39 protein-coding genes, 2 tRNA genes, 1 other RNA gene and 4 pseudogenes are annotated in these 44542 nt (G+C 60.8%); 18 read left to right on the top strand and 28 right to left on the bottom strand.

Features of this window, described 5'->3' with window-relative positions:
- The 5 genes and pseudogenes from HMPREF2822_RS13530 to nth form a co-directional block, all read right to left on the bottom strand.
- Positions 1-430 (bottom strand): annotated as a pseudogene (locus HMPREF2822_RS13530) (HNH endonuclease); the annotation flags it as partial.
- 60 nt (positions 431-490) lie between these two features.
- Positions 491-1678 (bottom strand): MarP family serine protease, encoded by a 1188-nt coding sequence (locus HMPREF2822_RS09475; RefSeq protein ID WP_070524079.1) that lies wholly within the window; start codon positions 1676-1678, stop codon positions 491-493.
- 37 nt (positions 1679-1715) lie between these two features.
- The gene (locus HMPREF2822_RS09470) at positions 1716-2393 is read right to left on the bottom strand and encodes an NUDIX hydrolase (protein WP_070524077.1); all 678 of its coding nucleotides are present in this window, start codon (positions 2391-2393) and stop codon (positions 1716-1718) included.
- Positions 2390-2959, bottom strand: coding sequence for a TlpA family protein disulfide reductase (locus tag HMPREF2822_RS09465; protein WP_070524075.1), 570 nt, complete (start codon positions 2957-2959; stop codon positions 2390-2392). The genes HMPREF2822_RS09470 and HMPREF2822_RS09465 overlap by 4 nt, the downstream gene beginning before the upstream one ends.
- A 9-nt stretch (positions 2960-2968) precedes the next feature.
- On the bottom strand, positions 2969-3628 hold the full coding sequence (gene nth, locus HMPREF2822_RS09460; protein ID WP_232755668.1) for an endonuclease III: 660 nt from the start codon (positions 3626-3628) through the stop codon (positions 2969-2971).
- 300 nt (positions 3629-3928) lie between these two features.
- Here nth and glxR point away from each other — a divergent pair, with 300 nt between their 5' ends.
- Entirely contained in the window at positions 3929-4612 is a 684-nt protein-coding gene (gene glxR, locus HMPREF2822_RS09455; protein ID WP_010189962.1) for a CRP-like cAMP-activated global transcriptional regulator GlxR, read from the top strand.
- 99 nt (positions 4613-4711) lie between these two features.
- Here glxR and HMPREF2822_RS09450 read toward each other — a convergent pair whose 3' ends face one another.
- Genes HMPREF2822_RS09450 through HMPREF2822_RS09440 form a run of 4 tightly spaced genes read right to left on the bottom strand, consistent with a single transcriptional unit; the run spans position 4712 to position 6511 of the window.
- Complete coding sequence (locus HMPREF2822_RS09450; protein ID WP_070524074.1) at positions 4712-5524, bottom strand: MBL fold metallo-hydrolase; 813 nt, start codon at positions 5522-5524, stop codon at positions 4712-4714.
- An 18-nt stretch (positions 5525-5542) separates the two neighbouring features.
- Complete coding sequence (locus tag HMPREF2822_RS09445; RefSeq protein WP_070524072.1) at positions 5543-6001, bottom strand: RidA family protein; 459 nt, start codon at positions 5999-6001, stop codon at positions 5543-5545.
- On the bottom strand, positions 6001-6162 hold the full coding sequence (locus HMPREF2822_RS13210; RefSeq protein WP_154737218.1) for a Sp36 family protein: 162 nt from the start codon (positions 6160-6162) through the stop codon (positions 6001-6003). Before HMPREF2822_RS13210 ends, HMPREF2822_RS09445 begins: the two co-directional genes overlap by 1 nt.
- Positions 6163-6175: 13 nt before the next feature.
- Complete coding sequence (locus HMPREF2822_RS09440) at positions 6176-6511, bottom strand: WhiB family transcriptional regulator (RefSeq protein WP_180952135.1); 336 nt, start codon at positions 6509-6511, stop codon at positions 6176-6178.
- Between the two features lie 178 nt (positions 6512-6689).
- Between HMPREF2822_RS09440 and HMPREF2822_RS09435 the strand changes: the two genes are divergently transcribed.
- Positions 6690-9122, top strand: coding sequence for a transglycosylase domain-containing protein (locus tag HMPREF2822_RS09435; RefSeq protein ID WP_232755666.1), 2433 nt, complete (start codon positions 6690-6692; stop codon positions 9120-9122).
- A gap of 4 nt (positions 9123-9126) precedes the next feature.
- On the opposite strand, the gene HMPREF2822_RS09430 is transcribed toward HMPREF2822_RS09435, so the two are convergent.
- A complete protein-coding gene (locus HMPREF2822_RS09430) occupies positions 9127-9591 on the bottom strand; it encodes a GatB/YqeY domain-containing protein (protein WP_070524066.1) in 465 nt (154 codons plus the stop codon).
- Positions 9592-9632: 41 nt separating this feature from the next.
- Here HMPREF2822_RS09430 and HMPREF2822_RS09425 point away from each other — a divergent pair, with 41 nt between their 5' ends.
- Both HMPREF2822_RS09425 and HMPREF2822_RS09420 read left to right on the top strand, forming a co-directional pair.
- Positions 9633-10538 carry a metallophosphoesterase gene (locus HMPREF2822_RS09425; protein WP_070524065.1) on the top strand — a complete coding sequence of 302 codons (906 nt, stop codon included), beginning with the start codon at positions 9633-9635 and terminating at the stop codon, positions 10536-10538.
- An 81-nt stretch (positions 10539-10619) separates the two neighbouring features.
- Positions 10620-10696 (top strand) — tRNA-Pro (locus tag HMPREF2822_RS09420).
- Positions 10697-10778: 82 nt separating this feature from the next.
- Here HMPREF2822_RS09420 and HMPREF2822_RS09415 read toward each other — a convergent pair.
- From HMPREF2822_RS09415 to HMPREF2822_RS09410, 3 genes are all read right to left on the bottom strand, one after another.
- Positions 10779-11687 (bottom strand): tyrosine-type recombinase/integrase, encoded by a 909-nt coding sequence (locus tag HMPREF2822_RS09415; protein ID WP_158014586.1) that lies wholly within the window; start codon positions 11685-11687, stop codon positions 10779-10781.
- A 116-nt stretch (positions 11688-11803) separates the two neighbouring features.
- The gene (locus HMPREF2822_RS13870) at positions 11804-12001 is read right to left on the bottom strand and encodes a helix-turn-helix domain-containing protein (RefSeq protein ID WP_083304526.1); all 198 of its coding nucleotides are present in this window, start codon (positions 11999-12001) and stop codon (positions 11804-11806) included.
- Entirely contained in the window at positions 11988-12875 is an 888-nt protein-coding gene (locus HMPREF2822_RS09410) for an FtsK/SpoIIIE domain-containing protein (RefSeq protein ID WP_158014584.1), read from the bottom strand. The genes HMPREF2822_RS13870 and HMPREF2822_RS09410 overlap by 14 nt, the downstream gene beginning before the upstream one ends.
- Before the next feature lie 114 nt (positions 12876-12989).
- On the opposite strand from HMPREF2822_RS09410, the gene HMPREF2822_RS09405 reads away from it, so the two are divergent.
- From HMPREF2822_RS09405 to HMPREF2822_RS09390, 4 genes are all read left to right on the top strand, one after another.
- Positions 12990-13277 (top strand): hypothetical protein, encoded by a 288-nt coding sequence (locus tag HMPREF2822_RS09405; RefSeq protein WP_232755664.1) that lies wholly within the window; start codon positions 12990-12992, stop codon positions 13275-13277.
- A gap of 209 nt (positions 13278-13486) precedes the next feature.
- Positions 13487-13798, top strand: a complete 312-nt coding sequence (locus HMPREF2822_RS09400; protein WP_005323142.1) for an ArsR/SmtB family transcription factor — start codon at positions 13487-13489, stop codon at positions 13796-13798.
- The gene (locus HMPREF2822_RS09395) at positions 13795-14016 is read left to right on the top strand and encodes a hypothetical protein (protein ID WP_005323143.1); all 222 of its coding nucleotides are present in this window, start codon (positions 13795-13797) and stop codon (positions 14014-14016) included. The genes HMPREF2822_RS09400 and HMPREF2822_RS09395 overlap by 4 nt, the downstream gene beginning before the upstream one ends.
- A gap of 821 nt (positions 14017-14837) precedes the next feature.
- Positions 14838-15728: a DUF3800 domain-containing protein gene (locus HMPREF2822_RS09390; protein WP_070524119.1), complete on the top strand. Its 891-nt coding sequence runs from the start codon at positions 14838-14840 to the stop codon at positions 15726-15728.
- 124 nt (positions 15729-15852) lie between these two features.
- Here the strand turns inward: HMPREF2822_RS09390 and HMPREF2822_RS09385 are convergent, their stop codons facing one another.
- The 3 genes from HMPREF2822_RS09385 to HMPREF2822_RS09375 form a co-directional block, all read right to left on the bottom strand.
- On the bottom strand, positions 15853-17355 hold the full coding sequence (locus tag HMPREF2822_RS09385; protein WP_070524059.1) for a DUF5129 domain-containing protein: 1503 nt from the start codon (positions 17353-17355) through the stop codon (positions 15853-15855).
- A gap of 262 nt (positions 17356-17617) precedes the next feature.
- Positions 17618-19069: a hypothetical protein gene (locus HMPREF2822_RS09380; RefSeq protein WP_070524057.1), complete on the bottom strand. Its 1452-nt coding sequence runs from the start codon at positions 19067-19069 to the stop codon at positions 17618-17620.
- A 117-nt stretch (positions 19070-19186) separates the two neighbouring features.
- Entirely contained in the window at positions 19187-20743 is a 1557-nt protein-coding gene (locus HMPREF2822_RS09375; RefSeq protein WP_070524055.1) for a catalase, read from the bottom strand.
- A gap of 176 nt (positions 20744-20919) precedes the next feature.
- Between HMPREF2822_RS09375 and HMPREF2822_RS09370 the strand changes: the two genes are divergently transcribed.
- On the top strand, positions 20920-21468 hold the full coding sequence (locus tag HMPREF2822_RS09370; protein ID WP_070524053.1) for an RNA polymerase sigma factor: 549 nt from the start codon (positions 20920-20922) through the stop codon (positions 21466-21468).
- Positions 21469-21745: 277 nt separating this feature from the next.
- A complete protein-coding gene (locus HMPREF2822_RS09365) occupies positions 21746-23068 on the top strand; it encodes a YkvI family membrane protein (protein WP_070524051.1) in 1323 nt (440 codons plus the stop codon).
- Positions 23069-23203: 135 nt separating this feature from the next.
- On the opposite strand, the gene HMPREF2822_RS09360 is transcribed toward HMPREF2822_RS09365, so the two are convergent.
- Both HMPREF2822_RS09360 and HMPREF2822_RS09355 read right to left on the bottom strand, forming a co-directional pair.
- Entirely contained in the window at positions 23204-24241 is a 1038-nt protein-coding gene (locus HMPREF2822_RS09360) for an aspartate-semialdehyde dehydrogenase (protein WP_070524049.1), read from the bottom strand.
- A gap of 19 nt (positions 24242-24260) precedes the next feature.
- Positions 24261-25526, bottom strand: coding sequence for an aspartate kinase (locus HMPREF2822_RS09355; protein WP_070524047.1), 1266 nt, complete (start codon positions 25524-25526; stop codon positions 24261-24263).
- A 146-nt stretch (positions 25527-25672) separates the two neighbouring features.
- Here HMPREF2822_RS09355 and HMPREF2822_RS09350 point away from each other — a divergent pair, with 146 nt between their 5' ends.
- Positions 25673-26545 (top strand): DMT family transporter, encoded by an 873-nt coding sequence (locus HMPREF2822_RS09350; protein ID WP_070524045.1) that lies wholly within the window; start codon positions 25673-25675, stop codon positions 26543-26545.
- Positions 26546-26559: 14 nt separating this feature from the next.
- Here HMPREF2822_RS09350 and HMPREF2822_RS09345 read toward each other — a convergent pair whose 3' ends face one another.
- On the bottom strand, positions 26560-27753 hold the full coding sequence (locus tag HMPREF2822_RS09345; protein WP_070524043.1) for a mannosyltransferase family protein: 1194 nt from the start codon (positions 27751-27753) through the stop codon (positions 26560-26562).
- A 306-nt stretch (positions 27754-28059) separates the two neighbouring features.
- Here HMPREF2822_RS09345 and leuA point away from each other — a divergent pair, with 306 nt between their 5' ends.
- From leuA to HMPREF2822_RS09320, 5 genes and pseudogenes are all read left to right on the top strand, one after another.
- Positions 28060-29874 (top strand): 2-isopropylmalate synthase, encoded by a 1815-nt coding sequence (gene leuA / locus HMPREF2822_RS09340; RefSeq protein ID WP_070524041.1) that lies wholly within the window; start codon positions 28060-28062, stop codon positions 29872-29874.
- Positions 29875-30177: 303 nt separating this feature from the next.
- Positions 30178-32043, top strand: coding sequence for a hypothetical protein (locus HMPREF2822_RS09335; protein ID WP_070524039.1), 1866 nt, complete (start codon positions 30178-30180; stop codon positions 32041-32043).
- Between the two features lie 98 nt (positions 32044-32141).
- Positions 32142-33308 (top strand): annotated as a pseudogene (locus HMPREF2822_RS09330) (DNA polymerase III subunit epsilon); the annotation flags it as partial.
- 372 nt (positions 33309-33680) lie between these two features.
- Complete coding sequence (locus HMPREF2822_RS09325; protein ID WP_070524035.1) at positions 33681-34970, top strand: Mur ligase family protein; 1290 nt, start codon at positions 33681-33683, stop codon at positions 34968-34970.
- Positions 34963-35742: a type 1 glutamine amidotransferase gene (locus tag HMPREF2822_RS09320; protein ID WP_070524033.1), complete on the top strand. Its 780-nt coding sequence runs from the start codon at positions 34963-34965 to the stop codon at positions 35740-35742. The genes HMPREF2822_RS09325 and HMPREF2822_RS09320 overlap by 8 nt, the downstream gene beginning before the upstream one ends.
- Positions 35743-35968: 226 nt before the next feature.
- Here the strand turns inward: HMPREF2822_RS09320 and HMPREF2822_RS13035 are convergent.
- Positions 35969-36174 (bottom strand): annotated as a pseudogene (locus HMPREF2822_RS13035) (IS256 family transposase); the annotation flags it as partial.
- A 173-nt stretch (positions 36175-36347) separates the two neighbouring features.
- On the opposite strand from HMPREF2822_RS13035, the gene HMPREF2822_RS09315 reads away from it, so the two are divergent.
- Entirely contained in the window at positions 36348-37214 is an 867-nt protein-coding gene (locus tag HMPREF2822_RS09315; protein WP_070524030.1) for a DUF3800 domain-containing protein, read from the top strand.
- A gap of 25 nt (positions 37215-37239) precedes the next feature.
- Here HMPREF2822_RS09315 and recR read toward each other — a convergent pair whose 3' ends face one another.
- The 6 genes from recR to ffs form a co-directional block, all read right to left on the bottom strand.
- On the bottom strand, positions 37240-37896 hold the full coding sequence (recR, locus tag HMPREF2822_RS09310; RefSeq protein WP_070524029.1) for a recombination mediator RecR: 657 nt from the start codon (positions 37894-37896) through the stop codon (positions 37240-37242).
- A gap of 114 nt (positions 37897-38010) precedes the next feature.
- Entirely contained in the window at positions 38011-38391 is a 381-nt protein-coding gene (locus tag HMPREF2822_RS09305) for a YbaB/EbfC family nucleoid-associated protein (RefSeq protein ID WP_070524027.1), read from the bottom strand.
- Between the two features lie 57 nt (positions 38392-38448).
- A complete protein-coding gene (locus HMPREF2822_RS09300; protein WP_070524025.1) occupies positions 38449-41001 on the bottom strand; it encodes a DNA polymerase III subunit gamma and tau in 2553 nt (850 codons plus the stop codon).
- A gap of 32 nt (positions 41002-41033) precedes the next feature.
- The gene (locus tag HMPREF2822_RS09295; protein ID WP_083304455.1) at positions 41034-41510 is read right to left on the bottom strand and encodes a suppressor of fused domain protein; all 477 of its coding nucleotides are present in this window, start codon (positions 41508-41510) and stop codon (positions 41034-41036) included.
- An 85-nt stretch (positions 41511-41595) separates the two neighbouring features.
- The gene (locus tag HMPREF2822_RS09290; RefSeq protein ID WP_070524021.1) at positions 41596-42867 is read right to left on the bottom strand and encodes an aspartate aminotransferase type Ic; all 1272 of its coding nucleotides are present in this window, start codon (positions 42865-42867) and stop codon (positions 41596-41598) included.
- Positions 42868-42948: 81 nt separating this feature from the next.
- Positions 42949-43047: signal recognition particle sRNA small type (ffs, locus tag HMPREF2822_RS09285), an RNA gene on the bottom strand.
- A gap of 166 nt (positions 43048-43213) precedes the next feature.
- On the opposite strand from ffs, the gene HMPREF2822_RS09280 reads away from it, so the two are divergent.
- A tRNA-Ser gene (locus tag HMPREF2822_RS09280) sits at positions 43214-43302 on the top strand.
- A 466-nt stretch (positions 43303-43768) separates the two neighbouring features.
- Here HMPREF2822_RS09280 and HMPREF2822_RS13360 read toward each other — a convergent pair.
- Positions 43769-44011, bottom strand: coding sequence for a hypothetical protein (locus tag HMPREF2822_RS13360; protein ID WP_128081864.1), 243 nt, complete (start codon positions 44009-44011; stop codon positions 43769-43771).
- A 140-nt stretch (positions 44012-44151) separates the two neighbouring features.
- A pseudogene (locus HMPREF2822_RS09275) lies at positions 44152-44542 on the bottom strand (IS256 family transposase); the annotation flags it as partial.

The raw sequence follows: 44542 nt of genomic DNA, 5'->3' as shown, positions 1-44542 counted from the left end.
CGTCGGTTATGGAGAGTGTGTTGGGGCCTTGTGCGCGGTAGGTAATGCGCACGCCTGGTTTGGCTATGCGTTTAGAGCGTAGTTCTTTCAGGTGTGTGGCGGCGACGGTGGGGATACGGTGTGCGGGTGTGGCGGCGAGTTTGACTCGCAGGTTCCAGGCATCGAGGGTCTTTTTCACCTTGGACGTGTAGGACTCGATGAGGGTAAGAGTGCCCAGGCTGTGGCGTTGTTGAAGTGCTGCTTGACGGGCTTTGCGTTGTTTGCCACTGAAGCGGGTGGGGCCGAAATAAACCTGGTTAAGGTTTGCAAGCTCAGTGGCATCGGAAGCAGAAGCACCGAGCGTGCGGAGCTCGTCGGGTGAGCCAGGAATGTTTTCCACCAGCGCAATCCCCGAGTTGCGTAGGCGGATGTAGGTTTCGATATCCCCCATGAGCACAGAGACTAAAACAGCACCGTGGGCCCCGCAACCGGAAGAAGAAACTACCTGGTCTTAGCCGACGCAGGAGCCGGTTGGGGTGGCGTCGACAAGCTGCGTGACGTCACCCACGTGGCCGCGCACCTCGTCCGCGGTAAGCGCATAGCCCGTATCGGAATCCTCCACGGAAGCACCAAACACAACGCCGAGCACCTGACCCTCCGGGTTGATCATCGGACCGCCGGAATTGCCCTGCCGGATGCTACCGCGCACCGTGTAGGCATCGCGCTCCACGCGGCCCGTGGAGTAGATATCCGGACCAGCGATGGTGAGACGGTCGCGCACGCGCGCCGGCTCCGCCGTGAACGGCCCCGACTGCGGGAAGCCCAAGACGATGGCATCGTCCCCGGTAGCAGCCGCTTGTTCCGCCCACGGCAAAGGATCCAATCCCAGGCCCGGGCTATGCAGCACAGCAATGTCTACGTCCGAGTTGTAATACACCACGTCCGCTTCCTTGAGGCCAAGGACCGTATCGAGGCGAACCTTATCCGTGCCCGCCACCACGTGGGCGTTCGTGATGACGTAGTCCGGCTCCGTCACAAAGCCCGAGCCCATGAGGCGACGCGAACATGCCTCGGCATCACCCAGCACATGAATGACGGAAGGCCGCACGCGTTCTGCGAGTTTGGGATCCCCAATGTTCACCGCCGGCGCATCCACCTCGACATCGGCGCCAGATCGCTGCCAGGGCGATACCAACGGCGGCAACCCGGACTCGTTGAGGAGCGCAGCCAAGCCATTCGGCAGCGCCGCCAGGCGCGAAGGCGCCACCGCATTCAGCGAGCTCAGCACACGCGATTCACGCAGCGCCTGCCCCGGCTGGCCGCCCAGGTTGGAGGCCAAGGGCAAGGACACCAGCCAAATCACCACGATGGCCGCCGCGGCTTGGAAGACCGCGCCAATCGACGAATCCACGCGCTGCCCCGAGCGGGTTCGCATGCGGTCTCGCAGCGCCATGCCAAGCGACGTCCCCACCAACTGCCCCAGCCCCACCAGCAAAATCAGCACGCCGACAGCCAGCAAAAAGCGCACGGCCGCCTGGTCCGTCAGCCCCATCACCAGCGGGGCAACCACGGTTCCTAAAACCAACCCCGCAATGATTCCCACCGCTGCGAGGACCGCCGCTAAGGCGCCCTGCCGCCAGCCCACGCGCACGGCAAGGAGCACGGCAATAACGATCAGGATGTCAACAGCTAGGGACACAGGGGGAATACTTTCTTAAAGGCTAAAAGGAGCAGAACTAGCCTATCTTCTCATTATTCAAAGAGCGATTGAGTGAGTCACGCAGATCATGAACCATATTCTTATCCCATTCCACGCTCCAGCCCGCATGGTCCATCAGCCCGGAGAGCACTCCCGCGGTAAAACCCCACACCACGTATCCCCGCGCCCGGAAGGCCGGCCCCTTCCAGCGGCTAAACCCCACCATCATGCGGTTGGCCGGATCCGCCAGCTCCCGCAGCGGGACGGTGAAGACATCGTCGGTCTCCGCCGGGCTCGCCGGCCACACGGTGCCCGGTTCATGCCAATACGCCAGGACCGGGCTCACGGTGTTGCCGGTAGCCCGGATGTCCAGCTTGCCCCACTGCTCAAGAGGGGTGACCGTGGAGCGGTCGAGGCCGGTTTCTTCCTCGGCTTCGCGCAGGGCGACGTCGACAAGCGAGGCGTCCCCCTCCTCCCTACGCCCGCCGGGAAAGGCAATCTGGCCGGAGTGCGAGCGCATCGACGGCGAGCGGTGCGTGAGCAGCACCTCACCATCCTCAAAACTGGTGCCCTTCAGCAGCACCAACACTGCCGATTCACGCCGGCGCTTGGCGGCCGGGACATGCCGAATGAGGCGTTCTTGGACCTTGTCTGTATCAACCCCGAGCGCCGGGCGCAGCCACTCCGGGGCATGGGCAGGAAAGAGGCGGCTCACTTGAGAACCTCCTCGACGGCCTCCTCCAAATCTTCTGCGGAGTCGAACGGCTTCACAAACTTCTCCTCCACCGTGCCATCGCGCACCACCAGGGTGATGGGGATAACGCCCGGCAACCCGAGCTCACCTGCGAAGGCGCCGTCATCGTCTTGGTAGCTGGGGATATCTACCTGCAGATCGCTGAGAAGAGCGGCCCCGTTGGCAGCGTTCGCGTCCGCATGCACGCCGACGACATTCCACGTCGGGTGCGCTCGCGCAAGGTCTTCGAAGAAGGGCAGCTCCGCGCGACACGGTTCGCACCACCACGCCCACACAGTAACGATCTGGACGTTCTTGGCCGCCGCAGTACCGGCCGCACCCAAGCACGGAAGATCCACACCCGCAAGCGGTCCCTCGGGGCATTTGGGGCGCTTGGCCACCTCTTGCTCCTGCGCCTCGGGGAGGGCAACCTCCGGCTCATCATTCTCAAGCAGGTTCACCACGCCGACGAACGCGAGCGCCGCCAGCGCGACAATGGCAGCGATGCTCGCCTTCACGTATCCGGGCCACCGAGAATATTGGCTCATTGCTCCACCTTAACCCCGCGACGGGCACCATGGGGCGAGGACGCAGGCCGCGCACTGTGGCTTTCGCGCGGTGCACACGCGCCGTCCATGGAGGATGAGGCGGTGCGAAAACACCGTTTGCTCCTCTTCGGGCACGCGCTTGGCGACGTCCCTCTCAATCGCCCTCGGAGTCTTCGCCTCGGTCAACCCAAGACGCTGGCTCAGGCGCGTGACGTGGGTATCCACCGTGATCCCCGGCAGGCCGAAGGCATTGCCGCGCACCACCAGCGCGGTCTTGCGACCGACGCCGGGCAGGGAGGTGAGCTCGTCGATGCCGCGGGGCACCTGCCCATCGAAGTCCGCGACGAGCTTTTCTCCGATGCCTAACAGGTGGCCGGCCTTCGTGCGCTGGAATCCGAGCGGGCGGAGGATGCGCTCGAGGTCAGCGCGGTTCGCGGCCGCATAGTCCGGCGCGGAGGTATAGGTAGCAAAGAGCTCCGGGGTGACCTGGTTGACGCGGGCATCCGTGCACTGCGCCGAGAGCACCGTAGCAATAAGTAGCTCGAGCGGCGTGGTGAAATCTAGCTCGCAATCGGCGTCGGGGTATTCATCCGCCAAGGCGGTACGAATATGAACGATGCGAGCGGCCTCGTCAGCCTCATCGTGGTGCACGGGAAGGTCAGGGGACATAAAAGAGATCTTAGTGACGGCGGCTAGAATGAGAAGCATGATTTCGCTCGTCATCTTTGTGCCGCTGTGCCTCGCGCTGTTTGCCATCCTCATGGAGAAACTTGAGGCGACGGCCTTCGAAAACTAAATAGGCCATTCAAGGCGTGTGATTATTTTTCACGTTGGTGGAAATAGTGACTAATTACACTGTATGATATTGTGCAGTGCCTCGTGGCGCACTGGAGACTAGGTGCGTCAAAACAAACCAAACCAGCTTGTGTCCCAGTGTTTTCCGGGCTGCGCAAGCTTTAAGGAGTAACAGTGGAAGGCGTACAGGACATTCTCTCCCGCGCTGGTATTTTCCAGGGCGTCGATCCGGTAGCAGTACAGAACCTTATTGAGCAGATGGAAACCGTCCGTTTCCCGCGCGGCACCACCATTTTCGAGGAAGGTGAGCCGGGAGACCGCCTCTACATCATCACCTCGGGCAAGATTAAGCTCGCCCGCCACGCCCCGGATGGCCGCGAGAACCTCCTGACCGTGATGGGCCCGTCCGATATGTTCGGCGAGCTCTCCATCTTCGATCCGGGCCCGCGCACCTCTTCCGCTGTCTGCGTCACTGAGGTCACCGCAGCCACGATGAACTCTGAGATGCTCAAGCAGTGGGTAGCCGATCATCCGGCAATTGCTCAGCAGCTTCTGCGCGTGCTGGCGCGCCGTCTGCGCCGCACCAACGCCAACCTGGCGGACCTCATCTTCACCGACGTGCCAGGCCGCGTGGCCAAGACCCTGCTGCAGCTGGCTAACCGCTTCGGTGTGCAGGAGGGCGGCGCGCTGCGCGTGAACCACGACCTCACCCAGGAAGAGATCGCCCAGCTCGTCGGCGCTTCCCGTGAGACCGTGAACAAGGCTCTGGCTACCTTCGCTCACCGCGGCTGGATCCGCTTGGAGGGCAAGTCGGTGCTCATCGTCGATACCGAGCACTTGGCCCGCCGCGCACGCTAGGCCTTAAAGGCCGAGCCCGCCTGTGCGGTCCTCGGCCTGAGGCTTGTCCTAACGCAAAATCCCCCGAGAATTTCTCGGGGGATTTTCCTATGTAGTGCTTTAGTTCTGAGCCGCGAGGTACTTCAGCGCGGTGCGCGTCGACTGCTCAGCTGCGTGACGCAGGACCGGATCGACATCGTCATACATCTCATCAACGAGAGTCTTGACGTCGACGTCCTCACCCAAGCGCCCACGGACTTCCTTGATCTGGTCCAGGCGGTGGTGACGGCGGTCAATGTACTTGCGGGCAACCGCGGAGGTGTCCTCCAAGTCCGGGCCGTGGCCCGGGAAGAGCGCCACATCCTTGCCGCGTTCTTCCAGAAGATCCAGGGTCTTCAGGTAATCAGCCAAGTCGCCATCCGTCTCAGACAACAGCACGGTGTGGCGACCTGCGATGGTGTCACCGGTCAGGATGCCCTCCAGGGTGGAGTTCTTCGCTTCCGCGGACCACACAAAGAAACAGGTGGAATCTGCGGTGTGCCCCGGGGTGTGAACGACCTCAAGCTGCGGGGTGATGCCGTCGACGGTGATCACTTCTCCGTCGACAAGCGCGTCGCCTCCATTGCAGTAATTCGGATCGAAAGAGCGGATGGGAGCGCCGGTGAGCTGACGCAGGCGCTGGGCGCCTGATGCGTGATCATCGTGGCGGTGGGTAAGAAGGATCAGCGCAACCTCGCCCGCCTTCGCGGTCACGACGTTGAGATGACCTTCATCCTCCGGGCCCGGATCAACCACAATGGCGCGGGAATCTTCCCCAGCGCGGATGATCCACGTATTGGTGCCCTCCAAAGCGGTGTAACTGGGATTATCGCACAGCACGACACCGACGGACTGGCTCACGGGACGCAGTTGGCTATATGCAGGATGCTCCATGGTTCTAACCCTATCCGATTACTCAGCGATTTCTACGATGACTTCGATCTCAACGGGGGAATCTTTCGGTAGGACCGCTACCCCCACCGCGGAACGCGCGTGGATTCCGGCGTCTCCGAAGACCTCACCCAAGAAGTCGGAAGCACCATTGATGACCGCAGCTTGCTCAGTAAAGGAGGGGTCCGAAGCCACGAATCCAACCACCTTCACCACGCGGGTTACGTGGTCAAGGCCTACGAGACCATCGATTGCAGCCAAAGCGTTCAGCACGGCCACGCGTGCCAATTCTTGCGCCTTTTCTAGGCTAACCTCTGCGCCGACCTTGCCGGAAGCCGGCAATTCACCGCCCACAACGGGCAGCTGGCCAGAGGTCCACACCTGGTTTCCCGCGCGGGTAGCTGGGATATAGGACGCGAGGGGGACAGCGACAGAAGGCAGCTCGACGCCGAGCTCTTCAAGGCGGGCAAGCGCACCCATTAGGACTCCTCCACAGGACGCTTGAAATAGGCGACAACATTCTCCGGGTTCATACCCGGGGTGATGGTGACGAGCTCCCAGCCGTCCTCACCCCAGGAATCGAGGATTTGTTTCGTCGCGTGCGTAAGAACCGGCGCAGTGGCATATTCCCATTTAGTCATGGGCTCAATGCTACTAAATACCGATGAGTTCGCCACCCTCAGCGAGGTAATGGGCCCAGCTCGTGATGTGCGGGTTCTTGCGCAGAAGGGCGCGGCGCTGACGCTCCGTGAGGCCGCCCCACACGCCGAACTCCACGCGATTATCAAGCGCATCCGCGCGGCACTCATTGAGCACCGGGCAATGGCGGCAGATTACTGCAGCTTTACGCTGCTCAGCTCCTCGTACAAAGAGTGCATCAGGATCACCGTTGCGGCACTTAGCTTGGGTAACCCACTCACCACGCTCTGTGGTTAACGAGGCATTCTTTACCATTGCGGACCGTCCTGCACCTTTGACACTGACTGCCATGGCTAGGTAACTCCTTCCAAGCTCACCCCCGTCGAGCTCAAAGATCATGAATAACCCTCTACCCGACGGAATATTATGTACCCTTGGTAAGTCTATTCACAGACCAGTATACCTGTCTAACAGGTCACACTTTAGGGGGGTCTCCCGGATATCCTCCTAAACCACTAGTGTGTGGAGGGTGACTGTGATCAAATCCCTGGGAAAGCTCGTCCTGTCCACAGCACTGGTCGGCATCCTCATCGCGCTGGCCATCGCCCCCGTCGCTGGCGTCAGCGGTGTCGCCGTGGCCAGGACCAATGAGACGATGCAATCAGACGTCCAGGATCTCACCAACGGTGATACCCCCGGCGTGAGCACCATCTTGGATGCCAAGGGCAACCCCCTTGCGTATATCTATGAGCAGCGCCGCCATCCAGTGAAACCGGATGAGATCTCGGACGCCATGAAGAAGGCAGTGGTGGCTATCGAGGACCGCCGTTTCTATGAGCACGAGGGCGTCGACTTGCAGGGCAATGTCCGTGCGTTGTGGACCAACCTGGTTGCGGGCGGTGTCTCCCAGGGCGCATCCACGCTTGACCAGCAGTACGTAAAGAATTACCTCCTTTTGGTCAACGCGACTACCGACGAAGAACGTCAGGCCGCGACCGAACAATCCGTGGCCCGTAAGCTGCGCGAAATGCGCATGGCTACGGACATCGATGCCCGGCTCTCCAAGGATGAGATCCTCACCAACTATCTCAACCTCGTCCCCTTTGGAAACCACTCCTTCGGCGTTGAGGCCGCTAGCCGCACCTACTTCGGAACCGATGCCGCGCACCTCACCGTGCCGCAGGCTGCGATGCTCGCCGGCATGGTGCAATCCTCGGAATACCTCAACCCCTATACCAACGAGGAAGGCGTAACTGAGCGCCGCAACGTGGTGCTCCAAGCCATGGTTGACAACGGCTCCCTTTCCCAGGAGGACGCCGACGCCTTTTCCCAGCAGCCGCTCGGCGTGTTGGACAGCCCTGCAACCTTGGCTAACGGCTGCATCGGCGCGGGCGATCGCGGCTTCTTCTGCGACTATGTGCTGGAATACCTCAACGAAAAAGGCATCGACCGCGAGCACCTTGCGCGTGGCGGTCTGACCGTTAAGACCACGCTTGACCCCGACGTCCAAGACCAAGCGCTCAACGCAGTGCGAAGCAACACCGCCCCGGATGCGGCGGGCGTGGCGGAGGTCATGAACGTTATCAAGCCGGGCACCGATTCCCGCAAGGTCCTAGCCATGGTGTCGTCGCGCACCTATGGGCTCGACCTGAACAACAATGAAACCCTTCTGCCCCAGCCCAATTCTTTGGTGGGCAACGGCGCAGGCTCCGTGTTCAAACTCTTTACCGCCGCGGCCGCCCTGGAGGCGGGCTACGGCATCAAGGACAAGCTGGCCGTGCCCAATCGCTACGAAGCGGAAGGCCTGGGATACGGCGGCGCAGCTAACTGCCCGCCCAACAAGTACTGCGTGGAAAACTCCGGCAACTACGCCTCCACGATGACCATGCAGGACACACTGGCCTACTCCCCCAACACCCCCTTCATCCAGCTCACCGAGCAACTTGGCGTCGAGCGCCTGGTCGACATCGCCGTCAAGCTCGGCCTGCGTTCTTATGAAGAACCCGGCAGCTACGACGGCGAGTCCTCCATCGCCGACCACATTAAGGAATCCAATCTCGGCTCCTTCACGCTCGGCCCGACAGCAGTGAATGCACTGGAGCTGTCTAACGTGGGCGCGACGGTGGCGTCGCAAGGCATGTGGTGCGAGCCCAACCCCATCGAGGAAGTCACGGACTCCCACGGCAACGAGGTCTACCTCAAACACACGCCGTGCGAACGCGCAGTGGACAAGGAAGTGGCGAAGGCGCTGGAAAACAACATGACCGCCGATACCGAAAAGGGCACCGCCTCCGACTCTGCACGCGCTGCCGGCTTCAGTGGCCAGGCCGCCGCCAAGACCGGTACCACCGAGTCCAACCAGTCCTCGGCTTTCCTTGGATTCAACTCGGCAGTCGCTGCCGCACCGTACATCTACAACGACGGGACCACCACGAGCCCGCTGTGCACCGGCCCGGTACGCCAGTGCTCCAGCGGCAACCTCTTCGGTGGCAAGGAGCCGGCGGCGACGTTCTACACAATGGCCGCGCGCGTACCCGAGGCGCAGAAGGGCACGGTGCCCGATTATGACCGGGCCTACGACTCCGGCAAGGTTTCGCCGCTTATCGACGGCGTGAAGGGCAAGTCCGAAAGCCAAGCCCGTTCCGCGCTGGAGAAAGCCGGATACAAAGTCAGGACCGCCGAGGTCCCCGCGCCCGGCGTGGGCTATGGCAAGGTAGTTCGCGTCATCACCGGTCCATCCGGCGCGAAGAAGGGCGCGGAGGTCACGCTCCAGCTTTCCGACGGCTCCGCGAGCGATTCTTCTGATTCTGCGAGCACGAACCCCATAGTCTGGGACTCCAACTCGGGCTCTCCGTCCGCACCGAGCGGCGGCGAGCCGGGAGGCGGCCAGTCCGAGCCACTATTCACTCAAGAAGATGTTGACCGCTTCACGAATGACGTGCGGAGCTTCTTCGGGCTTTAGCGCTTTAGTTGAGGGCAGCCTTCACTGCAGTGGACAGGCGCTTGCCGTCCGCGCGTCCGGCAGCCTTGGCGGTGGCCACCTTCATGACGTTACCCATCTGCTTGATGGTCGCCGGCTCACCGGAGTCCTTCTCAACCTCGGCGATGGATTCTTTAACGAGGGCGTTCAGGGAGTCGTCGTCAAGCTGCTCCGGCTGGTAGGCCTCGAAGAAGGGGACGTCGGCAAGCTCCGCCTCCGCCAACTCCGGGCGGCCATTCTCCGCGTAAACCTCTGCGGACTCGCGGCGCTTTTTAATCTCACGAGCGATGACCTTGAGGATGTCCTCATCGGTGATCTCGTGGCGAGAACCGGAAGTTTCCTCCGCCTGGATGGCAGACAGCAGAGAACGGATGGCGCTCGTACGGGCCTTATCCTTGGCCTTCATCGAGGTCTTAAGGTCAGCGCGGATAGTTTCTTTCAACTCACTCATGCCCTTCAATCTACGCCAGCCGGCCAGGTAGTGTGGTGAGGGTGAAGATTTTCCCTGTCCTTGGCGGACTCGCCGCCGCCGGCCTGGGCACCGCCGCATGGGCGCACTCAGAGCTCACCAAGTTCGAGCTCAAGGAGTACACCCTGCCGCTGCTGGAGCCCGGCACGCTGCGCGAGGAGTCCGAGTTCCGCATCCTGCACGTGTCCGACCTCCACATGATTCCGGGCCAGCGCGCCAAAATCGAGTGGGTCTCAGGCCTCGACGCCCTCGACCCGCACCTGGTGATCAACACCGGTGACAATCTTTCCGACGAGCGCGGCGTCCCCGAGGTCCTCCGCGCGCTTGGCCCGCTGCTGAGCCGCCCGGGGATGTTCTGCTTTGGCACCAATGATTACTGGGCGCCGCGCATCCCGAATCCCTTCAACTACCTGATTGGGAAGAAGAACGAGCCCTCTTATGTGAACCTGCCGTGGAAGGGCATGCGCGCGGCCTTCCTTGAGCACGGCTGGCACGATGCCAACCAGGCTCGCGTGGAATTCAAGGTGGGCGATGTTCGCCTGGCTGCCGCCGGTGTGGACGACCCACACCATGATCTGGATGACTACTCGGAAATCGCCGGCGCCCCGAACGAGGATGCCGACCTTTCCTTGGCGCTCCTGCATTCCCCGGAACCCCGCGTCTTGGAGAAGTTCGCCGCCGACGGCTACCAGCTGTCCTTGTCTGGACACACGCACGGCGGCCAGTTGTGCCTGCCGTTTAAGGTGTTGGGCTCGCGCTCCATCGTGACCAACTGCGGCATCGACCGCGTCCGCGCCCAGGGCCTGCACCGGTTCGGAGAGATGTACATGCATGTCTCCAACGGGTTGGGTACCTCGAAGTTCGTTCCCTTCCGAGTCTTCTGCCGCCCGTCGGCCACGCTCCTGCGTATCACTGAGAAGACCGCCTAGGGATACCCCCTCCACGCTGCCGTTTTGTCCTTTCAGACCGGGGTGCGTTACAGTAATCCGGTACCGCTTAGAGCGAGACACCGGGATATGGCGCAGCTTGGTAGCGCGCTTCGTTCGGGACGAAGAGGTCGCAGGTTCAAATCCTGTTATCCCGACCACCTCAACGGGTCGATGACCTGCACTTACTTCAAATGCAGTGATTCGGCCCGTTTCTTTTGTGCTTTGTTTGTCACCGCTTTGTCACCCGTTCATTCGTTCATACGCCGCAAGGTCAATCCCCATACCCAGATACGTCGTATAGATTGCTGTTGTTTCCAAGTCCGCATGGCCAAGCCACGATTGGACCACATTCACCGGGACTCCCCGCCGTAACCAGTTGCATGCGGCGCTATGCCGGAGATCGTGAATCGTGCGCCCTCCAGAAATTTCTTCCCACTTTGTCGAGCGAGTAAATCGCCCACGCCAAATCTGGCTTTTACCGTTCCGCGAGAGCAGATAGTCATCACCAGTCTTGCCTCGTGAGAGCTCTTCCACGACAGGGACAAGTACCTTCGCTAGCGGGACCACTCGCATGCGGCCCGATTTAGGAGCCTTTTCAGGTTTCCCTTCAGGCTGTGACCTTTTCACCTGGATATGCGGTGGATTAGACGTAAGCTGCACATCCGCAACACGGAGCGCACGAGCTTCTCCCCAGCGCACCCCGCTATAAGCCAATACTCGTACGACAGCAGCATCAAAGTCCCTCAGACCTTTAGCCATTGCTTCAATCTGGCCTTCAGTCAGTGGGCTAATGGCGTGCATAGTCTTCTTCCGGCGTGGGATTTCTACAGCCTTCATGGGGTCACTCACCACATAGCCGCGTCGTGCCGACCACTTAAAGAAGGCGCACAGGCAGTCGCAATAACGTCGCACCGTCGCCGCCGACTTCTCTGCACGCCACGAATCCACCAGCAGTTGTAAATCTTGGGGCTTAATTCCCCGAATCTGCCGTTTGAGGAGTCCCGATGGAAGAATGCCGATGACCACAGAGTCCGTCGCATACGTAGAAGCCGCCACGTCGTCCTTTCGAACTTCGAGCCACACATCCGCCGCCGTCTGCACCGAGACCCTGCCAAGCCTCGCGGAGAACGTGGAATCGGCGTACTTCAACCGCTCCCGATCTTCCCAGGCTTTGGCCTCAGCCTCAGTCGCGAACGTCCGCGACACCTGCTGACCTCGAATTTTGACGAGCCCCGGCCAACGACTTCCTCGTTGCCGAGCCATAACTATCGGCTCTCCAGCAGCCGACGCACGTCAGCCCGTGCATATCGCACGACGCGTCCCTGCGCAATAACCGGCTCAAGCGGCGGATTCGTCAAAGCCTTCCAGGCCGAGAGCGTCGACCTCGACACCGACAATATTTCCGCGACCTCACTGGGGGTCAGCACCGGACCGTAGCTAGATAGCGCCTTAGACGTTTTCATCCTCTTTCAGCGACTGCACTTCCCAGGCCCAGATGCCGATCTCGTCGTCATCGACGTACGGTGCCCGAAACCGAACCGGCGCCGGTTCACCATCCGCCCGCACGTACCCAACACCAGCGGTCGCGTAACCGTTCGTCTCCGTCGCCGGAGAAATCTCATGAGCCGCAGCCCCTAGGGCAGCCGCCCCACTTCCGAGCACCAGATCGACCTCCTGCGCCGACTCCACCCGCAGACAAATACGATTCATGAAATGCGCTCTGTACGGCCCTAAATTCTCCTTTTGCGGCTGCTGCGCGGCTGCTACGACATAGATCCCGGCCGACCGCCCCTGCGACAAAATTTGCTGCATCGAGGCTCTCACTGAGCTTTGCCATTTGCGGTCCCCCATCGTCCCCAAGGCGTTAAGCTCATCTACTACCAGGATGATTAGTGGACGTCCTTCCCGTTGCTCAAACTGCCTCTCTCCGGTTTCCTGCCGTCGCTTCATCTCAGCGACCAGGTCGAGCAGCAAGGACTCAATATCCGCCAAGTCAAAAGCCACCCGCTCAAATGCTCCGTCCACCACACCCGCGAGCTCCGCACGCTTCGGGTCGATTCCCCAGAATTGAGCACCTCCAGAAAGATACCCATAGGCATCGAATACACTTATCAGATAGCGCCACAGTAAGGATCCTTTTCCAGACCCCGAAGCCCCCACAACCAGCGTGTGTCCGAGATTCACGTAACAAACCTCGCCCCGGTCGTCCCTGCCGATGGGAAGCTTCTTACCAACGGGTTCCTCAAAAAACTCAGCATTCTCATACGCAGCGGGAATCGGGTCCTCAAGAAAGGCAGTCACCGTCGCTCGACCACGTCCACGTGGGGTAACAGTCACATCCTCCACACGTAACGCATCACGAATCGCTCCGCTACACGCCACGATATCCTCGACGGTTCTTCCCGGATTAGGGCGCTTACCCGGTCTGTAAACGAGGCCACGGTTGCAGACATGTCTGCCACCACACCAGGACTCACCATCAATCTGCCCAATAGTGTCCACGACGACCTGATCATTCGCTGCACGACTTTTGACCCGGACGGGTGCGTTCCCGAAGCAAAGGACGAGTTTCCCGGCGTGGACTACTGCCCTAGCCTGTACCACCTTTTGCGGGACGAACCATCTCCAGGCATCGACATCACCCACGACATTATCCGCGCACTACTTCCCTACCGCGGGATCCACATGGAGGTAGAGCCGAGGATTCTCGATGGCGATGTAGACATCGAGCGGCTGTAGCTGCTGGCTACGCTGTAAGCCATGAAGGAACCCAGCTGTGGTGTGTGCTGCGGCTGGGTTTCTTCTTGGGGAGGGTGAAGAGGGGACGTGATGGGACACCGGCCACGTCTTAAGTCGGGCAGCGTCTCCGCCAGACCCGGCAGAACTTGCGCACCGCTGACTGTAAGCATATACTTACACCTGACATCGTTCGATTACGATACGGAGGGATGATGGACGCAGCACGGCTCGCTCAGATGCTCAGTGCTCTTGGAAGTGAGCCTCGGTTGCGAATTATCGCCTCCCTAGAGACGGATTCGACCCATGTCAGTGAGCTGGCCCGCCGACTCGGGATGTCTCGGCCACTGCTCTACCAGCACCTCAACCGCTTGGAAGCTGCTGGACTCATCGAGAGTGGCCTGGAACAGCTCGGAGAGAGCCGAGTGAGGAAGCACTACTGGGTCGCTCCGTTTCAGCTTGAAGTAACTCCAGACCACATTAGGCACCTGATTAATCAAGAACAGAAAAGGGAATCTTCGTGACACTTACCGCTACCGTATTTCTTGTCATCCTCGCCGCCGCATTACCACTCGCGATCTTCGTTGCTCTTACCGTCTGGGTGGTACGCACCGTCACCAGCGCACGACGCGAAACGGCGACGGCGATCGATGGTTCCAACCAACTCATCGTGGAGCATCTACGCAACATCACCGAGCGGTTGGATCGGATTGAGGCCCAACTCAGCGAGATCCCCGAGTAATCAGGCTCTTCCTTAAACAAGGGGCGCGGTGGTTTTGGCTCCGCGCTATGGGCTGTCACAGCGTATGCGCTAAGCACGTCGCGTAGACCTCCAGCAACATAAACTTGCTTGTGACTTTGGCGGCGGGGTGTGTCTCCGGTCGTGGCGTTATCCTGTCCCTCTCGCGGATAGGGGCTAGGACTGGGGACGAACCACGTGGTGTGCCCCCACCTCCGACACCGCCCCGGCCCACCTGCCGACGGAACCGGGAACGGAAACCGACGGAAACCATAGCTGTGGTTCGGGTCGTTGCAGGTGGGTGGGTAGTTTCGCAAAAGACTCAACCCGCAGGAAACTGCGGGTTCTTTTTCGTTTTCACCTCTAAAAGAGGGGTTAAGGAGAAGCGTAAACAACGTGACGCGCTGCACCCCATCGACCGGGACATACCGCGTCCGAGATTTCTTCCCTGACCAACATCGTGACCGAAGCCAATGAGATTGGTAAGTTCGGCTAGCTCTGCAAACATGACCAGGTTTATTCTTCGTACTGAGAGCGCACCGCACCAGGACCAAGACGAACAGTGCAGCAGTTGGAGCACCGGGTCACAGTTAGGTCAGCCTAGACCTCCTCAGGGCAAATGCCGAGGGCACATCCCCCTCTTCCGCGATTGAAGGTACCGCATCAGTAGAAAGCCACCAATTGCCGACGCGTAAATACACATATATACTCACAGAAGTACGCCAGGCGTTGAGCCGCGAGGCAAGAATACCCCGGGCAACAACTCCGAGAGCCGATGCTTAGCATCGGCTCTCGTGCCATTTTCCGGAGTCACGGAGTTCAATTTGCTGCTCGCATACCTCGACGAAATTGGTTCCCCTGGGGCCTTTGTCCATCCTTCACACAAGAAGTTCTCTGATAGCCCCGCTTTTGGTTATGGCGGCTTTGTAATTCCCGAAGATAATGCTCGGCAATTTGGCGCCTTCTTCGCGGAACGAAAGAAACAATTCTTCCAAAATGATATTCCAGACAACGTCGATCCTGGTCGATGGGAAAGAAAAGGCGCAGATTTACTGTTCGCCAAGGCGTACGATGAACGTCCCCAAAATTTAAGACTGCTTGGAAGTCTGATTTCCAAACTTAGGCAATTGAATGGAAACCTTTTCTACTATGCTGAAGAAAAGCCAATAGGCACTCCCAAAGAGACTAACTGTGGTCCAAATGAATTTCGCCAGCGAGAAGAAACCTCAATGAGGGAATCCTTAAATAGGCTGGCGAATCATGCACATTCGTTAGACCAATCGATGCTCGTGCTAATGGATCAAATCAATGAGAAATCCCGAATCCAGCGCTTACCTGTGATGTACGCCCATATTCTGGGTCGAGCTACCGAGCATAAGGAAATGCGGCGATTGATTGAACCGCCTATGCACATCGACAGTAAACTCTCTTCTAATATCCAGTTTGCTGATTGGGTATGCGCTTTAGTAAAACGAGCTGTCGAATATCAACTAGTAGAAGATTCTCGCTATTCATGGATCCCCTTTGCGAGTCAGTTATCGGCTGCGCGAGGAGCTTTCACCTATGAATCGAAACTCCACCTATGTGGGCGATCCATCTCAGATCTCCACCATTCAGAGATTATCTATGCCGAGAGGCCAGTTATCGACTTCCTAAATGTGAGTCAGGAAAACCGGGAAAAACTAGAACGGGTCAGGAAAGCCACACTCAGGTAAATGCATGGTTGCCACAAATCTCCTGCAGGAAGCCAATTCCTTGTGAGAGGTTTTGCCAACGGAACCAAGCAGTAGGCAGCTTCGAGTTCTTTTGCGTTTCACGGTTAAGGGCTTTTAACCAGCCCTAGAAGCTCGAAGATCCACCCGAACCGGAAAAGCCCGAGCTAAACCCGCTGTTGACGCCGCCGCTGCTGGAGGAGCTATCGCGGGCGGTGGTGGCATCGCTGTCCCAGGTGCTCACAACGTAGAAGGGCACGTAGCCGTGGTAGCCGGAACCGGCGAAGAAGTTGGAGTCATAGATACGCGTGCGCTCTGGGCGCTCGTCGGCCTCGTTGCGCTTCTGCAGCTGCGCCTGCAGGTGCTCAGAGAGTAGCGCGGTGCGGTCCAAGAGCTCCAAGTAGCGTTCCATGAACTGCGGGTGATTGGGCTCGTTGGAGAGTGCAACGGCGGCACCTTCTAGCTCCTTGGCGTGACGCTCAAGCGCCGAGTCGATATCCGCCGCCAAGTAGCCTGCCTGCGCTAGGTCCTTGCCCAACTCGTAGAGCTCGAAGCGGCGGGCATCGGCATCAGCGTCTTCGATACGGCGCAGCTTTTCGATGTTGACTTCGGCGGTTTCCACGCGCTCACACAGCTCGCGCGCGTGGGCGATGGGCTCGGCATGCGAACGGAACTGTTCATCCGGCGCATCGGCTGGAATCGACATAAGGGATCCCACCTGGGCATCGATGGCGAGGAAGTCATCGCGAAGGCCCTCCCAGTCCTCACGCAAACGCTCATCCACCAGACCCGATTGCAGCGAGTGCGCCCGGATATCGATCTCCCTCAGACGCTGCGCCACATCGGTATAGGTCTGCGAGACATAGTCCCAGTTCTCGCGCGCCTGCTGCGCCTTCTTCTGCCGGCTGCGACGAGTACCGCCGACGATGCCTGCGCCCGCGCCACCGACGCCCAGGCCCGCCGCCCCGAGGCCAATGGCCGCTCCAATGCGCCCATCTTTCGCGCTCTCGTACTGGGCATCCGCAGCACGGTCCACATCGATCGCTGCCGCCGCGCCAGCAAAAAGCCCAGCAGGAATGTTGTCATCCCGCACGCCCGGCTTAATGGCTTCGATGGACTGCTCCAAATGGCTGTCACCTTTGCGCAGCTTCATCGGCCCGGACACGTCCTCACCCGCAAAGACGAAGGCCTGGCGCGGGTCGAGTCCCACGCCGACGAAGACCTGGCCATCAGCAAACTTATCCTTGCCGATGAGCTCCGGGTGATTATCGCGCAGGTACTCCTCCACGGAGTCGTTAACGTTTTCTTTGTTCTTGGCAAAGACCATGTAGTGCAGCCCCTGGACCACGTCGGGGGCGGCGATCCGGGAGACATCGCTAAGCATGCGCTCTTCTTCCTCCGGAGTGAGCACATCGTCCGGGTCCATGATGTCAGCCTGCACCTCACGCTGTGCGGGCTGGATGACATAGTCGGAACGCTCGGGCTCATCGAAGGCCGCCAAGCTCGCACCCGCGCCGATTCCCCCAAGCAACAGACCGCCCACCATGGCCGCACCGACGATGGCGTCGACCGATGTTATTTTGGGGCCGCGGCTGGCGGCAAAAGGTTTGATATCGCGAGAGTCAGTCACGGTGATTCTCCAATCCCTGGGCAGTCGGTACCGCCAACTTTACCCCCACAATTGGAAACGACGCGGTGCCCCTACAGCAGCCGCGTCGCCCCTATTCCCTATCACTCACAACGGATTGGAGAAACCGTTTGCCTACCCCCTAAGTAGGCTTTGTGAGCGACTTTCACTCTAGCACTCTTTCCATTCACAGCGGTAGCAAAATCTGGAAAACCGAGTAACATATCGTGGCACTTCTGCGATGTGTCGGACGCAGGGCCGTGAGCTAGGCTTTTTCCTTTTCGGCCCGCCCTGCAGGTGCCCCCACGAGCACGAAGGCCGCAATGGTGATTACCCCCAAAATGGCCAGAGCAGTCCACAACTGTGGGGACTGCCCACCATTACCTGCCACGGTGATGGCGGAGGTGGCCCACTGCATGGGGAAGAGATGCACGAGCGCACTCATCGCGGCGTTGAGATCGGTGCCGGTCGACGCCGCCTTCCACGCCCAGCCCACGATGCCAACCTGCGCCACGGCGAGCACGCTGCCCAGGACCCAGCCGCCAGCGCCAAGGCCGCGCGCAAGCGCGAACACAATGCTTGCCGACGCCACCCCGGCCCCCGCCGCCGCGAGCCCCGCCCAGGCCACCGCGGCTGCGGTCACGCCAGTAGCCAGGAGGGCCACGAGCAAGCCCACGACGACACCAATCAGCACCGCCCCGCCGAGAAGCGTGAGGATGCGGCGCTCCACGCGCGTCAACAGCGCGCCGATAACACCGCCGCCAAGAGCAGCGATGGCTGCTAGCAACATAGCGACAATGGGGCTCAGCAGCTGGGCGGGCTCGCTGCCGCCCTCGGCGGGCCCGGCGACGGTCGGCATCGCACGCTGCGCGCCCTGCACCTTGGTCCGGTTCTGCTTGGCCATGCCATCGACTTTCTCCGCACCGGCAACAAGCTTGTCCACACCCTTCAAGGCCTCATCGACCTTCGCGTTGAGCTCACCGATACCGGCATTGAGTTGCTTCGCGCCCTCGGTGGCTTGGTAGACGCCATCGTGATAGGCATAACCACTGACGGCCAGCTGATTAGAAAGGTCGCGCGAGCCATCCTTAAGTTGCGTCAATTGATCCTGAACGGATTGGTCGAATTGGAAGTTCTCCACCTGGCCGCGCAGATCACCAAGCTGCGAGCGGATGTTCTTCGCCTCCGCCGAGTTGTTTCCTTCTAGGTCCTTTAAGGTGCCATCGATTGCCTGCAAGAGCTGTCCGCGAACCACCCCTAGACCGATGACTTGGTCGACGGCTCCGCCGACGCCGTCGGCCAGCTCGGTAGCACCGTTGCCCAGCTGGGCGGTGCCGGACTGCAGCTGCACGAGCCCGTCATAAAGCTCTTGCGAGCCGCCGGCCAGCTTGTCTACTCCACCGCCGAGCTCACCGGCGCCATCCTGCAGCTCCCCTGTGCCGTCGGCAAGCTGCTGCGCGCCATTAGCCAAAAAGCCGGCTTGGGCATTGGCTTCCGAGAGGGCACGGGAGACGTCGTAAAGCTCAGCCGGATCGATGGTGCCATCGCTGGGAGCCCCGGCCTGTTCCTGCGACCAGGTTTCGGCTGGTTGCCACTTGGACACGGCGGCGACGACCGCACCGACAATGAGCGGCACGATGAGCACGAGGGTGAGAATAAGAGCGCGGGTGCCAACCTTCCGGTTGGCGTCAGCAGGACTGGCTAGGCGTGAGGTCATGTAAAAGAAACTATCGTTCACGCTGGGAAAAAGCGGTCAGGCGCGCGGAAAAGCCCCGCCAGTACCGTGTTCTTCGGTCACTAGCGGGGCCTGTGTTAGCGCACTCGCGCTAAAGGATTACTTCTTCTCCGCGAAGAGCTCGCGTACGCGCTTGCCCAGCTGCGGGGAGACAGCATCCCAGTAGGCGTAGACGCGTTCCTCGGTCTCCGGGGACACGCCAGCCATAGCGTTGGTGATGTTGTCTGCGAGGCGCTCCTTGGCGCCGTCGTCGTAGACGTTCTCGTACAGGTCGGTGGCCTGAACGGTGTCATTGTCCTCGGCGTGGCGGACGTAGGGCGCACGAACCAAGTCGATGCCGGCCGGATCCGGGTTCACGTAAAGGTCCGGAGCGGTGGTGGTCTCCTGCTCCTTGAAGCGCAGGTTCTCATCGCCGTCCATGTAGCCGCCGCCCTTGGCGTGGCGGTTCGGCGAGTAGACCGGATCCTCCGGGGCGTTGAACAAGTACTGCATCGAGCCCTCGTGCTCGTAGGTGTTGACCTGGTTGAGCGGCTGGTTCACCGGCAGCTGCTTGTAGTTCGGTCCGATGCGGTAGCGCTGCTGGTCGGCGTATGCGAAGACGCGTGCCTGCAGCATCTTGTCCGGGGACAGGCCAATGCCCGGGACGATGTTGGACGGATCCAGGGCAACCTGCTCAATCTGCGCGAAGAAGTTACGCGGGTTGCGGTTGAGCACGAAGTATCCGACATCCACCAGCGGGTAGTCCTTCTTGGACCAGGTCTTGGTGAGGTCGAACGGGTTGAAGCGGTATTCCTCGGCCTCTGCCACCGGCATGATCTGGACCTTGACGTCCCAGACCGGGAAGTTGCCTTCCTCGATGGCGTTGTAGAGGTCCTCGCGGTGGTAGTCAGCGTTCTTGCCGGCCATCTCAGTCGCCTCGGCGTCGGTGAAGTTCTCCACGCCCTGGCGGGTCTTGAAGTGGTACTTCACCCAGAAGGCGTCACCGGACTCGTTGACCCACTGGAAGGTGTGGGAGCCGTAGCCGTTCTGGTGGCGGGTGGTCTTCGGGGTACCGCGGTCACCCATGAGGTAGGTGACCTGGTGGGTGGTCTCCGGGTTACGGGTCCAGAAATCCCACTGCATGTCAGCATCGCGCAAACCATTGGCTCCCAGACGCTTCTGGGAGTGGATAAAGTCCGGGAACTTAATACCGTCACGCAGGAAGAACACCGGGGTGTTGTTGCCCACGATGTCGTAGTTGCCTTCCTCAGTGTAGAAACGCAGCGCGAAGCCGTGGACGTCACGCCAGGTATCCGGGGAACCCTGCTCGCCGGCGACGGTGGAGAAGCGGCCCATCATCGGAGTCACGGTGCCCTTCTGGAAGAGCTTGGCCTTGGTATAAGCGGATACGTCCTCGGTAACGTGCAGCTCGCCGAAGGCACCGTGGCCCTTAGCGTGCGGGGTGCGCTCCGGCACGCGCTCGCGGTTGAAGTGTGCGAGCTTCTCAATAAGGTGGATGTCATTGAGCACGACCGGGCCGTTTTCACCAGCGGTGATGCTGGTGTTTTCCGTTGCAATGGGCTGACCGGAAGGGCGGGTGGTGTTCTCGCCGCCCGGGGCGCGCTGGCCCTTATCCAGAACCTTGTCTGCAACGAACTCGTTTGAAGCGTTAGTCATGGGGTTAATGCCTCCTACAGTTGTTGATAATTTGTGATTCGTTATCAATCTCGGACCTTTCATAGCCTACCCATTAAAAATGACCTACGCAACAGAATTTTTCCCAAACGTAGACGCCCACAGAGGAGCCCCAGCGGTTCCCGAGGCCCACGCCCCCGACTGGTAAATTATGGGAGGTGAAACGACACTCCGAGCGCGACGATGCGCGCGTCACCGATCTCGCCCTCAAGGCGGGCCGCGGCGACCGCGCAGCCCTCACGGAGTTCATCAAGTCCACCCAAGATGATGTCTGGCGCCTGCTCGCCCACCTCGGTGGCCCAGATATCGCGGACGACCTCACCCAAGAGACCTACCTGCGTGTCATCGGCGCACTCCCCCGATTCGCCGCCCGTTCTTCAGCACGCACGTGGCTGCTCTCCCTCGCCCGCCGCGTGTGGGTGGACAATATTCGCCACGACATGGCCCGCCCGCGCAAGTCCGCCACCGAGTATGAGGACGCCGCCGCCCTTGCCGCGACCCCGGAGAGCTCGGGCACGTGGAGCGAGTGGATCGACGCCCGCGCGCTTATCGACGCCCTCCCAGAAGACCGCCGCGAAGCCCTCATCCTGACCCAAGTCTTGGGCTACACCTACGAGGAGGCTGCGAAGATCGCCGGGGTTCGCGTGGGCACAATTCGCTCCCGCGTCGCCCGCGCCCGCAAGGACCTCATCGACCAGCGCGGATAATCGTTATCGAGCCGTTATAAATGGGCGTCGAGAGTCACAGCACCTGCGCAGACGTGCGGCAACTGACAGGTCCTGGCGGCCCGTCCGGTGCCAGCTCAGCGAGAAATCGTAGTGTCAGCTGGAAAATACCTATCGACCACACCTAATCTTTTTCGAGGCACACGTGATAAATCGATAGTCGAACCGGGCCCGCGAGGCTTTCCCGATTGCCCGCACCACACCTTGGGTTGTGATGACATTCCCCGGCGCGTGTGAGATTGAGAGACCTCTTTACCTTATGTGGAAACGCGCAGTGGCCATTTCCATGGCCTTCATTGGTGTCGTCGTCGGCGCCGGCTTTGCCTCCGGCCAGGAAGCACTCCAGTACTTCGTGGCTTTCGGAAACATGGGACTGTGGGGTGTACTCCTCGCCTCCGCCCTCATGATCATTACTGGTGTAGCCATTTTGCAGCTCGGCTCCTACTTCCAAGCGGACGAGCACACGGCCGTCTACGACAAGATTAGTGGCCCCATCGTCTCCCGAGTGCTGGACTGGGGCACCCTAGCCACGTTGTTCTCCATCGGCTTCGTCATGTTCGCCGGTGGCGGTTCCACCCTCAACCAGCAGTTCGAGAGCATCCCCGTCTGGGTAGGCGGCGCCATTATGCTCGTTCTGGTGCTCCTGGTGGGCCTCCTCGACGTGGACAAGGTGAGCTCCGTTATCGGTGCGATTACACCCTTCATCATTATCTTCGTCGTCCTGGCCACCGGCTACACCATCATCGTGACCGATGTTGACTGGTCCAGTGCCAATGACTTCGCGGTCAACAACGTCGAAAGCCCTCTGAGCAACTGGTGGCTGGCCGCGTTGAACTACACCGGCTTGAATGTCATGTGCGCGGTGTCGATGTCCATCGTCATCGGCGGCAACATCCTGGATAACCGCGCCGTCGGTGTCGGTGGCCTCATCGGCGGCTTCTTCTACCTGCTCCTGCTCGCCCTGCTCGTGGTCTCCCTCTACATGGTGGCGCCGGACGTATACCATCAGGATCTTCCGGTGCTCACGTTGATCAACAACGTGAACCCGATCCTGGGTTACTTCATGACCTTCATCATCTACGGCATGGTCTTTAACACCGCCATCGGCATGTTCTATGCCATGGGCAAACGCCTAACCCGCAAGAAGCCGAAGCTCTTCTACCCCGTCTACGCGGGCGCCTGTGTCGTGGGCTTTATCCTTTCCTTCGTCGGCTTCAAGCAGCTAGTATCCAGCGTTTACCCGATCCTGGGTTGGATTGGCCTGCTCATGATTGCAGTCATGGTCATCAGCTGGATTACCCAGCGTGACAAGATCACCTCCGAGTCTGACCGCCGCGTGCGCGCCCGCACCTTGGTCAAGCGCCGCCTCGACCCGCGCGAGCACTTCACCAAGAAGAACGAGCGCGAGCTGCGTAAGCTTGCCGCTGCCTCCAACATGGAAACGGAGGAGTTCGTCGAAGTCGTCGCCGAGGAAATCCACGAGGAACTCGAAGCCGACGATGAGATTGAATACGACCGCGAAGATCCAGACCCCTCCGTGACCTTCGTGGAGCACACCAAGCCCGAGGTCCCGAAGGACTAGCGTTTCCCGCATGTATAGCGGGCGGCGCGTCCCGCTATACATAAAAGCGAATAAAAGAAGTCCGCCCCAGAATTCACTCTGGCGGCGGACTTCTTTTATTGAGGAGAACAGTGCGGCGCTGTCGTGCGCCACACGCTAGACCAGCAACTCCGCAATCTGAATAGCGTTGAGCGCTGCGCCCTTGCGCAGATTATCGCCGGACACGACGAAGACGAGGCCCTTGTTGTCCTCGACCGTCTGGTCCTGGCGGATGCGCCCGACCAAGGAAAGGTCGATGCCGGCTGCCGCCAGGGGCGTCGGCACATCGACGACCTTGACACCCGGCGCGGCCGAGAGCACCTCGCGGGCCTGCTCCGGGGTAATCGGCTTCTCAAACTCCGCGTGTACGACCATGGTGTGGCCAGTAAACACCGGGATGCGCACGCACGTGCCGGACACCTTCAGCTCTGAGATGCCCAGAATCTTGCGGGACTCGTTGCGCAGCTTCTGTTCCTCGTCGGTCTCTTCGGTTCCGTCATCCACGAGGTTGCCCGCCAACGGCAGCGCGTTATACGCAATCGGAGCGACATAGGGGCCCAAATCCTCCTCGGAGACCTCAAGCGCAGAGCCGTCGTGGACGAGCTCAACGTTGCGGTCACCGATTGAGGCCACCTGCTTGACCAAGGTTTCCACGCCGGCCAATCCGGAACCGGACACGGCCTGGTAGGAGGCGACGCGCATGGTGGTGAGACCGGCGGCGTCGTGAAGCGCCTTCGTCACCGGCATGATCGCCATGGTTGTGCAGTTCGGGTTGGCGATGATGCCCTTGGTGACGTTGTCCTTATCCTGCGGGTTCACCTCTGACACGATGAGCGGCACGTCCGGATCCCGGCGCCACGCAGAAGAGTTATCCACCACGGTGGCGCCGGCCTCGGCGAAGAGCGGTGCGTACTGCTTGGACGTCGAACCGCCGGCGGAGAACACGGCGATGTCGATTCCTGCAAGGCTCTCCACAGTCTGCTCTGCCAAATCTTCCACGACGACCTTGTCCTCGCGGAAGGTGAGCTCCTGGCCTGCTGAGCGTGCGGAGGCAAAGAAGCGGACCGTATCGGCCGGGAAGTTGCGCTCCTCCAAGAGGGTGCGCATCACGCGGCCAACCTGCCCGGTAGCGCCTACAACTGCAACAGTGGTCATGACCTTTACTCCTTAATTTTTAGCGTCCGGTACCAGCATAAACGGTGGCCTCTTCCTCGCCACCCAGCTGGAACTTATCGTGCAGGGCCACGGCGGCCTTCTCCAGATCGGCCTCGCGGGTAAGCACGGAAATTCGGATTTCGGAGGTTGAAATGAGCTCCATGTTGACCCCGGCGTCACGCAATGCCTCCGTGAAATCTGCGGTAACGCCCGGGTGGGACTTCATGCCGGCACCGACGAGGGAGACCTTGCCCACCTGGTCGTCGTAAAGCACGTTGGTCCAGTGCCCCTCCTCCTTGAGCTTGGCCAGGATCTCCATGGCCTTTGGGCCATCCGCGCGCGGGCAGGTGAAGGTGATGTCGGTGGTACCGGAGTCCAGCGAGGAGACGTTTTGCAGGACCATGTCGATGTTGATCTCGGCGTCCGCGATGGCGCGGAACAACTTGGCCGCCTCACCCGGGCGGTCCGGTATGCCCAGGACGGTGACCTTAGCCTCGGAACGGTCGGTTGCGATACCAGTAAGTACTGCTTCTTCCACGGGGATATCCTCCATTGAACCGGCGATGAGCGTGCCGGGGTCGTTTGAATAAGATGAGCGGACTCGAAGGGGAACGTTGAACGCGCGGGCGTACTCGACACTGCGCAGGACCAGAATCTTGGAGCCCACAGCTGCCATCTCCAGCATCTCCTCGAAGGACAGCTGGTCGAGTTTCTGGGCGTTGTGGACGATGCGTGGGTCGGCGGTATAAACGCCGTCGACATCGGAATAAATCTCACACACATCGGCCTTGAGTGCTGCCGCCAGCGCCACCGCGGTGGTGTCCGAGCCGCCGCGGCCGAGGGTGGTCACATCACGCGATTCCTTGTTCACGCCCTGGAAACCCGCAACGATGCAGATCCGGCCTTCCTCCAAGGCTTCGGTCAGACGGCCCGGGGTGACGTCGACGATGCGGGCGTTTCCGTGGCGCTCGGTGGTGAGCACGCCGGCCTGGGAACCGGTGAAGGACTGAGCCTTGGCTCCAAGGGACTCCACTGCCATGGCAACGAGTGCGTTGGAGATGCGCTCGCCGGCGGTCAACAGCATGTCCATCTCACGCTGCGGCGGGACGGGGTTGACCTGCGCTGCAAGATCAAGCAGGTTATCGGTGGTATCTCCCATGGCGGAGCACACAACAACGACGTCGTTGCCCTGCTTCTTCGTCGCCACAATGCGCTCCGCCACCGCGCGAATGCGCTCTGCGCTTTCGAGGGAGGATCCCCCGTATTTCTGTACGACTAGGGCCACTGACGGTCCCACCTTTCCTGTTTGTGAGGGCCATTACCTGTTCACCGCCCAATACCTATAGACCGGCAGTCAACTCCTTTAGACTACCGCCCTTTGGTTCCCATCGAAACACGTGCTGGATATTAATTCCAGGTAGGGTAGAAACGATGCTTTCAAACCTGGTTGCCATTACTTTTGCACTGGCCTCCGCGCTAGTCGTGGCCTGGGGCACAGTCATACGTCACCGCATCGTGTTGGACGCCAGCTCCAGGAGCGTCATGCGCACCGCTATTCGGACTCCCTTGTGGTGGGTGGGGACCGGCGCCGCCGTTATTGCCTACGCGCTACAGCTCGTCGCGCTCCACTTCGGCACACTGCTCATCGTGCAGCCAATCCTCATCCTGTCCCTCATGTTCACACTGCCGCTCGCCGCCTGGTATTCCCGGCGGCCGATGCCGGCGCGGGAGGTGTTCTGGTGCCTCACACTGACCATCGCGGTGAGCATCATGGTGGTCTATGGGCGCCCCACCGCAGGCTTGACGACGCCCACCTGGTCCCAATGGTGGCCCGCCTTCGCCCTCGGCGCGCTTGCCCTCACCGCTCTGTTCGTGGCGGCCTATAACCGGCCGGAGGAATCCGCTCTAGCGCTCGGGAGCGCGTGCGGCATCCTGTACGGCTACGTGGCGCTCGTAGCCAAGGCAGTGGTGGACGTCCTCTCCCACGAGGGCATCGCAGCCTTGCTGGCCAGCTGGGAGCTATACGTGCTCATTGGGCTGGCGGCTGCCGGAACGGTGATCCAGCAATATTCCTTCCACGCTGGCGCGCTTGCGCACTCTTTGCCCGCGATGACCATCATGGAGCCCATCGTGGCCTTTGGCCTGGGCTACTGGGTCTTGGGCGAAAAATTCCAGGTCAATAGCGTTGCGGGTTGGTGCGTGATGGGGGTTTCGCTCATCATCATGATCGTTGCCACAATCGTCCTATCCCGAGTGCCGGTCAACCCGGGAAGCGCTCAGCGCGCGGAGCAAAGCCCGCGCTAGGACTAGCTTCCGCGCTAGATGGCCCACTCAAAGACCACCAGCATATAAGCGGAGAACCACGCCGACCACAGGACCCAGGCGCTACATGCAAGCCAGAGCTCGCGGGGTCGCAGCACCTCAGACGCGCGCACGGCCCAGGGAAGCGCCAAGATAATCGCGGGCAGGAGGAGACGCGGGCGCGAGTGCATGATGCCGTCGGAAAGCAGCACATTCGCACACAGCGCGGCGCTAAACCACCACGCCACCGGATTCAGCCTTCCCCACGCCGCCACCAGCAGCACGGGGACGCCCAGGATCACCAGAACGCTAAGCAGGTAGCCCACATCGTTCTTCTCCGTCAGAACTTCCCACACGAACCGTACGGTGGCAGCACCCCAGTCGAAGGTGGAATGCCAGTGCTCGGTCTGGATGCCAAAGTAGCCGCCGGCCTCTGCGAGGTAGCGCTGCGTCCACAATAAATACGCTGGCAGCGGAAGCGCTGCCACGATGAGGCTGAGCCAGGCCTGCCACGAGCGCCGCCCATAGATGAGCACCCACAAGGCAAAGACAGCAAGGAAGTCCACGGAGGTCAGCCGCACAAACGATAAGGCAAAGCTGAACGCCGCCGCGCGCCACCAGGCGCGATCATCCAGCGCGACGAGTCCCCACACCAGGAGGGCCCCGAAGAGGGCTTCGGTATAAGGCATCGAGAACACGATGGACATCGGAGCGCTGCTCACCACGATGGCAGCGGCGCATTGCCCACGGCGCCCCGCCCCCAAGCGCTGCGCCAAGACCATAACGCCGGCAGCCATGGCCACGGTGAGGAGGGTGTTAACGATGAGCGCGGCTACTTCGAGGCTGATCCCGGTCCATCCCAGGACCCGCAACAGCATGGGAAAGCCCGGGAAGAAGGCCATTGTCGTCTCATAGACTGGGCCATCAGTGTGGATATCCGCGTCAAAATATCCCACTCGAGCAATTTCCAGGTAGTACTTGGAATCCCACGACGTGAGCCGATCCCACAGCTCCTGGTCATTGACGGCGGCGATGACGTTCAGAACGGCAATGCGCACCGCGGTTCCAACAACCGCGACCAACGTGGCAAGCGGCACCAGTGACAGCGCCCCCTGCGTGCCAGCAGGGGAGGCGTCTGCCGCGCGCCCGCTATCCGCCGTGGGCTCTTCCCCCGGATCCTGAGTAGTCTTCGTGGAGTTTTCTTCATGCACGCCACAACATCCTAGCCACCCACATGAGGCATCCCAATATGTGAAATCGGTTGCCATAGAATGAGAAGCGCTGTATTGTGGCTCACATGACTTTGCGGCACACTCTCCTCCTTATTAGCCGCGGCGGGTTTTAGGTTTCTAGCTTCACGGCCAGCGCCCCGCCGCGGAGCGCGGTGATGCCAACACACCGCAGCTGGCCGTCCCCCCACGATTCACGCCGAAGCTGCGCACCATAAATAGCGCAACACAGTAAAACGCCTTTGGCCCCAGACCCATAAGCCCCAGACAAGGAAGAGAACAACCACCATGTCCCCCAACGATTCTTTCATCTCCGCTCCCCGCGAAATCACCACCCCGGCTGGCCCGCGCAACGAAAACCAGCCCGCGTGGAACAAGCAGCGCGGTTCTTCGATGCCAGTAAACCGCTACCAGAGCTTCGCCGAAGAGGTAGAACCGGTCTCGCTGCCTGACCGCACGTGGCCAGACAAGAAAATCACCGTGGCGCCACAGTGGTGCGCCGTGGACCTGCGTGACGGCAACCAGGCCCTCATCGACCCGATGAGCCCTGAGCGCAAGCACCGCATGTTCGACCTGCTGGTCAAGATGGGCTACAAGGAGATTGAGGTAGGCTTCCCCTCCGCCTCCCAGACGGATTTCGACTTTGTTCGCGAAATCATCGAGGGCAATAAGATCCCGGATGACGTCACCATCCAAGTCCTGGTCCAGGCGCGCGAGCACCTGATCCGCCGTACTTTTGAGGCTTGCCAGGGCGCGAAGAACGTCATCGTGCACTTCTACAATTCCACCTCAAAGCTGCAGCGCCGCGTAGTCTTCCGCAAGGACCGCCCGGCCATTAAGAAGCTGGCCACGGACGCTGCGGAGCTCATCAAGGGCATTGCCAAGGATTACCCCGATACCAACTGGCGCTGGGAATACTCGCCGGAATCCTTTACGGGCACCGAACTGGACTTCGCCGTCGAGGTCTGCGATGCCGTTGTTGACATCATGGAGGCAACTCCGGAGAACCCCATGATCATCAACCTGCCCTCCACTGTGGAGATGATCAGCCCCAACGTCTACGCCGACCAGATCGAGTGGATGCACCGCAATTTTGCGAAGCGGGACTCCATCATCATGTCGCTGCACCCGCACAATGACCGCGGCGAGGGAATCGCCGCCGCCGAGCTGGGTTACATGGCCGGCGCGGACCGCATCGAAGGCTGCCTGTTTGGCAACGGTGAGCGCACCGGCAACGTGGACATCATTACCCTGGGCCTGAACATGCTGACCCAGGGCGTGGACCCGCAGATCGACTTCTCCGATCTGCCTAAGATCCGCGAGACGGTGGAGTATTGCAACCAGCTGCGCGTGCCGGAGCGCCACCCCTACGGCGGCGAGCTGGTATTTACCGCCTTCTCCGGTTCACACCAGGACGCCATCAACAAGGGCCTGGACGCCCTGGCGCAGGAGGTGCGCCCAGGCGCGAACAACACCGAGGTGTCGTGGGAAGAACTGCAGGAAACCACCTGGGAAGTTCCCTACCTGCCCATCGATCCGAAGGACGTCGGCCGCGATTACCAGGCGGTCATCCGCGTCAACTCGCAGTCCGGCAAGGGCGGCGTGGCCTACATCATGAAGACCGATCATGGCATCAATATGCCGCGCGCCATGCAAGCGGAGTTCTCCTCCGTCGTGCAGGCGGTGACTGACGCCGAAGGTGGCGAAGTCAACTCCAAGAACATGTGGGATATCTTTGCCAACGAGTTCTTAGAGCGCACCTCCCCGCTGGAACTCGTCACCTTCCAGGTTGATAACTCAACCACGGAGGACGAAGACGCCAAGGTAACCGCAACCATCGTCTTTAACGGCGAGAAGCGCATTATCTCCGGCATGGGCAACGGCCCCATCGCCGCATACGCCAACGCGCTGGAAGACGTCGGAATCGACTTCGAGGTCATCGACTACTCCCAGCAGTCCCGTACGGCCGGCGACGATGCCGAAGCCGCCTGCTACATCGCCGCCGAAGTCAATGGCGCACAAGTGTGGGGTGCCGGCATCGCTGGATCCACCACCCGTGCGTCCATCAACGCCATTACTTCAGCGGTCAATCGCGCGGACTAATCCTCCGCCGCGGCACAGGGCGACACAAGGAGAAGGCGAGCTGTTCCGCGCGCCTCCTCCTTGCGCAGTCTCTCGCACGCGCACTCCCCTCGCTAAAGCTACTGACCGTAACATCGCGCTGGCTACACATTGTTGTAGGCCAGCACGGAGAGCTATAGAATAAATACGCGACACAATTGCACAAAGGCATTGAACACCTTGTGCACCCAATAAGAATTTCAGTCCGAACTTCGGCATTCCCTACTGCGCTCAGTTTTGCAACTGCGCGCATTTGTTGCAGTTCTGCAGGCGAAGGCGAACACTATGACGGTCACTAACTACGTGGTCCCCCACTCTGGGTTTGGTGAACCTCGCCGCCTCACGGTTGACGCCGTTAACCCGGAGATGTTCCTGCAGCTGCTCTCCCTGGCGGATAACAATCACCTCAACGTCACCCTGTGTGGGCACTCAAGCTCCGGCTTCCGCGTCCGGTATGAAGATGACATCGTTGGCGTCATCCCCGCTTCCCAATCCGCCGATTACACGGAATTGGATTGGATCATTAGCGCGGGTTTGACCCCACAGGCCACCGCAGAGATTTCGCTCCGCGAGGACGCGGTGGAGGAAACCGTTCCGGCATTCGAGGTTCTCCTCCCGGAGCCAGGCCTGTGCGTCCCGATCAATGTTCCCCCGGCTCAGCGATGGGGCATGCTCGACGGCGACCGTGCCCTTCGCATCACTGACTTTTCGGCCCGCACCCGTTCCCTGCCGAAGCACCCTGCGCATCTACTCGTGCGCTTAACCAACAGCCGGCGCTTCTTCCGCCGCGCCATCGAGATTCATCTCGATGACAAGCTCATCGCCACCGTTCCGCGCGATCAGGCCACGTGGCTGAGCGATACCATCGCTGGATTCAAGCACGAGGGTCTCATTGCCATTGCGCGCGCCTACTTCACGCCGGATGACAAGTCCCCAGCCCTCACCGTCTACTCCGACGAAGGAACACCAGACGCTCACGTCGCCGTGGGGGCCGCCGGCGTCATCGCTGCCGCCGCTGGCGCGGTTGCCGCGACGGCCACAAACACCGATAGGGCTCATGCAGCAGTCGCGCCGGTGGGTGGATTCCAGGCAACAGGCACAGCACACACCGCAAGTTCCGCTGCCACACAGGGCGCACAAGTCCTCTCCTTGAAATCCTTCGGGACCGCCGCAACAGTTGGCTCAAAGATCGCCGCTGCTAGTACTGGTGTCAAGCTGGTGTGCGCGGCAAGCGTTGCCGTCATCATCGGCGGAACCGCTAGCTTCGTATCCTCTGTGCACGCACTTCACTCCGCCCCCAATCAGGTTGCTGACTCGGCTTTAGAGGAGCACACCACTTCGCTCCTTGCCCCCAGCCCGGCCAATAATGCAGAAGCTGACGCCGCGCTTTCCAGCGAAGCTGACGCAACCGAGGACACGGCTGCAGGCGCCCACCGCCCCGATAACCAGGGGCACTCGGTAGTACCACGCGCCCTCGACCGAACCACTGCCTCGACTCCGGCGGAGCCAACGGAACTGTCTGCGCCGACGGAGCCGATTAAGCTGGCCGAGCCCACGCAACGTGCAGAGCTCGTCACGCCCGGGGAGGCAATTCCTTCCCCGCGCAACACGCACCACGCTGAAGTCACACCACCAGCACCGCGGGAAACCGAAGCCGCAGAAGAGTCCACGTCGCGCACGTCACGGCCCCGCCAGGAGGATTCCACCTCCACCACCACAACTACGAGCGCACCTAGCTCCACGCGGAGCGTGCCGACGTCCTCGCCTTCGGCGACCCCAACTTCTTCGACGACACCGACCTCATCAACTTCGGCGCCGAAGACGACTGCTACGACGCCAACGTCCCGCACCACCACACCTGTCAGCACTCCGCCCACGACTAAGCCAGCGGAGTCGACTACTCCTGCTCCGACGACCACCAAGCCCGCTGCCTCCACGACTGCTACGCCAACCACGACAAAGACTCAGCAGCCCAAGCCGAGCACCACGGCTAAGCCGAGCACCTCGCCCAAGCCCAGCACCACGCCGAAGCCGGAACAGACTTCTGAGCCCACATCGGACCGCACTCCTGAGCCGAGCCGTGAGCCCGAACCGACCCCCGAGCCCACGCCAGGCGACGACGGCTGGGTCATCATCATCGAGACCGACTAGTCCGCAACACGCCCTGCCTCGCTGCCAATTCGGGGGATACGGCAGCTTCACGTGTGCCCTTTCCAGCTTCCTCGCGGTTGGGTACTAAACTGTGAACAATGACTACGACACCCGGCCCCACCGAACCTGCAGCGCAGCTCAGCGCAGCAGAGACGCCGGCCGCGGCGTCGCCACAATCCAGCGCCCCGAAACCAGGACCGCGCCCTCACCCAGCTGAGAACAAGCAGAACAGCAAAGAAGATAGGGCGTCGGCCCGCGAAGCAGCCCTCGCTGCCTTCCCCTTTGTTGCGCTGACCATCCAGACCACTGGCATTCACCCCTCCACAGGTCGGTTGCTTACCGTGGATGCGCTGACACTCAACACCGCGGGTGAAACCGGCCAAGAGTTCCACGCCGTCCTCAACCCCGGCGAAGACCCTGGCCCCCGGCATCTTCACGGCTTGAGCGCTGAGGAAATCCAGGCGGGTCAGTCCTTTTCCATGTTGCTCAAGCCGCTGGATCGGCTCATCGATGGCCGCACGCTCATCGTTCACGATGCCCCCTATACCTGGGGTTTCATCGTCGCCGAAGCGCGCCGCGCGATGACTGCCGCCGCCCGCCAAAACCGTGCGCGCAACCGCAACCGCGGTAAAGGCCGGCGCCGTCGCTTCAAGGTGGGACACGTTCCCACCCCAGTAACCATCGTGGATACGCTTGCCACCGCTCGCCGCCAAAGCGTGTGGAGCACCGATATCCGCCTAGCGGCCGTCGCGCGGGATACCGGTCTTCCCGCGCCCGACCCCACCGCCAGCGTCGCCCGTGCGCACCGACCGGAAAAGGACACCTCCCGCGAGGCAACCCGTCTGCTCGTGGACCTCTACCGTGCGCAAGCCGCGGGCCCGCTCAGCAGCGCGGCACCGGATGAGCTGCGAGCTGATCGCTTTGGGCTACAGCGTTCCCACGTCCGCGTCGACGCTGCCGAAGCTCCCCGTCAGCACCACAACCCCGGCCCCTATGTGCCCGGCAAGGAACTCATCCGTGGCATGGAGATCGTCGTTGCCCCGGAGATCACCGAGGACCCCGACACCATCATCGCGGCGTTGGCCCGTGAGGAGCTGAACTACTCGGAGAAGCTCTCCCGCGAGACGTCCCTCGTGGTCTGCAACATCACCACCAACCTCGTGGGCAAGCCCATGCATGCTCACCGCAAGGACATCCCGCTGATGTCCGATGTTGCCTTCCTCGCGGCCCTTGAGCGTATCGAGGAACCGACCGAACCTGAGGAGCAATCCACCTCCGGCGCAACGAGCAATTCGGGTAAGCGCCACAGCAGTGGGCAGCCCAACCGCAATCGTTCCACGAACAAGAACCGCCGCCGCTCGCGCCGCAAGTCCTCCAACGCCCAGCACTCCCCTAAACAGGGACAAGGGCAGAAGAAACACCAGGGCTCCCCGGCCGACGGATCCGCAAGCGACAAGCCTGCTCAGTCGGACTCCAACTCGAACAACCGGAACAAGGGCGGCAACAAAGGGCGTCGGCGTCGCCGCCGCGGCGGACGCGGCCGTCGCAGCAATGGCAACCAGCAGAACCAGCAAAACTCGGGACACAACCGCTCCCACAACACCGATAGCTAGCATCCCCCGACTACTCTGGGGAGCATGAATTTTAACTTCCGAAGCGCGTTTTCTTCCGCGCGCACCGCGGTTGCAACCTCCGCCGCGGCGTTGGCCACCACCGCCTCGCGCGCCACGGGCCGCGGTGCGGGCGGCATGATCGGCGGGCTCATCGCTAACGCCATTGACCCCACTATCATGCAAAACCTGGCCAAGCAGCGCCCAGCCGTCTTGGTCACCGGAACCAACGGCAAGTCCACGACCACGCGGATGCTCGCCGCAGCCGTGCGCACTACGCACACCGTGGCCACCAACGATGGCGGCGACAACATGGATGCAGGAATCATCTCCGCGCTCTTAGCTGGCAAAGATGCAAGCCATCTTGTCTTAGAAGTAGACGAGCTCCATGTCCCCCACGTTGCGGATAACCTCAACCCCACAGCGCTCGTGCTGCTGAATCTCTCCCGCGACCAGCTGGATCGCGTCGGTGAGATCAACAAGATTGAGCGCGCCCTGCGCGGCGCCGTCGAGGCCCACCCGGACATGCTCGTCATCGCCAACTGTGATGACGTCCTCATGACCTCCGTGGCCTATGACGCAAAGAATGTCATTTGGGTGTCCGCGGGTGCCGGCTGGATGGGCGAATCCGTCACCTGTCCGCGCACCGGCGGCCACATTGTGCGTGACGGTGAGGACTGGCGCGCGGTCAAAGTGCTTGCCGACGGCCGCGAGTTCCGCCGCCCCACCCCCACCTGGGCGGTGACGGAGGAAGGCATTGTGAGCCCGGAGGGCGTCGACAAGCTCAAGCTTGCTCTACCGGGACGGGCCAACCGCGGTAACGCCGCCCAGGCCGTCGCTGCTGCCGTGGAGGCCTTCGGCGTGGTCCGCCACAAGGCTATCGCCGCTGCCGAAGGCGTCAACGACGTGGCCGGACGCTACTCCACCATCACGCTGGGCAAGCGCGAGATCCGCCTGCTCTTGGCTAAGAATCCGGCCGGCTGGCAGGAGGCGCTGTCCATGGTGGACCGTGACGCCGATGGCTTGGTCATCGCCACTAACGGCCACGTGGCCGACGGTATTGATATGTCCTGGCTCTGGGACGTGCGCTTCGAGGATTTCGAAGGCATCCCTGTCAAGGCAGCCGGCGAGCGCGGCACGGATCTAGCCGTGCGTTTGGTCTACGCGGATATCTCGCACGAGCTCATTGCGGACCCGCTCACCGCTATTCAATCCTGTCCGGAAGGCCGCATCGAGGTTTTGGCCAACTACACCGCCTTCCGCGATCTGAAGAAGGCACTCACCGCCGCAGCAGCAAAGGAGCATTCGAATGACTAGCCTGCAGATTGGCCTCATCCTCCCTGACATCCTGGGCACCTACGGCGATGACGGCAACGCCCTAGTCCTGCGCCAGCGCGCCCGCATGCGCGGCCACGAGGCGGAGATTGTCCCCATCAAGCTGGGTGAGCCGGTGCCGGAATCCTTTGATGTCTACACCCTCGGCGGCGGCGAGGACACCGCGCAGATTCTCGCGGCAGAGCACCTCATCGCTGACGGTGGCCTCACCCGCGCTGCCTCCGCAGGTCGCCCGATTCTGGCGATTTGCGCGGGCCTGCAGGTACTCGGCGAGTCCTTCCGTGCGTCCGGTCGCGTGGTGGATGGCGTGGGGCTTATCGACGCCACCACTGCCTCCATGACCGAGCGCGCCATCGGTGAGGTAGCCGCCGACCCCACCAAGGCCGGCATCACCGCTGAGCTCACCGAACCGCTCACCGGTTTTGAGAACCACATGGGTGCCACCATCCTGGGCCCTGCCGCCCAACCACTGGGAACGCTCACGCGCGGAACCGGCAATGCGGACACCGCCGCCATCCTGGACCTCTCCGACAAGGCCGTCCAGCGTGAAGCCGAGGGTGCGGTACAGGGCAGCGTCATCGCCACCTACATGCACGGTCCGGTTCTGGCGCGCAACCCGCAACTGGCTGATCTGCTGCTGGCCAAGGCCATGGGAGTCGCACTCAGCGAACTCGAGCCCTTGAACATCCCCGCCATTGATCAGCTGCGCACCGAGCGCTTTAACGCCTCGGAACCGCCGCGCTCGCAGCGCTAGATATCAACAGAAGTAACTAACTGAACCTATTGACCAGAATCTTCGGTACACGGTACAGTAAGCAACGGACGCACCAAGGTGCTCCACTTCCGAAGCTCGTGTGAACAACACGAGCTTTCGCGTATCCAGGGGGAAGATGTACATCGGATACTTTGACGAATTTGGGCTTAAGGGACATTTCGTTTGGATTTGCGGCGTGTCGCACTAAGGGACATTTCGTGTGGATTTAGGAGCGTCCGGCCCAGCCTTTTCTTATGCCTAAGCTGGGGTTCCACTCGTTGTCGATATGGGTGTCGAATGTGGCAGGTCGCCCGTCTGGGTGGCCGCGTCGTGTGAGCTCTTCTTTCGTCTAGGCCGCGTATGCCGCTTCTCCCCATTGCGTCCAAACTCTTGATGCCTGGCTAGGTCCAGTGGATGTACAGGGGCTTCGGTGCGGACGTCACCATAGGAATTGACCTAACCGCTCCAGCCGCGGCTTACCTACCACAGACCTAGGACTATCCGGTGTTGATTTCACCGATCAGGCTGTTGGAACCAATTTAGAATCAAGATCACTGCATTATCCCAGGCTGCCCCGGGAATCCGTATCGATTTATCCACACGAAATGTCCCTTAAGCCCGAATTTGGACATAACGGGGCCTACGTCTCCCGCACCGATCCGAATTATAAAACTCACCCCGTCTTTGGAATCGGCGGGTTCATTATTCCAGCCGACAATATTCGGCATCTCTCAGGCGCATTTCGCAGAATTAAAGAACGCGGGCTCAAAGCCGAAATTGACGCTAAGGTCATCGCGAAAGGCCGCCCGGTAGAACGCTGGGAAAAGAAAGGGGCCGCACTTCTGACGACCCAAAACGTCAAGAAATACCGTGAGGTCCGAAACATCATAAACCGCATACTCAACAAGCTTGAGCAACTCGACGCACAAGTCATTTTCTACGGCCAAGAAAAGCCACGGGGCACCAACGAAGAAACTGGCGAAGACGAACGCTCACGTTATGACCACGCAATGAAACAACTTATTCAGCGTGTCAATTGGTCGCTTGCTGAAAACCAACGGCACCTAATGGTTCTCGATAAACAGGGCCCAAAAGAGCGCATGGAGATCTTCGCTTCTAGCGCCGCTTTTATGTTCTCCCACCAAGATGCAGACAAACTTCTTGAACCACCGTTCGAGGTAGAAAGCCATCTCTATCAAACAGTTCAATGCGCAGATTGGATTTGCGCACTTCTTGGAAGAATTTCAGCCTACAAATACGACCCAGATTTCAAAGAGTTCGACTGGGCAATCAAGTACTTCGGGAACAGACTAGCCCATGCAAGTAGTCCCCACAGCAAGATTCGCGCTGCGGGGACAGGTCGGGACGTTTATGCGAATCATCTTGGCAGCTACCGAAGTTGTTATTCCACAACCGAAATCCCCATGAGCCCTACCGATATGGAAGCTCAGGAGAAAAAGTTCAACGGTTAATTCTCTGTTTTCTGAAACTTCGAGATTAAACAGTCAGGCGGCCGCTCAACGCACGCGAGAGCGTCAGCTCATCGACAAACTCAAGGTCGCCTCCCAGCGGCATGCCGGAGGCCAGGCGCGTGATCTTCAGTCCCGGGAAGTCTCGTAGCAGGCGCACGAGGTAGGCCGCGGTGGCCTCGCCCTCGGTGTTGGGATCGGTGGCGAGGATGACCTCGGTAATGTCCGGGGAATCGTCGTAAAGCGGCTCCTCCGGGGTGGAATCCGCAAGCTCTCGGTCCGGTAGTACGCCGCCGAGGCGCTGCAGCAGTTGCGAGATGTTGAGGTCCTTCGGGCCCACATTCGCCAGCGGGTCGAGCGCGCCGCCCAGCACGTGGTAGCGGCCGTTATATTCGCCGGTGCGCTCGATGACCTGGATGTCCTTGGGCTCTTCCACCACGCAGATAGTGGAAGCATCGCGCTGCGAGTTCACGCAAATGCGGCAGACTTCCTCGCGGGAAATATTGCAGCAGATGCGGCAGAAAGTCACACCATCACGCACCGCTCCCAGCGCCTTCTGGAGGCGGTCGATCTCCTCCGGGTCTTGATGCAGAACGTGGAAGGCGATGCGTTGCGCTGACTTCGGGCCAATACCCGGCAGGCGCGAGAACTCATCGATGAGATCCTGCAGTGGTCCTTCAAACACGCAATGCTCCCCTCACTCAACAATCCCCACAACCTTGACGGCCGGAGACACAACAAAAGGCCGCGCCGCCCTCCGCGAAGAGAGCAACAACGGCCTTTAAGTCTAACGCGCGGCTTACTGGTTACCGCCGAAGACATCCTGGATGGACGGACCATCATAGTTTTGCTGGGACTGGCCCATGCCCTGGGACAGCGGGCCAATCTTCTCCTGTGCCAAGCGGCCGGCTGCGGCGTGAGCCTCCTTGAAGGCGCCGACGATGAGGTCCTGGAGGGTATCGATGTCCTCCGGATCCACCACGGACTTATCAATGGAGATGCTCTGCAGCTCAGCGCCACCGGTCATGGTGACCTTCACCAGGCCATTACCTGCGCTGCCCTCGACGGTGGCGGCCAGGATTTCCTTCTGTGCCTTTTCTAGTTCAGCCTGGACGCGAGCGGCCTGCGCCAAGATCTCGTTCATGTCATTTGCCTGCTGCATCGGATCGTTCTCAGTCATGCTAAAAGTCCTTTCGTGCGGTTATTTTCACTACGCGCCAAGTGTACAGATGCCGCGCTACAGTCGCCGCGCTCCCAACTCCTGCGCGAGGAGCTCCATGGCGACCTCCGTGGCATTGCGGTGGTCCATCTCTCCGGCGCTCTGCGCGGCCTCCATCATCTCGCGTTCCTCATCCGCGCGGGTGTACTCCGGCTGCGGTGCGGGCGCATGCTGGGGCGCTGACTGCTGCGACGAAACAGACGCGTGGCCTGCGCTTTCCGAAGCCCCATTCGCCCCCGCCGGCGGGCCGTACTCCTCCGGTGGGGCCTCGAACTCGCCTTCGTCCGGGCCCGGCTCCGGCGGCAGCGGAACGCCGTTGCCGAACTTGGGAACCTTGGAAAACTCTTCATCGCGTTGGGCTGCGACCTGGGTCGCCTGCGCGATGCGTGATCGCCATTGGCTGCCACGGGCCTCCCTCTTTGGGGGCACCGCCGCCCCGCGCGGGGCGGCCTCCGACCGCTGTGGTTCTGCCGGCGGGCGCGAGTCTGCCTTCTCGCGCACACCGTGCTGGGGCTGGGGTTGCTCCTTCGTCGTTTCAGACGACGGAGCCTGCTGCCCGATTTGGCGCGGCGCGCCCCATGGATCATCGCTGGCGTTGTTGGGTTCCTTCGCTGCCGGACTCTCTGCCTCCTCGTCGGGCTCGGCGGCCTCACGTTGCGGTTGGTTGGGATTCCACTGGGTGCGCTGGGTGGGCTCTGGCACCGTGAAACCGTGCGCCTTCGGGTCGGTACCGATAACACACGTGACCTTCAGTTCTCGGCTGAGCTCTTCCTTGAGGACAGTCACGATGACCTCATTGGTGCCTGGTGAATTGATGCGTTCAGCCAACGCGCCCGTGGTGTGTCCAAGGACGAGAGTCTCATCCCGCACGCCGAGGACACGGGCTTCGGCGAGCATGATTTCAGCGACCTTATTACGCCGCCCAATCGTGGCGCGCAGATCAGACCATCGCCCGCGAATCTCCGCGGCGAGGTCTTGCGGTTGCTCAGGCTCAGACTGCTGTTCTTGCGTCTTTTCTTGAGCCTGTTCTTGCCGTTCGTGTTGTACCGGCTGTTCTGCTTGCTCCGCGTGCTGCGGTTGTTCGCGCTGCTCCTGTTGCTGGTGATCCGGTTGCTGTTGGCCCTGTTCCGGCTGCGGATCAGGCTGTGCTTCCGGCTGTGCAGGGCGCTCCGGTGCCGGAGGTTGTGAAACCTCGGGAGCTGGAGTCTGCTGCGCCTGCTGGGCTGCTTCTTGAGCCCTGTCGGCCTGCTGTGGTTGCTGCTGTGCTTGTTGCTGCTGGGCCTCCTGCTTCGCTGCCTGACGGCTGCGACGCTGCGCGATGATAGCCGCGGCGGCGGCAGCGGGATCCTGCGCGCTAGCGACCGCAGATGGCTGGCGCTGCGCAGGCGCGGAGCCCTGCACAGCGGGTGCGGAAGGCTGTGCCCCCGCACCTTGCGGCAAGGAACTGGGTACCTGACCGGCAGCTGCCGCAGCGGGGGCGGAGCCAACGATCAGGTGGGCACAGAGGATTTCTAGAAGTAGGCGCGGGGACGTTGCACCCCGCAGGGAGGACACGCGCTCGTTGACGGTTTCCGCCAAGTAGGCCAGCTGCGGACCGGAGAAACGCTGCGCCTGGGCGGTAAGGACTTCCCCGCGATCAGTCGGCGCCGAGACCAGACCTTCCTCCAAGGCGGAGGGCACGGCCTGCAGGATCATCAGATCCCGCAAGCGATCCAACAGGTCGATGGCAAAACGGCGAGGTTCGTGGCCGGCTTCAATGACATCGTCGACAAGCCGGAAAAGCCCCGCCTTGTCCTGACTAGCCAGGGCATCCACCGTATTATCCAGCAACCCCACGTCCGTAACACCCAGAAGCGGGCGGGCTACCTCGTAGGTCAATCCATCGGGGCCGGCACCCGCCAACAGCTGGTCCAGGATGGACAACGTATCACGCGGCGAACCCCCGCCTGCCTGGATGACCATGGGGTACACGGTGTCATCCACGTGGACTTTCTCCGAGGCCACGGTGCGCTCCAGCAGCCCCTTCATCGTCGGCGGGGTCAGCAGGCGGAAGGGATAGTGGTGGGTACGCGAACGGATGGTGCCGATGATCTTCTCCGGCTCCGTCGTGGCGAAGATGAAGATGACGTGCTCCGGCGGCTCCTCGACAACCTTGAGCAAGGCATTCGCACCGGAGGCAGAAATCATGTGGGCCTCATCGATGATGAAGATGCGGTAGCGCGACTCCGCCGGCGCGTAGTAGGCGCGGTCACGCAACTCGCGCATATCCTCCACACCGTTGTGGGAGGCGGCGTCGAGCTCCGTGACATCGAGGTTGCCCGGGCCGCCCGGGGCCAGCGAGACGCACGAATCACACACACCGCACGGCGTTGAGGTTGGCCCCTGCTCACAATTCAGCGAGCGGGCCATGATGCGCGCCGACGACGTCTTTCCGCAGCCACGCGGGCCGGAAAAGAGGTACGCATGGTTAATGCGCCCCGCATCGAGGGCGGCGGATAAAGGCGTGGTGACCTGCTCTTGGCCTACCACTTCCGCGAAGGTTGCTGGACGATATTTCCGGTAAAGAGCCACGGTTAGTCAGTGTAGCGTCTCAACCCGACACGTCACTCTGAGCGCTTCCAATCCAGCAGATCGATGCCTTGTTCAGCCACCGCTTGTTGCAGCGCCGGCACGCCTTCCTCGACGGCGTAGGCATACTCGGCGTCGCTTAGCATGAGCAATTGGCACACCAGCGTCAGACGCTCCTTTTCCGCCAGCTGCGGGGTCTGTCCGCCCCACAGGTATGGGGCGATGAGCATGCCATGGCGCACGCTGAAATGAGCGAAGCGCTCGTCATCCTCCGCAAAAAGCTTGGGCAAGAGCAAGCCCGGCTGCGCGGGCAGCAGCCCTGCGGCTTGTTTAAGCAATGACGCTGCCGCGCTCACCGCAGCGGCAACCTCCGGTTGGCCGGTGCGTGCAACGGTGAGCAGTTCGCAGCGCACATCGATCCCCTGCTCGGCATGCGCCAGCCCGGTATCGACATCGGCGAAGCCACACGTGACCGCGAGGGACTGCTCACCCTCCAGCGAGGCTAAGCCCAAGCGCTGCCCCTCGACATTTCTGAACTCGAGGTCAGCCGGGATGATCTGGTCGAGCCAGTAGGCCGTCTCGTCGGAGTTGATTGCCTTATGCCCCCAGCTTCTCTACTGCGGCGAGCAGCACACAGGTGGCCACGCCATCCATTGCTGCCTCGACTTCTTCCTGCGGCGGCAGGGACGGTGCCAAGCGAATGTTGTGGTCCTTGGCGTCCTCACCGTATGGGTACGCCGAACCAGCCTGGGTCAGGAGAATGCCGGCGTCACGGGCCAGCTCCCACACGCGGGTCGCGGTGCCCTCCATCACGTTGAGGGAGATGAAGTAGCCGCCCTTGGGGTGGGTCCAGTCCGCGATCTCATGGTGGGTGAGGTTCTTATCCAGGATGCGAAGAACCGCCTCGAACTTCGGCGCCAGCAGCGCAGCGTGGCGGCGCATAACCGCGCGCACGCCCTCGGCGGAACCGAAGAACTCGTAGTGCGCAAGCTGGTTGATCTTGTTCGGGCCAATGCCGCGGATACCGGCGTGCTCCAGGTACCACTCGAGGTTGTCTTCGGAGGAACCGAAGAAGCTCACTCCGGAGCCAGCGAAGGTGATCTTCGACGACGAGGACATAGCCCAGAAGCGGTCCGGGTTTCCTTCCTGTTCCGCAATCTCCAGAATCGGCAGAACCTCCGGGAAGTCCTCGGTCAGCGTGTGCACGGCATAAGCGTTGTCCCACACGATGCGGAAGTCCGGTGCGCCGGTCTCCATCGCAGCAAGGCGGCGAGTCTTCTCTTCCGAGATGACGGCACCCGTGGGGTTGGAGAACATCGGCACAACCCACATGCCCTTAACCTGCGGGTCCTTGGCCAGTTCCTCCACTGCTTCGATGTCCGGGCCATCTTCTTCCATCGGCACCGAAATCAGCTCGAAGCCGAAGGATTCCGTGATGGCAAAGTGGCGGTCATAACCCGGGGTGGGGCACAGCCACTTGATGGTCTCCTCCTTGGACCACGGCTTCTCAGAGCTGTTGGTGCCAAAGGTGTAGGCCCACAGGATGAGGTCATACATGATGTTCAGGGAGGAAGAGTCCGCTGCGACGAGGAGCTCTGGGTCCATGTTGGTGAGCTTGCCCCAGAGATCGCGCAGCTCCTTGATGCCCTTCTGGTTGCCGTAGTTGCGCAGGTCATTGCCGGCAGCGTCGGTGTAGTGACCGCGGCCCGGCAGGACGAGCAGGTCATTAGACAGATCCAGCTGTGCCTTGGACGGCTTACCGCGGGTCAAGTCAAGATCCAACCCCTCAGCCTTGAGGGCCTCGTAGTCCTTGCGCACCTGCGCGGCAAGCTCATCAAGCTCGGACTTTTCAAGATTAAGAAGAGACATCCGTCTTCCTTCCGGGACGTAGTGCGGGCATATGGCAACCATACTAACGCCCCGTCACATCCCCCGTGTGAAGGCATACATACAAAAAGGGGACCCCGCGCACCCGCCAGAGCCTCCTGACCCTTGCTGCATTCCTGCCCTGGGGGAGTTCAGAGGATGGACGCCACGCGGAATCCTGCGGTCTAGCCTAGCGCGCCTTGCTTGTCGACGCCAAACCGCTCCCCCGCCCCCAACTCCCCACTCCTCTTCCAAGCGCACTCCCCAACTCAAGCCACTAAATTCTTAAGTTTTCCGCCCTGACCTGGCGATTTTGCTTCATTAGGGGGCTCATGTAATGTTTTCCAGCGGAGGATTCGACTAGCGGCCTATGTCACACGCCTGGAACGCGTGCGGGAGTCACATCCCTCAGGGGTTCAAATCCCCTATCCTCCGCCATTGGGAAGTCCCCTGGATGTCATCATCCAGGGGACTTCTCCTCATGCGCAGGTGGCAGATTCTAGTGGTCGCGGATACACGGTTTTAGATTTCGTTGGCATAGCCGCATAGCCTAGGAGTTCGGCCATTTCTTCGGCTGGTATTGCAAATCCTAGGGTTGCGCGTGGTCTTCTTCTTAACCACGTAGGCCGAGTTTCCCGCAGTCGTAGGCGACTATTGTCGATACGACTGCGGACAGCGAGATATCCCATGAGCTGTTTGGCTAAGAGGTAGCCAGGAATGGGTGGAACATTTGTGACCATGTCGACCGTGCTGTCGCATGGTATCTCTTCCGAAATCGCCTACGCCTTGCCGCTAGGGGCTTCTACTTGCTTGAGCTGACAGACAACAACCGGCAAGGCGCTACCTCAGTCTTCAATGAGTCGGCGTCTTTCTATATGACAAACCTAGACTGAGCATATCCCTATTACTCTTTACTCCTCCTTTTAGCTGATGCAGCAACTGAAAGAGCTATTCCTAGAAGGGCCATAGGAAGCCCAAGATTAGTAAGCCGAGTTTCCCAAAATAAGCCCGCTATACACAACAAAGCGCCTGCAATGAGAATGACAAGGGTAAAGACTTTAAATAGTTTCATTTCCGCATCTTCCTTACAACTTCCGTCATCGCCCGAAGGCAGGAATCCCCATGAGAATAACAATTCTTTACTCACAATTGATCCCCCCACCTAAATTTGGAACTTTCGTATACTCTTCTCGGGTTCTATGGCTTGAAGAGTGCATGAAAGGGAAAATAGGTGTATGCCATTACTCGGCACTGTGGAACTCAACCACCCGATCAGCAAAGGTTCACTCCCCCCGACCCGTCGGTGGTAACGATGTACGATTCCGCGATTTTGTCGAGCAGTTTCAGGTACTCGTTTGAGCTTTCACGCAGGCACCAATGTCGGGCGATGACGTGCGTTTCGGTGCAGGCTACCAGCAGGCATTTCTTGTGAAAGTAGGTGCCGTCGATAAAGAGCTGGTCATAGACACGATAGGGATCTGCTGCTGTTGGCACGATGATAAACCACAGCAGCTTAAACCACCGGGTCAAAGTCCGCCTTGTTATCCCAAGGCGTTTGGCCAAGTGGTCTGCGGATTCCCCAGAAAGGACCCAGTCAATAAAGATTTTAAAATGCCGAATCTCACTGGTGTGCGCGGGTGTTAATCGGGCCCTTCCGGTTTTAGAGTGCGTTGATTTT

This window comes from Corynebacterium sp. HMSC062E11, assembly GCF_001811845.1.
In the GTDB taxonomy this organism is placed as follows: Bacteria; Actinomycetota; Actinomycetes; order Mycobacteriales; family Mycobacteriaceae; genus Corynebacterium; species Corynebacterium hesseae.
Note: the sequence above shows the minus strand (reverse complement) of the source record. Positions and strands in the feature narration are given on the sequence as shown.

Bases quoted from the DNA above. Each gene is read 5' to 3' on its own strand.
- HMPREF2822_RS09465 (WP_070524075.1), bottom strand. From the start codon at position 2,959: ATGAGCCAATATTCTCGGTGGCCCGGATACGTGAAGGCGAGCATCGCT.
- nth (WP_232755668.1), bottom strand. From the start codon at position 3,628: ATGTCCCCTGACCTTCCCGTGCACCACGATGAGGCTGACGAGGCCGCT.
- HMPREF2822_RS09450 (WP_070524074.1), bottom strand. From the start codon at position 5,524: ATGGAGCATCCTGCATATAGCCAACTGCGTCCCGTGAGCCAGTCCGTC.
- HMPREF2822_RS09445 (WP_070524072.1), bottom strand. From the start codon at position 6,001: ATGGGTGCGCTTGCCCGCCTTGAAGAGCTCGGCGTCGAGCTGCCTTCT.
- HMPREF2822_RS13210 (WP_154737218.1), bottom strand. From the start codon at position 6,162: ATGACTAAATGGGAATATGCCACTGCGCCGGTTCTTACGCACGCGACG.
- HMPREF2822_RS09440 (WP_180952135.1), bottom strand. From the start codon at position 6,511: ATGGCAGTCAGTGTCAAAGGTGCAGGACGGTCCGCAATGGTAAAGAAT.
- HMPREF2822_RS09430 (WP_070524066.1), bottom strand. From the start codon at position 9,591: ATGAGTGAGTTGAAAGAAACTATCCGCGCTGACCTTAAGACCTCGATG.
- HMPREF2822_RS13870 (WP_083304526.1), bottom strand. From the start codon at position 12,001: ATGAAAACGTCTAAGGCGCTATCTAGCTACGGTCCGGTGCTGACCCCC.
- HMPREF2822_RS09405 (WP_232755664.1), top strand. From the start codon at position 12,990: ATGTCTGCCACCACACCAGGACTCACCATCAATCTGCCCAATAGTGTC.
- HMPREF2822_RS09400 (WP_005323142.1), top strand. From the start codon at position 13,487: ATGATGGACGCAGCACGGCTCGCTCAGATGCTCAGTGCTCTTGGAAGT.
- HMPREF2822_RS09380 (WP_070524057.1), bottom strand. From the start codon at position 19,069: ATGACCTCACGCCTAGCCAGTCCTGCTGACGCCAACCGGAAGGTTGGC.
- HMPREF2822_RS09375 (WP_070524055.1), bottom strand. From the start codon at position 20,743: ATGACTAACGCTTCAAACGAGTTCGTTGCAGACAAGGTTCTGGATAAG.
- HMPREF2822_RS09365 (WP_070524051.1), top strand. From the start codon at position 21,746: ATGTGGAAACGCGCAGTGGCCATTTCCATGGCCTTCATTGGTGTCGTC.
- HMPREF2822_RS09360 (WP_070524049.1), bottom strand. From the start codon at position 24,241: ATGACCACTGTTGCAGTTGTAGGCGCTACCGGGCAGGTTGGCCGCGTG.
- HMPREF2822_RS09350 (WP_070524045.1), top strand. From the start codon at position 25,673: ATGCTTTCAAACCTGGTTGCCATTACTTTTGCACTGGCCTCCGCGCTA.
- leuA (WP_070524041.1), top strand. From the start codon at position 28,060: ATGTCCCCCAACGATTCTTTCATCTCCGCTCCCCGCGAAATCACCACC.
- HMPREF2822_RS09335 (WP_070524039.1), top strand. From the start codon at position 30,178: ATGACGGTCACTAACTACGTGGTCCCCCACTCTGGGTTTGGTGAACCT.
- HMPREF2822_RS09325 (WP_070524035.1), top strand. From the start codon at position 33,681: ATGAATTTTAACTTCCGAAGCGCGTTTTCTTCCGCGCGCACCGCGGTT.
- HMPREF2822_RS09320 (WP_070524033.1), top strand. From the start codon at position 34,963: ATGACTAGCCTGCAGATTGGCCTCATCCTCCCTGACATCCTGGGCACC.
- HMPREF2822_RS09315 (WP_070524030.1), top strand. From the start codon at position 36,348: ATGTCCCTTAAGCCCGAATTTGGACATAACGGGGCCTACGTCTCCCGC.
- HMPREF2822_RS09305 (WP_070524027.1), bottom strand. From the start codon at position 38,391: ATGACTGAGAACGATCCGATGCAGCAGGCAAATGACATGAACGAGATC.
- HMPREF2822_RS09290 (WP_070524021.1), bottom strand. From the start codon at position 42,867: ATGTCTCTTCTTAATCTTGAAAAGTCCGAGCTTGATGAGCTTGCCGCG.